A 40952-nucleotide genomic window follows, 5' to 3' on the forward strand; every position below is an offset into this window, starting at 1 on the left:
GCCGCGCCGCGCGCAGCGCGCGATGCAGCGCCGCCTCCTCGGCAATCTGGCGGGTGCCCCGCCCGCGCCAGTTGATGTAATTGGCCGCCGTCCGGCAGCGATGGGCGCGCATCCACGCGATGAGGTCGGTGCGCGGTTCGAAGTCGATGCAGAACCCGAATATCTTGCGCAGCCCCGGCCCCGCCACCACCGCCAGCGCCTCGAGGAACTCCGCATCCCCGCCATCGTAGTCGGCGATGAACGCCAATCGCACCGGCTCGGTCACCGGCAGGCTCTCGGCCAGCGCGATGCGGTCCCGCAGCGAGGGATCGTCGAGCACGACGAACCGCGCGACATGGATGCGCTTGAGCCGCCCGAACGGCACCAGCCAGTTCTCGGGCTCTGCCTGGCCGGGAGACGAGGTCATCGACGCCAGCGTCCGCTCCAGTTCGACGCGTACGCCGAAGCGGAGGGGCGAGGCGATGAAGATGTGTCCCTGCCGGATCACGGCGGCCCGATCAGCCGCCGAACTCGAGCGCGAAGTCGATCAGCCGCGTCTTGTCCCAGTAGACCTTGCCCAGATAGAGCCCCGGCTCGATCATCCGGATCTCGTCGCGCACGTGCGATGCCAGCAGCGAGGTGTCGGAATAGTCGAGCACGATGCACTCCTTGCCGTCCAGCCAGCTCGGCTCCTTGTAGACTTTGGCGACGATCGCCTTGAGCCCGAACGGCAGGATGGTGTTGCGCAGGAAACCATGCTCGCCGTCGAAGACCTTGCCCTGCCAAGCAAAGATATTGATGAGCTTGGCGATCTCGTCCGAAACCGAGGTGCCCGGCGCGATGATCGCCGTCCCCCTGGCCTCGCCATCGGGAATCGGCCCCGCCTCGTGCGCGGAAAACAGCGCATCGAGCGCAGCCTGGTCCATCTTGAGCCACTGCGATACCGACTGTCCCATGGCGATCCTCCCAAATCAGCCTGCCAGGTCTGTGCGTATCAGAAATCAATAAAAACAAATTTTTGTATGTTTAGTTAGTTACCGAGGACATTATTCATATGTAAGCGTTTGTTCATTCCGCCACAATACGATCAACACACCGAACGATGGCCGTCAATCGGAGTGTACTATTCCGCACACTCTGTCACTACTGACATTGGTTGTTAAGCGGCCGGTGTCGATCCGGTGTTCACGAAAGGCTGGGCGATACCGTCCAATGGAATAGCCATGTCGGCCAGTTCGCGCTCGGCCCAGAACAACCTGCCCGTATATTCGGCCGGATTTTCGCAGGCGGAAAAATAGACGATCATTCGGGCGGGAACCGTCATCGACACTGCCACGCTGTCGTCCAATCCGGCTTCCCGCACGCGGATGGCGACCAGCTCGGTCGCGACAAGACCTGGGTGGAGGCCGATAATGAAGATATTTTTCTGCGCCAGTTCGGGCGCAAGGCAGTTCCCGAGCCGATCGAGCGCCCGCTTGCTCGAATAATAGCCGGGCACGGCGAGGCTGAATTCGCCGACAGCGTCCAGTTTGCGCGGCTCCTCCGGCATCCGGAAGACTTCGCCGCTGCCGGTGGAGAGATTGATGATCCGGCCACCGCCGCGCTTTTCCATGATCGGGACGACCAATTGGATCAGCGTGAACGGCGCATGGACGTTGACATCGAACTGATAGAGCCAATCCTCGCGGCTCAGGTCCAGGAAGCGGGTGCTCCAGATCGGCCCGTTGGTGGCAGCGGCATTGTTGACCAATATGTCCACGCCGCCAAAGCGGTCCACCGCCGCCGCCACCAGCTTCTTGAGCTCGGCTTCGCTGGCGAGATCGGTCTGTACGGCCAGCGCCGCTCCGCCGAAGGCCTCTATTTCCTGCATGGTCTCGCCAAGGCTGCCGGGCAGCGTGTCGCTGGTATCGACCGTCCGCGCGGCCAGCACCACCCTGGCTCCCCGCCGCGCGAAGTCCAGTGCGGACTGCCGCCCTACCCCGCGGCTAGCACCCGTGATGATCGCAACCTTGCCGGTCAGATCCATCTCTGTTTGGCGTTCCATTCAAGTTCCTCATCCTGCTCGACTGCCGCAAAGCTACGCAGGCCGCACAGGCGCCTCAACGCGAGGCGTTCCCAATCATCGAAATGAGGACATTTTCTTTCGCTTCGCTAAGATGTTCGGCTCCCTCTGTGCCGATGACCGTCGCGAATGCTCGACGGCAACACGCCTGTCTCCCGCGCAAACGCATGCGCAAAGCTGCTCGAACTCGAATAGCCCAGCGCCGCCCCGACAGCGCCGACCGGAACCCCCGCCTCCAGCATCCTGCCGGCCCGCTCGGCCATGGCGGCGGCGATGAACCTGCCCAGCGTCCGACCGGTCTCCTGATGGAAAGCCCGGCCCAGATGGCGGGACGTCAACCCGCATATCGCGGCGAGTTCGACGATATTCGGCAGCGGGCCTTCGGCATGGATCCGTTCGAGCACCAGGCGCATCCGCCAGGGCGCCAGTCCCCCGGAAAGGCGGCGCGTCCCAGCCCGCCTTCCCTCGATCGCGCGCGCGATCTCGACCGCTATTTCACGCGCGATGCCCTCCAGCGCGATCCGCAGCCCGATCTCTCCATTGCTCATCTCGCGGTACATACGCAACAGCAGCCATTCCAGCGGACCGCCGCTCAGGTCGATGGAGCCGAGATGTGCCCGTTCCTCAAAACTGGGCGGCCTCGCGCAGACGGATTCAACGAGGTCCGCCTCGAGGAAACAGCGCATGGCGCGCGCCTCGCCGTCCGCGACGCTTACCGAGTGGATCGTCTGGTCCGGCGGGACCAACCGGACCCGCCGGACCCCATAGGGAGCCATCTGAGCGAGCGCGACGTTCCGGCGATCCACCTCGACCGGGCCATCGAGCATCAGCGTGAGGAAATAGCACCGTCTATCGGTATGCCAGGTGGCATCCAAGGTACGCGACCATTTCAAGCGTCGAAGTTCCGACCATCCGCCATCGAAATCGACGACGATCTCCGCGTTGAAGCTGTCGAACGCGATGGGCGTGTCGTCGGCGCCGAACAACCACCCGGAATAATGTTCCGGCGGATATTGCTCCGCGGTCCTTGTAGCCATCGACCTCTCCCAACGATTAGCCAGTGCCCTTCATCGATGCCGCGATTTCGCATGATCGCCAAGAAGGACATAATCGTCATTGGCTGTCCATGCCGGTGCATTCGATCCGGGCCGGTACATTCGATCTGGCGGCCTCCGGGTCCATTGCGCGGCCGCCCGCTTTCCAGATGCTCACCGGATCTTCGATTTCCAGATCCCGACTGTCTTCTTTTCCGGCCTGTCCGCGATAAACCGAGACGAAGGCCGCGGCAGGGGCAACCACCGCGACCTTTGCTCCCTCCCTGGGTCGTTCAAAGCTGATCGAAGGTGATCGTGCTCCGGATTTCCTCGGTCTGCGGGCCGACCGACATGGGGCAGGCCACGCCGGGCATGGCGGCGACATCGAACAACTCGGTGATGTGGCCTTCGAGGCGCACCCATTCGACGATGTGGCCGGTCGCGAGGTTCACGACCATGAGGCCGCACCACGCCTCGGCATCGCGCTTCTTCAGTTCGCCATCGAGCAGCAGGCCCTTGAAAGTGCCGTCGCGCGGCTCCGAGAGTGTGACTATGGCATGGCCATGGTGGATGGCCATGCCGCGCAGGAAGCCGGGGCAGAACGCGATGTCGGTCTTCTCGCCGCTCGCGGGGTCGATCCGCACGATCTGGCCCCGTCCGCTGTCGAGCACGTAGACTTGTTCGCCGACCACGCGCGGGGAATGCGGCATCGAAAGCTGGTCGGTGACGATGCGGTCGTCGCGCACGTCGATCAGCACCCCGCCCTCATGCCGCCGCTCGCGCCACCCGCTGAGCACATCGGAGCGGCTGACGGCGGTGACGTAGCGCACTTCCCCGTCCGCCATCGCCATACCGTTGAGGTGGCAGCGGTCCTCCGGCGCCAGCTTGGAGATGAACGCCGGCTTCCAGATCGGCCTGAAGCTGTGGGTCAGGTCCAGCGTGGCGAGGCAGCTGTACTTGGTGTTGACGAAGATCACCCGGCCGTCCCGGTCCGCGCCGACCTCATGGATATCGACGTCGCCGATGGTCTGGGCATTGCGCGGGACCAGCACGGCATCGAACGCCTTGTTGCCCAGTTCGCCGGGACGCAGCATGTTCTCCAGCCTCCAGAGCTGCGACAGCGAGCCGAGGTAGAGCCGCCCCGGCCGCCAGCACACGCCCATCGCGCGGCTGAAGCTCTGCTGGTTGAACGAGACGGTGCCATTGGCGTGGGCACCGACGAGGAACAGTTGCCCGGTCTGGTACGAGGTGAAGGCCAGGCTCACCCGGTGCGTGCGCAGCCAGGCGTTGAACCCGCGCGAGACGGCGATGTTGGTGGCGCCGGGTGCGAGCGTAGCCGCTTCCGTTCCCGGGGCGGACGCGCGGCCGGTGGTGGTTTGGATCGCAGCCATTCCGGCCTCCGCCTCCGGGGGGGAAGCGGAGGCCGGACGCTCGGCGGTGGCGAGATCAGAAGCGGGGCCAGAATCAGGGCCAGAATCAGAGCCGGTGTCGGTCATGTCGTGTTCTCTGCTTGTGGCGAGGGCCGGGTGCGTGCCCGGCCCTCGTGGTAGCGGGATCAGAACTGGAAGCGCACGCCGGCGCGGCCGCCGCCGCCCCTGGTGCTGGACCCGAAGGTGGCGTTACCCTCTACGAAGCCGCTGACCGGGCCTTCGGAGAGGATCGTCACGCCCAGCGCCGCCTGCCCGTAGTCGCCCATGCGGCGGCCCTCGATGCTTTCTGAGGTGCCCCCGCTCACCAGCGTCGCGGCGGGCCTGCCCTCGAACTGGTGGACCCAGCTTCCCCGGGCATAAAACACCGCCTCGGTTCCGAAGACCCTGGCCGTGCCGCCGATCCGCGCGCCCAGCTTGCCGGTCAGCCCGTCGAGCTTGCCGAAGTCGATCGACTGACCCAGCAGGTTGAGCCCGGCGATATCCGTCATCTGCCACGCCAGCGAGGCCAACGGTTCGACGAACACCTTGTCGGAGCCCAGCCGCGCGCCGATCTCGCCCTGCAGGCCGTAACCGTCGCCGCTGGTCTTGTCCGACCAGTCGAGAACCCGGCCGTGCGCGTCGATCGCGTGGTGTGCATACTGGCCCAGCGCATTGACGAACAGCGCCCCGCGCCTGACCGAGCCGTAGGCACCCACGTTGACCGTGTCGAACTCCGCCCGGTCGCCGCCGCGCTCGAAATTCTGGCGCGAGCTGATGTAGCCCGCCGTCACGCCGAACACGGCGGAGCCCGCATCGGTCATCGACCCGCCGATATCCATGCCCACCTGGAACCCGTAGAAGTCCTGGCGGTAGTCGAGGGCATAGTCGGTGCCGCCGATCGCCTGCGCGGCGTCGCGGTTGCTCACGCCGCCGTAGACCTGGCCCCACAGACGGGCGGCGGGCTGCACGTCGTCGCGCAGCTGCGTCATGTGGCTGCTCCATGCCTGCGCGGACTGGTCCCAGATCGCCTGCGCCCCTTCGCCGATCCGCGCGAGCCGATAGACCGGCGCACCGGCCTGCGCGGTCAGGCCGAAGCTGCCTGCCTCGTATGCGAGCGCATAGTGCACCAGCCCGACGTCCGGCGCCGCCATGTGGAACGCCGTCGATGCACTGCCCGCGCCGACCTTCACCAGTTCGATCGGTTTGGTCAGCAGCGTGGCATCGGATGCGCTCTGGTTGAGCACGATCCCGGTGGACCCGGTCGCCGCTCCCTGAATCACCAGCTTGTCGGCAACGCCCTTCCCGAGATCGAGCCCGAGCTGGGCATTACCCGAACCGAAATAGTCGCCGGTCAGCGTCAGCGTGTCGCCCGCCGCTCCGCCGCGCAGGTCGATGAGGCCGCTGTTCTCGAACCGCTCCAGCCCCTTGAACGTGGCCGAAACCGGCGCGGCAGCCGCCCGTGCCGCAGCGGATGTACCGCTCGACACCGCCAGGATGCCGCTGTTGGTGAACACGTCCCGTCCGGCACCGAAGTCGCTGTCCTTCGTCGCATCGAAGCGGCCGCTGTTGACGAAGGTGTCATCCACCGCCGTCATCTTCACGTTGCCCTCGATCAGGCCGGAGTTGGTGATGGCCGCGCCGTAAACGGTGGTCAGCTCGTCGCCGATGCCGAGGTCCGCCATGTAGACCGTGTAGCCGTCGCCCAGGTTGCGGATTGTGCCCGCGTTGTTGAGCGTCACGCCGGTGTAGGAGCCCAGGATCACCGCATTGCCGATGCCCACATAAGGATCGTCGGCCGGGTTGTGCTGGCCGCCGCCGATGACCGTCGCGCCCTTGCCGATGTTGAGCACGGTGTCGCCGCTGAAGGAGTTCATCTCGATCGCGACGTGGTTGGGTGCGATCACTGACCCGGTGACGGTGGCCTCGGCATCGCCGGCGCTGATCGTCAGGATGCCGCGCCCGCCTGAAGACACGTTGCCGACCTCGATGCTGGTGGTGCCCGCAGAGATCGTCGAGAGGCCGGCTCCGCCCTTCGAGGCGTCGATCGCCTGCGCCTTGACCGACACGTCGCCGCGATAACTGAGAGCGACCACGCCCGCCGAACCCTCGCCCGAAACGGTGACCTTGCCGACGTCCACCGTCAGCATCGGCAGCGCCTCGGCCTCGCCCTCGGCCAGTGCGACCTTGTCGCCGCCGCGCCCGGGCCTTTCGACGACCGCGAGCACGCCCGAGGCGTACTTGCCCGAGGCTTCGACCGTGCCGGTGGAGACCACGTCCACGTCGCCGCCATGGCTGATCGCGCGGACCGCGTTGGCGGCCTCCCCGCTCGTCGCCACCTTGCCGGAGTTGGCGATCGATACGGTCGAGACCGCCCCGGTTCCGCCCAGCGCATAGATGCCGTGGGCGAACTGGCCAGAGGTGGCGATATCACCGCTGTTGGTCACATCGAGCGGACCCGCGCCGAAGGCCAGTACGCCGTAGGCGTTACGGCCACTGGTCGAGATCGTCCCGGTCGTCGTGACCGACACGCCCCCGCTCGCCGAATAGCCGCGCACGGCAGCCGCCTTGTCGCCGGTCGTGGCGACATCCCGGGCGTGGATGGTGACCTTGCCGTCGAGGGCGGCGGCATAGATGCCGGTCGCGAAGTCTCCTCTGGTGGAAACCGCCCCGGTCGCCGTCACGTCGACGCTGGCGCCGACCGCGTAGATGCCGTGGTTGAAATGCGGCGCGGTGTAATAATAGTCGCCGATCGGCTGGCCCGGCACGAAGTCGCCGGTCGTGGTCACGTCGCCCGCAGTGATCCTGATCGCCCCGGAATAACCGATCGCGACGATACCCGCCGATCCGGCTCCGGTGGTGGTCACCGTGCCCGCCGTGATGTCGATCCCGCCGCCCTGCGCCGCGTTCACCGCGACGATGCCGTCGGAAAGGTCGCCGCTGGTCGAGACCGAACCCACATCGATGCGGATGTCGCCGCTGAGCGGCTGGCCGTCGAGGCCCGCGCCATAGACGCCCGCATAGAGGCCGGCGGCATTGTGGCCGCTGGTGCTGATCGCCGCCTGGCTGACCGAGACTGTGCCGCCCAGCGCCTGCGCAAGCACGCCCAGCGAGCGCTCCCCGCTGGTGGTGATCGTGCCGGTTCCGTCGATCGTCACGCCCTGCATGCCGAAGCCGACGATGCCGCGCGAATCCTGCCCCGAGGTTTCCAGAGTACCCCGGTTGTGGATGCCGATGGTCCCCCCGGAGATCGCGAACACGCCGTCGGAGATGTCACCTGCGGTCGAGAGGGCATCGGTGACGGTGATGTCGCCGTTATTGCCGGTGCCGAAGACGGCGGCGTAGATGCCGGTGGCGATCGGCCCCGTGGTCTTGACCTTGCCCACGTTCACGGTGACGTCGGTGCCCTCTGCGACGACGCCGAAGCCGCCTTCGGTAGCGGTCAGGATCTCGCCCGCATCGACACGGACCGTCTTTGCGCCGAGCGCCAGGATGCCGACGCCGAGTGTCCCGGTCTCCTCGACCTTGTCGACCTTGACCGAGATGTTCTGGCCGCTGACGGCGATGCCGGTGCTGTTGTAATGGTCGGAAGTGACGGTGCCCGCCTTCACGTCCACGTCGCCATAGCGCGCCGATACGCTGATCGCGCCGCCGGTGACGGTGCCCGCGTCGATCGAGACCTTGCCGTCATAGGAATAGGCAAAGATCGCCGCGCTGACATCGCCATGGTTGGTGATGCTGCCGACGTCGATCGAGATGTCCCCGGCCACCGCCAGGTTGACCGCCTGGATCCCGAGTGCCTCCTTGCCCGATGTCTCGATGGTGCCCGCAGTGATGGAAATCGCGTTGCCCACGCCGTTGGTATAGGCATTGATGCCATAGGCGTAGTCGCCCGAGGTCTTCACCGACCCTGCATTGATCACGGTGTCCATCTGACGGCCCAGGCTCAGTGCCCGGACACCGTCCGAACCGAAGCCCTCGGTCGTAACCTCGCCCACATCGACGGCAAGCGTTTCGCCGGCAGAGAAACGCGCGCCGCCGGTCTTCGCCAGAACGCCATAGGAATAGTCGCCCTTGGTGGCGATCGTGTTGCCGGTGATCGTGACGTCGCCGTAGACGCTGGTGGCATCGATGCCGCGACCGACCTTGCCCCGGGTGGCGATATCTCCCACCGTCACGGTGTTAGACCCGTAGACGGCATAGGAATACACGCCGAATGCGTAATCGCCCCGCGTGCTGATCGAACCCACGTCGATCGCGATGTTCCCGCCGCGACCGATATTGATCGCATCGACGCCGTCGGACCCGAAGCCGGTTGTCACCAGCGTGCCGGCGGTAACGGAAATGTCGCGCTCTGCCTGTCCGTTGTCGTGGACGAAGTTGGAATTGGCGTAGATCGCGGCGGAATAGTCTGCGGCCGTGCTGACCGAGCCCGCAGTGACGTGCACGGCCGCGCCGACCGCCTTGATGCCGGTGCCCAGGAACGCCCGGTTCACGTTCGCGCCGCTGGTGGTCACGTCGCCCACGTTGATGGTGGTCGTGCCGCCCGAATAGGCGACTACGCCGCGCGCCGCCGTTCCGCTGGTGGCGACCGAGCCGACGTCAATATCGACGTTGCCGTAGTAGCTCCAGCCGTAGACCGCCTCGGAACCGTAGCCGGTGGTGGTCACCTTGTCGGCCTTGATGCCGGTGCTGCCGTAGTAGGCGGCGGCGCGGATGCCGTTCGACAGCGCCCCGGTGGTGCTGACTTCCCCGGCGGTGATGGTGATGCCGCCCGACAGCCCGCCGACATTGTTGTTGGCGTTGATGCCGTCCGACCGGTAGCCGGAGGTCTTCACGGTCCCGGCGTCGATGGCGATGTCGCCGTAGCCATAGGCATGAATGCCCGCCGCGTTCGCACCCGAAGTCGTCACCGAGACGGCGGTGATCGTGGTCTTGCCGTCGGTGCGCGTCTCGATCCCGCGCGAATCGTCGCCGGTGGTGACCACGGTGCCCGCGTCCACCGTCACGTCGCCGCCGAAGAACGTGCCGTCCTCACTGTAACCGCGCAACGCGGAGACCTTGATGCCCGAGGCGTAGGCGCCGCCGGTCGTCACCGAGCCCGCATGGATCGTCGCGTCGTTGCCGAGCGCCAGCACGTCCACGCCCGAGGACTGGTCGCCCTTCGTGGTGATCGCGCCCGCGTCGATGGCGATGTGGTGATCGAGCCCGCCGGTGCTGACGCCGGTGACCTTGATTCCGGTGGAATTGCTCCCGCCGGTGGTGACCTGGCCGGCCTTGATCGCCGTGTCGCCCGCATAGGACTGCGCGTAGACGCCAGGGCTGTCATCGCCCGAGGTCGAGATCGCGCCGACCTCGAGCGTGAGGTTGCCGTGGTCGAGGAAGGACTGGAAGCCCGCCGCGTTATTGCCGTTGGTGGTCAACGAACCGATGGTGAAGTGCTGGTCGGAATAGACGCCGTTCGTCAGGATCGCCGGGGAGTGGTCGCCCGCCGTGGTGATCGATCCGATGGTGGCATTGACCGTGCCGAAGCTGTTGCCGATCGACAGGCCGACCGCATCCCGGCCCAGCGCGACCGCGCCTTTGGTGACGATGCTGTCGATGTTGAGCGTCACGTCGCCATCGGCATTCTGGATGATAACACCGCGCGAACGGTCGCCGTTGATGGTCACCGTGCCGAGGTCCACGTCCACGTCGCCGCCCGTCTTCACCACGACGCCCGCCGTGTTGATGCCGTTGGTGGTGACGCTGTCGGCCTTGACGGTGAACTTGTGGTTCTCGCCCAGGTAGCCTGCCGAGCCCCCCGCATAGATCGCAGCGGAATTGTTGCCGTCCGTGGTGACGCTGCCCGCCGTAATGGTCAGCTGAGCGTCTGTGCCATAGGCGAGCACGTTGATGCCGTTCGCGAAATCGCCATGGGTGGTGACGCTGTCCGCGCTGATATCGACATTGCCGTAGATGCTCACCGCGCCCATCCCGGCCGAGCCGGTGCCGCTGGTCTCTACCGTCCCGGCAGAGAGCGAGACGTTGCCGAAACCGCCCGCGTAGGCGCCCCAGCTCTCGTCCCCGGTGGTGGCGATCGCGCCGATCGACACCTTGGTCTCGCCCATCGTGAAGTTAGTGGCGATCACCCCGTCCGAAGCATAGCCGCCCGTCTTCACGCTGTCGGCATGGACCGTGAGGTCGGTCGGCGCGCCCAGCACGGTCTGGCCGGTTTCCTCGTCGAACACCGGCGGCTGGCCCGCCTGCGCGTCGATGCCAACCGAATAGTCGCCATGCGTGGTGACCGATCCCGCATCGATGGTCAGGCTGCCCTGGGTGCTGACCCCGTAGATACCGCGCGAATAGAGCCCGCTGGTCTCGACGCTGCCCGCCGAAACGCCGATCGCGCCGCTGTAGCCGGAAACGTGGACGCCGTCGGAGAAGGCGCCGCTGGTCTTTACCGCGCCGACCTGGACATCGACCGCGCCCGAGACGCTGCCCGCGACCACGCCATGTGCCTCGCTCCCCTGGGTGGACACGCTGCCGACATGGATCGTCAGGTCGCCTGCGTCGGTGTTGCCCGCAACGCCGATCGAACCGGTGCCCTGCGTGGCGATCGTGCTCGCGCCGTCGGCGATCACCGCCGCCGCACCGCCCGAGAAGTTGGTGACATTGATGCCGTTCACGTAGTCGTCGCCGGTTTCCACCGCAACGCCGTCCCCGAGATGGACGGTCAGGTCCTGGGGAGTCTCGCCCGCCCCGACGCCGTAATGGATGCCGCCCGGATAGCTGGACGAGGCCGGGCAGGTCACCGCCGTCAGGGTCAACAGGCCGCAGGCCGGTGCGGCCGCCGCAGGGGCGGTGCCGATCAGCAGCGCGGCGGCGGCGCCGGTCAGGCAGGTGCCGAGCCGCAATACATGACGGCGCGGTCGTGAACGGGCGGGGGATCGGAGGTGCCGGGTGGACTTGAGGATCGTATTAACGCGGTCGTCGTGCACGTGGTGCTCCCTGGTAGCGTCCAGGAGCAATCGTCGGTCGGGTCCGTGGCGCGCACCGGCCGGAGCCGGGCAGCGCATTGGCGATGTAAAAACCCCGGGACCCGACCCGTTGCCCCCTCGATGCCGGCAAAACGCCACCCCAAGGGCCTACCCGTAAGGGAAATTACACAATTGACACTTTTTCTTCAAAATCCTGCTTCGAAGCCCACCCGTACCGTGCGCGGGCGCTGCGGCGTGGTCTGCGCGCCCGCCCGCAAGGTGAAGGGATTGCCCAGCGCAAAGCGATCGCCGCGCGCATCCAGCAGGTTTTCGACCGACAGCGCGACCACCGCCCGATCGAGTTCCAGCCGCCCCGACAGGTCGAGCCGGGTCACCCCGCCCTGCCGCAAGTCGAGGTTCGCGCCCGCCCCCAGGTGCGACACGCCTTCGTGCACGACCAGCGCGCCGAGCCCGAGGCTCCGCCCCGCGCGCAGCGGCAGACGATAGCGCGCCTCCCCTCGCAGCGAGAGGCCCGGCACATTGGGCAGCGAATGGCTGCCGTCGCGCAAGTATTCCAGCGGATGCAGCCGGTCGCGGACCACCATCGCCGCGCCCAGCAGTTGCAGCCGCCCCGTCACTTGCGCGCGCCCCGTGACATCGGCGCTGAATACGCGGGCATCGCCGATATTCTCGGTATACGTCAGGCCCACCGGCGTCAGCAGGTCCCCTTGCACGTCGCGCCACCGGCTCCAGGCCAGCGTCGCGTCCCATTCCAGCGGGCCGGTCCCCACGTCGCGAAGGCCGACTTCGAGCGTGCCGATCCGGTCGGACGCGAACTTGCGCGAGACGATCCCGCCCGCAACCCCTCCCGGCCGGTATCCCCGCTCGTAGCGCGCGTAGGCCCGCCCCTTGCCATGCAGCTTCAGCGTGGCGGCAAGCGACGGCAGCAGCCGCGTCTCGCTGCGCGCCACCGACACCGGCTCCTGCTCGCGCGAGAAGTAGAAGCTGTCGAGCTTGCCCAGCGCATCCCCATCCAGCGTGATGCGGCTGAAGCGCAGGCCGCCGGTGAAGCTGAGCCCCGGCCCCGCATCAAGCGTCACTTCGCCGAAAGCACTGAGTTCGGTGTTGTCATTGCGCACGCGCAGCAGATCGCCGGGGCTTTCGGGCAGCACGGAACGGATCTGCCGCGCCCGGCTGGAGAGAATGCTCACCCCGCCCACCCAGCCCGGGCCGTCGCCGGGCTCCCGCCACGCCCGAGCCTCGATCGTGACCAGACTGGCGTGGTCGGCCTGGCGATAGAGGATCGCGCCGCCATCGCGCGCGGTGGCGGCATAGTTCTGGTCCATGCGCTGTTCCACCGCGCCCACCGTCGCGCTGACATGCACCGGCTCGCCGCCGCGCCTCACCGTGGCGGAGGCAAGCGCGATATGGTCGGACGATGGCTCGGCGACACCGCTGCGCCGCTCCAGCGCGCCTGCCGCCCCCGATCCCGTGCCCGGCTGCGCGTACTGCGCATCGCGGCTGCGGATCGCCTGGACCGCGCCGCCGATGTCCGCGGTCCAGTCGCCCTGACGGTAGCGCAGCGCCAGCCTGCCACCGGTCGTGCGCACACGATTGACGTCCTTGTCCCCGCGCGCCGTATCGTCGATGTAGCCTCCGGCGTCCGATCGATAGCCCAGCACGCGCAAGCCCAGCTGCCCCTCCACCACCGGCAGGTTGGCCAGGCCGCCGAGGTCGCCCCCCATCGCTCCGTGCGCCGTCGCCGAGATTCCGCCCCAGCCCCGCGCCGATGCCTCGCCGAGATCGGGAGCGCGCGGCTGCAACCGGACGATGCCGCCCAGGGCGCCCGCACCGTAGAGCGTGCCGTGGGGGCCGGGAAGCACCTCCACCTGCTCCAGGTCGAGCGGCAGCAGGCCGGGATCGGCCGCACGATAGGTCAGCCGCTGCTCCCCGAGGTACGGCGCCACCGTCGCCGCACGGGTGCCAGCGAAGCTCGAATCGGCGATCCCCCGCAAGAACAGCTTGTCGCGCCCCGGCCCCAGGTGCGTTCCGCTCACCAGCGCCACCCTGTCCGTCAGCGCATCGCTGCCTCGCATCGCCGCAGCCGCATCGATCATCGCACCGGGCATGACCCGCGCGGTGAGGGGAAACGCATGCAGCGCCGCATCGCTCCGGCTCCGAGCGACGACGATCGCCGCACCGCCGGGTTCGGGCGGACGCATCGGGATCAGGGCGGACACGGGCTCCGCTTCAAGCCGGCGCAGGCCGACGATCAGCCACGAATCGCCGCCGAGCCGGCGCAGCATCACGCCGTTGCCGAGAATCTGCCGGAGCATGTTGTCGACCCCGCCCGACACCCGCTTGGACGCGATCCGTCGCCGTAACAGCGCCGGGTTGGTGGTGCCGATGCTGGCGCCGGTGCCGCGCGCAATGATGTCGATCGCCTCCGCGAGGGTGCACGAAGGTATCGCAAGGTCGCGGGCGCAGGCCCGGTCCGGCGCCGCGACAAGCGCCATTGCGAGAGCGAAGACCCCCCGCCCGCGCATCTCAGTCCGAACCGCCGTCCGCGCTCAGCAGCAGGCGCACCCGTTCCTTCACCGCTTCGGGCGGCCCGTCGAGGCCGATCGTTCCGGTAAAGCGCCGGTCCCCGCCCTGCCCCTCCAGTTCCACGCGCAGCCCGGTCGCGCGGGCAACGTCGGCGAGGACCAGCGATACCGGGGCATCCTCGTAGTGCAACCGCCCTTCGCGCCAGCCGGCGACGCCCTCGGGCGCAAGATCGAACCGTCGCCCGCGTGTTCCTGCCCGTTCGAACCCCTGCCCGGCAGTGAGGACCAGCCCTCCCTCACCCTCCGCCTGCGCCACCGCCACCGAGCCTTCGGCGACGCTTACGGCCAGCCGCCCGGGCTCGCTCACGACGTCGAAGCGTGTGCCCAGGTCGGTGATAGTCGCCCCGCCCGCGGTGACGACGAAAGGCCGCGCCGCATCGTGGCGCACGACGAACAGCGCCTCGCCCGACACCAGCGCCGCCCCGCGCCCGCCGGGATCGAGCCGGACCACCGTATCGCCGTTGAGCGCAAGGCGGGTGCCGTCGGCCAGTTGCAGATCACGGTGCACGCCGGCCGCAGTGCGATACTCCTGCCAGGGCCGCGCATCCTCGCCCCTGAGGCCCAGCCACAAGCCGAGGCCCACCAGCACCGCCACCCCAGCGGCGATGCCCGCCGGCAGGTATCGCCGCGAAGGGTTGTCGTTGACCGCGACGAACTCGGCCCGGGAAGGGGGAAGCCCCTGCGCCACCTCGTCCACCGCCTTGGCCTCGGCAAGCTGCAGGATGTCGAAAGCACGCGCGTGATCCGGCGACAGGGCGAGCCACGCCGTCAGCGCATCCCAGTCCGCGAACCGGGGATCGCCCAGCCGGATCACCCATTCGAGCGCTTCGTTGTCGAGGCGTGCCTTGTCCGTCACCATAATCTCCGGCACATAACGCCGCCGCCGCCGTCAATCCGCATCGAGGCCGCTCCTGATATCCAGAAGGGCGACGTAAGCCTTGCGCAAGTCCTTCTCCACCGTGCTCAGGCTCACGCCCAGTTCCTCGGCTATTACCCGCTGTTCCACGCCTTCCAGCCGATAGCGGCGGAAGACGTGTTCCACGCGCGGCCCCAGGTCCCGCAGCCGCTGCGAGGCGATGCCGACCTGCTGCCGGGCGATCAGCGCCTGCTCGGCCGAGGGCTGCTGGTCCCGGTCATTGACCTCGGCCCAGCCGGCATCCCGCACCGAGCGGCGGGCACCCTGCCGCCGGGCATCGAGCAGCAGGCGCTCGGCCATACGAAAAAGGTAGGACAGCGGGCTCGGTTCGACATCGCGGTCGATCGACGAGGCCTTGATCCACATTTCCTGCAGGATGTCCTCGGCAATATCCCCCGCGCCGCGCGCCATGAGGTAGGCCCGCAGCCGGGCACGATTCGCGAGCAACACCCCCGCAAGCCTGCTGGAGCCCGCGCCTTCGATATCCATCACACTGGAGAGCCGATCCACGTTCAACCGTTTGTCACAAACTAGAAACCAAAATGGGAGCATTGCAAGCCCCATCGCTGCATCGCACAACGCGCAGCACGGTATGCCGTCAAACCTGTGACTGGAGCGCCCCTTCGGAAAACCATGCGCCGGGCGCCGGCTTCCGATCGACGAACGCATTTTCCAGGTCGCGGCAAGGCGCCTGTCGTATCTTTCTTCGTTCGTCTAAGGGCCCGCCTAATCGCGTCCCGAGGTCCGGGTGTTTCGCGCGCAGGGCGGATCGCCGGGTGTGCATTCGGCGCGCGATGAAATCAGGTCGAGGTGCCGTCCGTCATTCCGGGCTCCTGATTCCTCGGCCGGTAGCCCAGGCGCAGCAGATGCTTGCGCAGCATTTCGCGCTGACGCCTGGCAGGCCAGTCCGAACGCTGAATGGCAACCAGGGTCGCGATGCCGTTGATCGCGACCTGGATGTCGGTCGCCACGTCCCTGGCATCCTCGGTCGGATCGAATTCGCCCCGCGCCTGTGCCTTCACGATCAGATCGACGAACACGTCGTTGCTGACGGTGCTGCTTTCCGACCACTCCGTTTCGATGCCCTCGATATCCGGGGTCTGTCCCCAGAACGCCAGCCAGCAGTGCCAGTCCTGCCAGCGCGGGCTTGTGATGGGCAGCGCGAAGTCGAGGCATGCCAGCAAGTCCTTGCCGTCCCTGCTCGCCTTCCTGATCCGCGCCAGTCCCCGCTGCCATGCGACCCGCTGGGTATAGGCCAGCATTTCGTGCTTGCTGCGAAAGTAGTGGCACACGATAGTGGTGCTGTAGCCGCACTCCTCGGCCACGGCGCGGATGGTGACGGCCTCGACGCCGCCTTTTAGCACAATGCCGGATACGACTTTGGCGATCTCCCTGCGCCGCTGTTCGTGATCGACTATGCGCGGCATGGGCGATTTACCTCGATTTCGAAGAGACGTCGTGACCGCTCACGCTACTGCCGCAGATCAGCGAAGCCAAGCCTTCGCACCAGCGGCGGGCACCGGATTTCATTTGGCACATACGTATATAATGCCGGGTCCTTTCGATCGTCCCCAATCGGTTGCCGGCTGCCGCGCCGGGGCTGCCGCTTTCCGTCAGAGGCTGATGTCCATCGTCGCGGTCATGCGTGAGGGGTCCGGATCGTGCGGCGGCTTGTCGTAGTCCATGACCGGGAAGAACTTCCCGTCCAGCATCGGCGACCCGTAATAGACTTGATCGTAGCGGTGCACCTTGATGAGCCATTCGTCTCCGTGTTTGCGGAAGGTGCTGTGATAGATGCCCATCACCACCTGATACGATCCGTCAGGCATGCGCAGCACTTCGTCCACATGCCCGCGAGACGCGGCCGTGTCCCCGTCCACCTCGATCACCAGCGAGGAAATCGACTGCCGGACGAAGGGAAAACCCTGCATGACGTTCCACCAGTGATCGACGACGGCCTGACGCCCGCGGGTGATGGTCCCGAAAGCGTGCCATTCACCGTCCTCGGCATAGCATTCGCCATGCGCCTCGGGATCGCGGCGGAAGATCGAATCTCCAAGGCGAGCCAGGGTTCGCCTGACGCCTGCATCGCCATCCAGCCGGTTCAGAAGGTCATTCATCGTCGTCCTCGCTTGTTATGTATGTCGTGCTTGCCGATGCGGCCGGACATCAATCCAGGGTCAGTGGGCCGCCCTGCCACCATCGCTCGAAGGCAGGACGCAGCATCGACGATGCAAGTTCGACGACCATGCCGCCGCCCGCCGGTCTCACATAGGCGAACGGTCCCCACCGTTCCTCGGGTGCGGCCCCGGCGGCGATGACGCTCCATCCTTGCGCGGTCAGGTCGTCCACCGTACCCGCCACGTCGTCCACCCAGAGGCCGACATGGTCGCCGCGCGATGCTGCCGCGTCGAAAAAGCTGCCGGCCTCCCCCTGCTGCAGTTCGAGCCGCACCGGCCCTTCGCACGAGATCGTGAAGCGATTGGTGATCGTCTTGAGGCCGGCCTCGGGCGTCCACACGGGGAAGCCTTCCAGCGTGAAGGGCTCGGCGAACTTCAGCCCCAGCGTGCGCGCGTAGAACGCCATGGCTTCGTCGAGGTCCGGGACCAGCACGCCCGTGTGGAATACCTTGCTATAGTCGAGCACCGCGTTCTCCGTTGCGAATAGGTGGCCGCCCCGGGTTCGGCAAAGTTGGGAAGTGTCCTCCCCCGGAGCGGCGAGTTGCCTGAACAGGCAGCGATGGATCAGAACTCGTAACCCAGGATCACGCCGTAAGTGCGCGGTTCACGGGCGCTGGAGAACGACCAGAGACCTGCGACGGTGAAGGCGGCATTGGGGCCGCGATCGTCGAGGAGGTTGCGCCCAAACGCGGTGATACGTGCGGTATGACCGCCCAGGTCGAACCGCGTCGTCAGGCTGGCATCGAGCAGGTCCTGCGTGTCCGAACGCACGCGCGGGTCGTTGCGCGGCACGACGATGGTGCCGGTCGCGGGATAAGTCGCGGTGGCGTCCAGTCCGATCTGCTGGTCGTAGGGGCTGATGTGGCGATAGCCCAGGTTCGCCACGACTTCGCCGAAGCCGGTCGGCACCTTGTAGTTGGCGTTCAGCGACAGGGTCGACTTGGGCGCGTAGATCATCGAGACGTTCGAATAGTCTATGATGCGGGTGCCCGGCACCGTGGCACTGATCGCGCCTTGGGAAATGAAGTCCTTGAGGCTGTTGTCGAGCAGGCCCAGCGAACCGGACAGCGTCAGGCCCTGCGCAGGATGCGCGGTGAATTCCACCTCGATGCCCTTGAGCTTGGCCGAGCCCACGTTCGTCACGATGGTTTCGCTGCCGACGCCGCCTTGTGCGGGGATGGTCGTATTCTGCTGGAGGCTCTTGTAGTCCGCCAGGAAGGCAGCGACGTTGAGTTCAAGCAGTCCGTCGAGCAGGGAACCCTTGAAGCCGCCTTCGAAGGAGTCCACCGTCTCCGGCCCATAGGGTGTCGTCGCCGAGAAGAGCGTCGTTCCGCGGCCCGAGAAGCCGCCGGAACGATAGCCGCGCGACCATGAGGCGTAGAGCATCATGTCCGGAGTGGGATGGAAGTCGATGCCGATCTTGGGCGTGAACTTACTGTTGCTGACAGTGGCGTTCGGGAACTGGCTTGCGTCGATGCGCGCCATGTTCTGCTTGCGGTCCTGCGTCCAGCGACCACCGAACGACAGGCGCCAGCTGTCGGCGAAGGCCCAGTTGAAGTCACCGAAGAAGGCCAGCGAGCGGGCATGGCCGATGTTGTCCTGCTCGGCGATCGCGGGCGGCGCGAAAAGCGTGATGCGCGTGCGCTGCTGCAGGGAGTAGCGCGACTTGAAGAAGTAGCCGCCCACGACATAGTCCAGGCTGTCGCTGATCTTGCCCGCGGCGCGCAGTTCCTGGCTGAACTGGCGGTACGTCTGCGAGCGGGCGGAGAAATAGATGTCAGCGGACGAACCGTCGAAGTCCTGCGTCTGCGTTTCGTCGGACTTGCGGTAGCCTGTGACCGAGGTGAACTTCACGGCCCCCGCATCGAGGTTCATTTCCAGCGTCGCGGCGGGAGACTCGTAGTGCGAAGTTCCGGGCGTGCCGAACACGGTGTAGAGGTCGGTGGTGGTGTTGCGGTTGCACTCGTTGGCGGGTTCGAGCAGGCAGAAGACCTCTCCGGTCTTGCTGATGTTCGAATTGACCGGCACGAAGTCCTGCACCTGCTTTTCCAGCGTCAGCAGCGCGTCGAAGTTCGATGACGGCTGGAGCAGCGCCGCGACGCCGAAATTCTCGGCATTCGATCCGCCCGTGCGTTCGCCGGTGATGCCATGGTGGTAATAGCCGTCGGTCTGGTTGTGGAAGTAGAACGGCTTGATCGCCAAGACATCGTCGATGATCGGAATGTTGACGACGGCACGCGTGGCCCAGGTGTCGTAGTTTCCGTACGATGCCTCGACCTTGCCGGAGAATTCGAACTTCGGGCGGGTACGCCGGATGTTGATCACGCCGCCGATGGTGTTGCGCCCGAACAGCGTGCCCTGCGGCCCGCGCAGAACCTCGATCTGGCTGATGTCGAAGAAGTCGAAGAACTGCCCGGTGCTGGTGCCGATGAACACGCCATCGACGACGACCGCGACCGTTGGATCGAACGACTTGTCGACGTCCGCGAACGACAGCCCGCGGATCGCGACGTTGGCGGCGGCAGCGCCTGAATTCTGCTGGGTGATCATGACGCTGGGCGCCGCGCCCATGATGTCGCCGATATTGACCGATGCCTTGGCTTCCAGCGCGGCCGCATTGACCGCAGTGATCGCAACCGGCGTGTCGCGCAGGGCTTCCTCGCGCCGACGGGCCGATACGATGATCTCGCCTGTGGAAGCACCGTCGGCCTCCGCCTGCGCCGTCTGCGCATGGGACGGCGCAGCCCCGAGGGCAGCCGCCACTCCGAGTGCTCCGACGCCGACTTGCAGGAATGCCCTCAACGCGTGAATGCGCTGCATATTCGAATCCTCCCCGTATCTCGCAATCGGCATTCAACACTGCCGATCGTCGCGGGGAGACATATTATAATGAAACATCGTTATAGAACTATGTTATGTAATAGGTCGTCTTTTCGACGCCCCAGCAGGCTTCTTGATCACCTGATATAGTGTTGAAATAGAAGCGTTATCCTTGCGCATATCCGGAATGCGGAATGGCTGCCTTCGCCTGGAGCCGCAATCGCGAAACGCCGCATCACAGTGACTTTCGGGGAGAAGGCGCCGAACACTGAAACAGAAGAAGCGGGCCGACCTGTACAAGGCCGGCCCGCGAAGAAGTATCAGAAGCGGATGTTCATCTCGCCGCCGAACGTACGCGGTTCGTTGAAGAACCCGTTGAGCCCCGAAGTCGGGCTCAGGGCCTTGTAGAACACATGCTGTTCGTTGAAGAGATTGCGCGCCCAGACTGCGAAAGTCAGCTGCGCATCGCCCGAACCGACTGCGATATCGCCGACGGCCAGACGGCCGTTGACGATGAACGCCTTGTCACCCTTGGGCTGATACACGTTCGAAGCGGCACCCGGGCCGGTATAGACCGGGTCGGAGACGTTGGCATAGAAGCCGCTGTCGAAGTTACCGTCGAGATGCGCGCGAACGGTGTAACCGTTCATCGGCAATTCGTAGTCCAGCGTACCGCTGGCGGAGTGGCGCGGGGTGTAGGACTGATAGATCGGAACCGCGACGGTGCTGACGACGCCGGCGGCGTTCGGGTAGGGGTTCACGGTCGCCGGGATGTTGACGTACTGGTACGAATAGGAAGCGCCCAGCGTCAGACCTGCCAGCGGATTGACCGTCAACTCGGCTTCGATGCCGTGCAGACCGCCGGTGCCAGGGGCATTGATCGTCGAGGTCGTCGTGCGCGTGGTACGCACCCCACCGGTCTCGTACGGGCGCTGGAAATCGACCTGGATATCCTTGTACGTGCCCGCGTAGGCGGCGATGTTGAAGCGGGCATGGTGGTCGAAGAACTCGGTCTTGGCGCCGATCTCGAAGATCGACACCGTTTCCGGGTTGAAGGCATCGTAGTTCTGCGAACGGGAGTTGGCGCCGCCCGACTTGTAGCCCGTGCTCCACTTGCCATAGACGTGGACGTCCTGCGACAGATCGACAGCCAGGTTCACCATCGGATCGACGCGCGACCAGCTGGCGTCGAGGCCGATCGGGCCGGAGACGCCGTCGCGGTTGATCGGCAGGGCGTTGTTCACGATCGTGAGCGCGCCGTGCTTCATGTCCTTGGTCCAGCGCAGGCCGCCGGTCAGGTGGATGGCATCGTTCATCACCGCCGGGGTCCAGGTGGCTTGGCCGAAAGCGCCGACGCTGCGGGTGGTCACGTGGCTTTCGCGGTCGATCGCCTGCGCTCCGTAGTCGATCTGACGCAGCACGTAAGCCGAGCCGGCAGCATTGGTGAACTGGTTGGTGTAGAACGCCTGCGCATTGTCGGAGACGTGCTCGCGGTAGTACAGGGCGCCGGCCACGTACTTGACCCGGCCCACTTCGCCGATGGCCTGAACTTCCTGGCTCCACTGGTTCTGGTTGAACAGGGCCAGGCTGTAGCGGGCGAACTGCGTGCCCGTGAAGCCGGCCGCACCCTTCGCCGCCAGCGCCGAAGGCGACAGCGACATGGTGGTCGAAGCCGAGCCGTTGTCCCACTGATCCTGGTAAAGCTTGCGGTACGAACTGATCGACTTAATCGTCAGGTCAGGCGTCGCGGTCCATTCCAGGGTCAGGCGGTGACCATGGACCTTGCCGACGCTGGGCTGCATCGGGACGCCGACGTTGGCGGTCTTGACGCGGTCGGGCTGGACGGTGCCGAGCGCGGCCTGGGTATTGGTCCCGGCAGCAAGAAGGTTGAGGTACAGCGAGGTCGATTCGTCCTTCGACGTATCGAAGCTGTAGTCCGCGCTGAAATCGGGCGAAGGCTTCCACAGCGCCTCGAGGTGCAAGCCCTGCTTGTCGTACTGGTTGAAGCCAGCCTGACCCTGCTGCGGATTCTTGACCAGCGGATCGCGGCGGGCGACGACGCCGTCGATCTTGAACGCGATATTGGCGATCGACGGCAGGTCCACATGGACCTCGCCCTTGTACATGCCGAAGTTGCCGACGCCGCCGGTGGCGTTGACGTGGAATTCGCCGGAGGGCTTCTTGGTCACGATGTTGACCGCGCCGCCTTCGGTGTTGCGGCCGAACAGCGTGCCCTGCGGGCCCTTGAGCACTTCGACGTTCTCGATGTCGAACAGCGCGGTGCCAAGACCCTGGGCACGACCGAGATAGACGCCGTCAATATAGACGCCCACGCCCTGGTCGCGCGCCGGCTGGTTGCCGTCCGACAGCACGCCGATGCCGCGGATATTCACGATCAGCGCGGAGTTGCGCGAGTAGAACGGAGCAACTTTCAGCGACGGGATGGCGCCGTCGCCCAGATCGACAAGCGACGTGACGTGGCGATTGGTCAGGTCGTCGCTGCGCATCACCGAAATCGAAATCGGGGTTTCCTGCAGATTCTCGCGACGCTTCTGCGCGGTGACGACGATTTCGCCAAGGCCGCCGCCTTCGGCAGCATCGGCCACCGCGTCCGGTGCAGCTTCGGCCGCCTGTGCAGCTGTGGAAAGGCAGGCAGGCGCAAGCAGGGCGAACGCGGTCGTCGCCAGCCAATGACGCTGGATTTTCATGAAATACCCCTGAGTGATTATCGCCACTGCGGCGATCGTCGAGCGGGCCGATAGGGCTGCAATATTTCCCTATTGTGACTCTGGATTGCTTGATCACGAGATTTCATGCGCCGAAACTGATCGGCTTACGGGCTCCCCTGCCTTGCATCCGGGAAAGCGATGCCACATGTGCCTGGCATCACCTGCCCGCTTCCGCGGCGACGGCGGCGGCAGCTGCGATCCCTCAGCCTTCGCCTTGCGGCTCACGCCGGGCGCCAGGTCGAACGCCCGCTCGAAAAAGCCACGTTTGAGCTGGAGTTTCTCGGGAAAGTGCTCCTGCGACAGGTCCGCGCCGGCGACGTGAACGCCTACGGGGCGAACAAGAATGCCGCCGGCAGTCACCGCCTTACGCAAGACACGTCGCGGCAGGTCCAGCATTCTCGATCGACCATTCAGGAAGCTCGGCGATAGGATGAAACCTGGAGGTGTCTCCGGGCCGTCGCTCATGCGGTGCCGAGACTGGCTGCGCGTCTCGACGGCGCCTGGGAAGTGGCGTTCGAGGCGGAACGCGGTGCGCCAAAGGCCGCGAGCCTGCCCGCGCTGGCCCCGCTCAACGAACAGGTGGACCCCGGTATCCGTTATTTCTCGGGTATCGCCACTTACGGCAAGACGTTTGCGGCGTCCGCCGGCTACAAGCCCGGCGCGCCGCTGCTGCTCGATCTCGCGCAAGTCGGAGACCTGGCGGAGGTCCGCGTCAACGGCCGCCTCATCGGCACCTTGTGGCATTCGCCATACCGGGTCGATATCGGCACGGTGGTCCGGCGCGGGGCCAACCGGCTTGAAGTGCGCGTCGCCAACTTATGGGTCAATCGCCTGATCGGGGACGCCCAGCCGGGCGTTACCAAGATCGCCTCGACCGTCATGCCCACGTATCGGGTCGACGCAGGATTGCGCCCCGCCGGGCTGATCGGACCGGCGCGGACCCGGCCAACTCGGCGCGGGGCAAGGCGATCGGCTCCGCGCCCCGGCCCGACGATTCGCAATCGCCGCTCCGGCACAGCATCGCGGCATCTCGAGGCCGCTTGCGGCAGGGATCACCTGCTCTGCGCCAGAAACGCCGCTACCTTGCCGGCGCGATTGCAGTGCTGCCCCGGATGATCAGTTCGTGGGGCAGGAGCAGATGCGACTGCGCACCGCCTGCCTGTTTCCTGAACTGCGGATTCACCAATATATCGACTGCCGCGCCGGCCATTTCCGCCTTGGGTTGCCGGATCGTGGTGAGCTGCGGCCAGGCGGCGCGGGACGACGCGGAATCGTCGAAGCCGCAGATCGACAGCGCCTCCGGCACGGCGATGCCCAGCTTCATCGCAGTGATGAGAGCGCCCAGCGCCATGTCGTCGTTGGCCGCGAAAATGGCGGTCGGGCGCGGCAGACCCGAAAGCAGCCGCTCGCCCAGTTCCAGACCGGCGCGGAAGGTGAAATCGCCGCGCAGCACGGTGCTTTCGTCCACGGCGATACCGGCTTTCGCCATCGCCTCGCGATACCCGTCCTCGCGCCGGGCCGAGGACCGGTGGCTTTCCGGTCCCTGGATGAAGGCGATGCGGCGGTGCCCCAGACCAAGCAGGTAATCGGTCATCTCGCGCGCGGCGCTGCGGTCGTCCATGCGCACGCTGCCCGACGCCGCGGCCTTCGAGCTTGGCGCGACGAGGACCATGGGCAAGCCTGCCTCGGCGAACAGGGCGGTCAGCGCGGCTTCGTCACAGATGGGCGGGGCGACGATAGCCCCGTCGAGGCGCAGCGCGGCAATGCTGGAGCGCACCTGACCCGCCCAGTCCGCACCGCCAAGGTCGACCAGCTCGACGACAAGGTGATAGCTGCGCTCGCGGCAGCGCATCAGCGCGCCGTGCTGGACGTCGGCCGCATAGCCGGACACCGGATCGTCAATGAACAGGCCAAGCAGGTAGGAACGGGAACTCGACAGGCTGCGTGCAAAGGCATTGGGCCGGTAATCGAGTTCGGCGACGACCTGCTCCACCCGCTCGCGCAGCTCCGGGCGGACATGCGCCTCGCCGTTGATCACGCGCGAGACGGTCTTGGCCGAGACTCCGGCCTTGGCGGCGACGTCCTTGATGGTGATCACGCTCATGCCGGAATCTCGCGAGGGGCGGCGCAGAATGCGGCGAATACCGCAATCGCGACATAGCACAGTGCCGGTAGCAGCAGCGCCGGCAAAAGGCCGATCGCATCGGCGAGCACTCCGGTCAGCATCGGCACCACGGCGCCGCCCACCACCGCCATGCACAGCCACATCGAGGCCAGCGGAGCGAGACGGGCCTCGCGCGGCATCGCCATCGCATAGATCGTCGGATACATGATCGCGTTGCACAGCCCCACCGCGATCAGGGCGGCGGATCCGGCCACGCCCGGCAGGACGATCGCGGCGCACGTCAGCAGGACCGCCCCCAGCGCCGCATAAAGCAGCAGTGCCGTTTCGCCTATCCGGGTCATCAACCAGGCCCCGGCAAAGCGGCCCACCATCGCCCCGGCCCAGTACAGGCTCACCAGCCGTCCGGCGCTGACGGGAGAAATCGACAGCCGCTCGGGCAGCATCAATACGTTGGTCATCAATGTCCCGATCGTCACTTCCGCGCCGACATAGACGAAGATGGCGAAAGTGCCCCATAGCAGGCGCGGATCGCGCAGCACCGCGAAAATCTGGCGGCGCCGTCGCAGTGGCAGCCCCTGCGCCGTGCCGGCGGCGTCACCCAGCAATCCGCGATGCGCCAGATACGCCGTGGACAGCGCTGCCAAAACTGCCCCCGAAACCACGAAAGGCAAGGACGCCCTGACCGCCGCCTCCTCGCCCGGACCGGCTTGCGCGAGGAGGAACGGCGCGCTCAAAAGCGGCCCCATCACCGTGCCGAGCGAATTGAACCCCTGCAGCAGCGTCAGCCGGAATGCCGCCCCGCGCGAAGGACCGATCACGGTGACCACGGTGTTGGAAGCAATCTGGAGCACCGTCTGTCCGGCCGAAAGCAGCAGCAGGGCACCCAGCACCAGCGCGAACTGGCGTGCGCCCTGCGCGACCGCCAGAGCAAGGCAACCGGCGGTCATGACCGACAGTCCGAAGGCGATCGCCCGCATGTAGCCGATTCGCACCACGGCCAGCGCGGCGGGCAGCGCGAAGAACAGATAGCTGGAATGAAACGCCAGCTGGATCAGCAGCGCGCCCTTGTAATCCAGCGCCAGGACCGCCTTGAGTTGCGGCACCAGCAGGCTGACCGCTGAACTGAGAAAACCGCCGATGAAGAACACACCGATCGACAGCCGGAACAGCCGCTTCGCCGCGAATTCCGGCGATGCTAACGGTGAAATCGACGCTGGCGAAACGGTCATGACCGTCATCTAGAATACCCTTCGCACCATTGCAAAAGCCGGAAAGGGATAAGGCACGATTTTTGACATCGTTGTCAAATCGCGTGTTGACAACGATGTCAGGATTTGGTCTTTGCACCCTCACAAACACGACGCATCTGGGAGGATGATCATGACGAGGCACGCACTCGTCGCGAGCACAGCGCTTGCGACTTGCCTATTTTCCGTATCCGCAGCGCATGCACAGGACGCCGCCGCGCCGCAGGCAGCCCCGCAAGCCGCATCCGACAACGACATCATCGTTACCGCGACCCGCCGCGAAACCACGCTGCAATCAACCCCGATCGCGGTTTCGGCCTTCAGCCAGGACACGCTGAACAAGAACCAGGTGAAGGACGTCACCGACCTCGCCCGCTTCGTGCCCTCGCTCCAGTTCAACCAGCAGGGCGACCAGTCGGCGGTATTGCTGACCCTGCGCGGCATCGGCAACGACAGTGCCTATACCGAAGTCGCCGACCCCGAAGTCGCCATCTACATCGACGGGATCTACTCGCCCCGTTCGCAGGGTGCCTCGGTGCTGATGTACGACATGGAGCGCGTCGAAGTGCTGCGCGGGCCCCAGGGCACGCTGTTCGGCCGCAACGCCACCGTGGGCGCGCTCAGCCTGATCTCGGCCAAGCCCAAGCTCGGCAAGTTCGAAGGCAGCGTGGAACTGACCGCCGGCAATTACGACCGCTTCGGCGTGCGCGGCGCGATCAACATCCCGGTGACCGATACCCTGGCCTTCCGCGTCGCCTTCGTCAGCGACCGGCATGACGGCTATGCCTCGTACCAGCCCGCTCCGGATATCACCGGCATCAACAAGTCGGCCTTCGTCACCAGCGGCAAGAAGTACTACGCCGCCGACCAGCAATCGGGCCGCGTCTCGATGCTGTGGCAGCCGAGCGACAAGTTCAGCTGGAATCTTTCGGCCGAGGGCTTCCTGGACAACGGCGCGCCGGTGATCGGTCTGCTGCAGACCCCGCGCGCGGGCACCAAGCGCTGGTCGACGCTGTCCGACACTGCTCCCGATACCAACCGCTATTCGGTCGCGGTGCGCTCCGCGATGAACTACGACCTGACCGACGGCATCCAGCTGAGCTACATCGCCGGCTGGTCGCGCATCGGCGGCAGCACCCAGACCGATGCCGATGCGGGCGCGCTGCCGCCGACCGGTCAGGTGGACGCCGACGGCAACGACCTGCCGCTGGGCGCCTTCAACGAAAACCGTACGCTGTCCTCGCGCTATGATTTCCAGAGCCACGAGGTCCAGCTGAAATCCACCGGCGAGCAGGCCGTGGACTGGATCCTGGGGGCTTACTACAGCCACGAAAAGAACAAAATCCGCTTCGATATCGACCAGCGCAACGGTTACCGCGACGGCACCTTCAGCTGGGCGGGCAGCTTCATCCAGGCCAACCGCCAGATCGACAGCCGCGCCGCGTTCGGCCAGGCCGTATGGCATGCCACCGACTGGCTGCGCGTGACCGGCGGCCTGCGCTATACCTCCGACAAGAAGCAGGACATCGGCGGCCGCAACGTCACGTTCTCCGGCGACGGTTGCTCGGCGGCGGATTCGGCGCCCGGCGGCGCCTGCCAGGGCGGCATCTTCGGCGCCTATCCCGGCGCCACCGCCGCGGAACTGGTCGACCTGCTGCCCGGCTTCTCGATCTCGAACAACGACGTGAAGGGCAAGTGGAACAAGCTGACTTATCTGGCCCGCGTCGATGCCGACCTTGCCGCCGATACGCTGGGCTATGCCAGCATCTCGACCGGCTTCAAGTCGGGCAACATCCAGGATAACGCGGGCCTTACCAACCCCGAAACCCTGACCAACTACGAAGTCGGCCTGAAGACCCGCTTCCTCGATCGCCGCGTGACGCTGAACCTGGCGGCCTACTATTCCGACTTCAAGGGATACCAGGTCAACCAGGCCGTCACCTTCCGCGACGACGAAGGCAACGTGGTGCGCAGCCAGATCGTGACGCAGAACGCCAAGGGCGCGAAGGCTTATGGTCTCGAAGCGGAACTCACTGCCAACTTCACCCCCGCCGATCGCCTGCAGTTCTCCGGCACGGTCCAGAAGACCAAGCTGGACGATCTGGAAAGCGTCGATGGACGGCTCTACGACGGCGGCAAGGCGTCCTCGATCGTGCAGCTCAGGGGCAATGAACTCGCCCACGCACCGCGCTTTTCGGCGAGCGTCAGCTACGAACATGACTTCGAACTGGCGAGCGGCGCGACGATCACCCCGCGTTTCACCACGCACTACGAGACCAAGAGCTGGCTGAGCTACTTCAACGGCGACGCCAATCCCTTCGTCAACGCCAACGACCCGGCCGACAACATGCCCGGTCGCGGCACCAACGGCACCGACTGGGACCGCCAGAAGGCCTACTTCCGTTCGGACGCCTCGCTGCGCTTCACGTCGGCGGACCAGAACTACACGGTGGAGGCCTTCGTCCAGAACATCGAGAACGGCAAGATCCGCACGGGTGCCGGGGCATTCGGGGCACCGCGCTACGATCCGGTGTTCCTGTCCAACCTCCAGCCGCCCCGCACCTGGGGTGTCCGCGCCCGCGCGAACTTCTGACCCTGAACTGACGACCCTCAACTGAAGAGGCGCAAGGTATGACGATCGACAATCCCCCCTCCGGTCGTGTCGTCATACTGGGCGGCGGCACGGCCGGATGGCTGGCCGCCGCCTATCTTTCCCGCACGCTGGGGATGACCGGCATCACGCTGGTGGAATCCAGCGAGATCGGCATCATCGGCGTGGGGGAAGGCACGTTCCCGACGATCCGCTCGACGCTGGCCGGGCTGGGCATCAGCGAGGCGGAGTTTCTGGTCCGCGCCGATGCCACCTTCAAGCAGGGCGTCCTGTTCGAGGGCTGGGCGACCGGCACCGACAGCTATTTCCACCCCTTCAACATGCCCATCGGCGGCGAGGACGAAGCGCTCCTGCCCCACTGGCTGGCCGATACCAGCCCGCAGCGCGCCGCCTGGGCCGATGCCGCCACCGTACAGGAGCAGGTGATCCGCGCGGGGCGCGCGCCCAAGCGGCCCGAAGACCCCGACTTCTCCGGACCGATGAACTACGCCTATCATTTCGACGCCGCCCGCTTTGCCGACTACTTGCGCGACATCTCCATCGCCGCCGGGGTCGTGCGGATCGAAGGCACTGTCGGCAATGTCCAGCGCAAGGCCGACGGCGATATCGCCGCGCTGGAATTGACCGACGGGCGCATCGTCGAGGGTGATTTCTTCCTCGATTGCTCGGGCTTTCGCGCCCTCTTGATCGGGCAGACGCTAGGCGCGGACTTCACCTCGTGCAGCGACAGCCTGTTCAACGACCGCGCATTGGCGATGCAGGTGCCCTATGATCGGCCGGACGCCCCGGTACGCCCCTATACGCTGGCAACGGCGCACGAGGCGGGATGGACCTGGGACATCGGCCTGACCGAGCGGCGCGGCATCGGCTACGTCTATTCCAGCCGCCATTGTTCGGACGATGAAGCCGAGGCGACGCTGCGCCGTTATGTCGGCCCGCAAGGCGCTGCGCTGAACCCGCGCCAGCTACGCTTCGAAACCGGTTACCGGCAGCAACAGTGGATCGGCAACTGCGTGGCCGTGGGCCTGTCGGCCGGATTCTTCGAACCGCTGGAATCGACCGGCATCATGCTGATCGAAGCGGCGCTGCGGATGGTCGGCGATTTCCTGGGGCCCGATCTTCTCGCAGGCGCCGACCACGATGCCCGCGACGCCGCTGCGCGCAGCTTCAACCGCCTGATGAGCGCGCGGTTCGAGCGGATCGTCCATTTCCTTAAGCTCCACTACTGCATCACCCGCCGCACCGACACCGCCTACTGGCGCGACAATGCAGACCCCGCGACCATTCCCGAGCCCTTGCGCGACATGCTGGCGCAGTGGCGCCGTCGCCCGCCCTCGCGGTTCGATTTCGTGGTCGACCTCGAGACATTCCTGCCGCCCAGCTACCACTACATCCTCTATGGCATGGGGTTCGAGACCACCCTTGCCGGCGCGCGCTATCCCGGCGCTGCGCAGGCGCGCGAGGTTTTCGCCCGCGTGCGCGCGGCCCATGCCGGCGCGCGCGGCGGCCTGCCCGATCACCGCGCCCTCCTGAACCATTATCACGCCCGCACCCGCGTTCCGTCCAGCAAGGTTTCCCGATGAGATTTCCCAAGCACGCCGTCCTGCTTACCGCTCTGATGACCGGAGCATCACTTGCCGCGCCCGTTTTCGCGCAGGAGCAGGCCGCCGCCTCCGCGCAGCCGTCGTCCGAATCCGGGGCCGAAGCGCGGGCGGAGGCACTGGTCAAGGCGATGACGCTGGAGGAGAAGCTCCAGCTGGTTCACAGCTATTTCCCGCCGCTTGCAAAGCCGCAGCCGCCGATAGCGATGATCCCCTCCGCCGGGCATGTCCCCGGCATCCCCCGGCTTGGCATTCCAACCTTGCGCGAGAGCGACGCGAGCCTTGGCGTGGCCAACCAGATCGAGCAGCGCAAGGGCGATGTCGCCACCGCGCTGCCCGCCAGCATCGCCACTGCCGCCACCTTCAACCCGCGCCTGGCCTATGAAGGCGGCGCGATGATCGGTGCGGAGGCGCGCGCCAAGACCTTCAACATCCTGCTCGCAGGCGGCGTCAACCTTACGCGCGACCCCTGGAACGGTCGCAACTTCGAATATCTGGGCGAAGACCCGCTGCTCGCAGGCGTCATGGCGGGGGCGCATATCAGGGGCGTGCAGAGCAACGCCATCGTCTCGACCATCAAGCACTTCGCGCTCAATTCGCAGGAGACCGGCCGCACCGTTCTCGACGCGCGGATCGATAGGGCGGCCCTGCGCGAAAGCGACCTGCTCGCGTTCCAGATCGCCACCGAAATCGGCAAGCCCGCCTCGGTCATGTGCGCCTACAACAAGGTCAACGGCGACTATGCCTGCGAAAACGACTGGCTGCTGAACACCGTCCTCAAGAAGGGCTGGGGCTACAAGGGCTGGGTCATGTCCGACTGGGGTGCGGTCCATTCGACGCAGAAGGCCGCGAACAATGGCCTCGACCAGGATTCCGGCCAGGAACTGGACGACGCGATGTACTTCGACAAGGCCCTTGCCGCCGCCGTCAAGGACGGCAGCGTGCCGATGGTGCGGCTCGACGACATGGTCCGGCGCATCCTGTTCGGGGTGATCGACAGCGGCCTGATGGACCGGCCCGTGCCTGACAGCGCCCAGCCGATCGACTATGCCGCCCATGCGCAGATCGCCCAGCGCGCGGCGGAGGAAGGCATCGTCCTGCTCAAGAACGAGGGTAACCTGCTGCCGCTGGCGAAGACCGCGAAGAAAATCGTCCTGCTCGGCGCCCATGCCGATGTCGGCGTGCTTTCGGGGGGCGGCTCCTCGCAGGTCCGCTCGGTGGGCGGCGCGCCAGTGGAGATTCCCCTGACCGAAGGTGCGGCCGCCTCCTTTGCGCGGATCACATGGCACGCGTCCTCGCCGCTTCAGGCGATCCGGGCGCTGGCGCCGCAGGCCAGCGTGACCTACCTCGACGGCAGCGATCCCAAAGCGGCGGCCAAGGCGGTTCGCGGCGCCGACATGGCGATCGTCTTCGCCTGGGCCTGGCGGACCGAGGCGCAGGACCCGGAAAGCATGGCCCTGCCCGACAAGCAGGACGCGCTGATCGATGCCGTCGCCGCCGCCAATGCGAAAACGCTGGTCGTGCTCGAAAGCGGCGGCCCGGTGCTGATGCCCTGGGTGGACCGCGTACCCGCCATCCTGTCGGCCTGGTATCCGGGCCAGCGCGGCGGCGAGGCGATTGCCCGCATCCTGCTGGGCGAAGTCGATCCCTCGGGCCGCCTGCCGATCACCTTCCCCGCAAGCGTGGATCAGCCCCCCCGCAGCGAGCCTGCCGGCCTTGCCGAACTGCACGCCGCGAATGCGCGCCGCAAGGCCGGTGACAAGACCATCTACGGCATGAGCGGCGGCGTCGCGCCTTTCACCGTCGATTACCCGGAAGGTGCTGACGTGGGCTACCGCTGGTACGCCGCGAAGCAGCGCAAACCGCTGTTCCCCTTCGGCTACGGGCTGACTTATACCCGCTTCAGCTACGCCAATCTGAAGATCGAAGGCGGCGCCGGGCTGACCGTCGGCTTCGACGTCACCAATACCGGCAAGCGCGCAGGCGCCGATGTCCCGCAGGTCTATGTCGAGGCGAAAAGCGCAGCCGGAACCCGCGCCTACCGCCTTGCCGGTTTCGAGAAGGTCAGCCTGTCTCCGGGTGAGACCCGCCATGTCTCCGTTACGGTCGACCCGCGCGTGATCGCCCGCTTCGACGAGAGAGCGCCGGGCTGGAAGGTCGACGCGGGCGCTTATCCTGTCGTGGTCGGCCGCTTTGCCGGGGATACCGCGCTGAAGGGCACTGCCACGCTGGACGCCCTGTCGGCGCGGCCCTGATCGCGCGCGGGGATACGCCATGACCGGCTCCACCCATCAAAGCGAGATGCTGCTGTTCACGGTGCTGCTGCAGCTGATCGTGATGATCGGCGCGGCGCGGCTGATGCACGGGCTGTTCCGGCGTATGGGACAGCCCGGCGTCGTGGGTGAGATCGTCGCCGGGCTGCTGCTTGGCCCGTCGCTGTTCGGGCATTTCTTTCCCGGCGTCTCTCTTTCCCTGTTCGGGGCCAAGCCGGAGCCCGCCATCACGGTGCTGAGCCAGATCGGGCTGATCCTGCTGATGTTCCAGATCGGCAGCGAGTTCGAATTCGGCCGCCTGAAGGCAGCCCGCCTGCACCGAACGACCATCGCCGTAGCCATGGCCTCGATCCTTGTGCCCTTCGTTGCCGGGATCGGCATCGGCCGACTGTCGGCCTCCAGCCTCGCGCCGGGTGTCGATTCGTTCGTCTACAGCCTGTTCTGCGGGGTCGCGGTGGCGATCACCGCCGTGCCGATCCTGGGCCGCATCCTGGGCGAATATGGGCTGACCCGCAGCGACGTCGGCATCGTCGCCATTTCCGCAGCAGCGGTAAACGATGTCGTCGGCTGGTTGCTGCTGGCCGGGATCGCCGCCTTCGCCGCCGCGCAGCTTTCCGTGGCGTATCTGGCCCTCCATCTGGGCGGTCTTGCGCTGTTCCTGTGCGCCTTGCGCTTCGTGGCGGCGCCCCTGTGCGACCGGCTGGCCGCCCGTGTGTCACTGCGCGATGGCGCCCTTCCTCCACATGTCCTGGCGATCCTGCTGATCGTGATCTTCACGTTGGCGCTGTGCACGTTCGCGCTGGGTATCTTCGCGATCTTCGGTGGTTTCGCCGCCGGACTGCTGTTTCATCGCCACCGTCCGCTGGTGGAGGCATGGAATGCGCAAGTCGGGCAGTTCGTGCTGGTCTTCTTCCTGCCGGTCTTCTTCACCTTCACCGGCCTGCGCACCAACCTGCTGGGCCTGTCCACCGGACCGGAACTGGCGTGGCTGGCTGCGGTCTGCCTGATCGCCGTGCTGGCCAAGATCGTGCCGGTCTACTGCGCCGGGCGCGCTAATGCCCTGTCCCATCACGAAAGCCTCACCCTCGGCGCGCTGATGAACACGCGCGGCCTGATGGAGCTGATCGTGCTCAACGTCGGCTACGACCTTGGCTTCCTGCCCCGGTCGATGTTCACGATACTGGTGGTCATGGCTGTCGTCACGACGGTCATGACCGGCCCGATCCTGCGCGCGCTGCGTGACATGCGCGCCCTTCCCTTCCAAACCACAGATGCGCGGCCGCAAGTATACGGCGTACAGGAGCGACCATGAAGACCAACCGATCGAGCGCCTCCCTCCTGATCCTCGCCCTGACTCTGACGGGGCTCCCGGGCACCGCCTTTGCCCAAGCTTCATCGGCTGACCAGCCCGCAGCTTCGATCGCCAATCCCGCGATATGGCCGAAAGTCCGCGCCCGCCCCAGCCGCGATCCGAAGGTCGAAAAGAAGATCGACGCCCTGCTGGCCGCGATGTCGATCGAGGACAAGGTCGGCCAGATCATCCAGGTCGATATCGGCTCGATCAAGCCGGCCGATGTCGTGACCTACAAACTGGGCTCGATCCTCAACGGCGGCAACAGCGGTCCTTATGACGACGAATACGCCTCCCCGGCCAAGTGGCTGCAGCTGGCGGACGAATTCTACGATGCGTCGATGACCCGCAGCGACGGCCGCCCGAAGATCCCGATCATCTGGGGCACGGATTCGGTCCACGGCAACAACAACATCGTCGGCGCCACGCTGTTTCCCCACAACATCGGCCTTGGCGCCGCGCGGAACCGCGACCTGATCCGCCAGATCGGCGAAGTGACCGCACTGGAAACCGCCGCCGCCGGGCTCGACTGGACTTTCGCGCCGACCCTCGCGGTGGTGCAGGACGACCGCTGGGGCCGCACCTACGAAAGCTATTCCGAGGAACCCCAGATCGCCGCCGACTATGCCGGTGCCATGATCGAGGGCGTGCAGGGCAAGGTCGGCACGAAGGACTTCCTCGCGCCGAACCACCTCATCGCCACCACCAAGCACTTCCTCGGCGACGGCGGCACCGGCGGGCGCGATCAGGGCGATACGAGAGTACCCGAAGCGGTGCTGCGCGACGTCCATCTGGGCGGCTACCCGGCGGCGATCGAGGCAGGCACGCAGTCGGTCATGGCCAGCTTCTCCAGCTGGAACGGCGAGAAGATGAGCGGCAACAAAAGCCTGCTCACCGGCGTCCTGAAGGAGCGCATGGGCTTCGACGGCTTCGTCGTCGGCGACTGGAACAGCCACGGGCAGGTCAAGGGCTGCAGCAACGAGGATTGCCCGCAGGCGATCAACGCCGGGCTCGACATGTTCATGTATTCCGGCCCCGGCTGGAAGCAGCTCTACGACAACACCCTTGCCGAAGCGAAGGCGGGCACCATTGCCGCCGCGCGGCTCGACGATGCGGTGCGGCGCATCCTGCGCGTGAAGCTGCGCGCCGGAACGTTCGATCGCGGACGGCCATCGTCGCGCGCCTTCGCGGCCAAGTTCGACGTCATCGCTTCTGCGCAGCACCGTGCGATCGCGCGCGAGGCGGTGCGCGAATCCATGGTGCTGCTCAAGAACGACGGCGTGCTGCCGCTGAAGCCCACGGCCAACATACTGGTGGCAGGCACGGCCGCGGACATCATCAGCCAGCAGGCGGGCGGCTGGTCGATCACCTGGCAGGGCGCGGGCCTGCCCAACTCCGCCTTCCCGAACGCCACCTCGATCTGGAAGGGCATCGAGCAGACCGTGAAGGCCGGCGGCGGCACCGCGACCTATGCGCCGGACGGCAAGTTCACCGCCAGGCCGGACGCCGCCATCGTCGTCTTCGGCGAGCAGCCTTATGCCGAATTCAAGGGCGACATTCCCAACCTGGAATATAGCCCCGGCGACAAGTCCGATCTGGAAATGCTGCGCCGCCTCAAGGCAGCGGGCATTCCGGTCGTTGCCGTGTTCCTCTCCGGCCGTCCGCTATGGGTGAACGCCGAAATGAATGCCTCCGACGCGTTCGTGGCGGCGTTCCTGCCCGGCAGCGAGGGTGGCGGCGTCGCCGACGTGCTGTTCGCGGACGCGGACGGCAAACCCGCGCACGACTTCCGGGGCAAGCTCAGCTTCTCCTGGCCCAAGCGGCCCGACCAATACGTGCTCAACCGAGGTGACGCAGGCTATGACCCGCTGTTTGCCTTCGGTTACGGCCTGTCCTACGCGGCGCCCGGCAAGGTCCCGCCACTGGACGAAGCCCGTCCCGCCGGGATGGCCGAGGCGACGCCCGGTGTCTTCTACGGCAAGGGCCGCGTTCCCGCAGGATGGTCCATCGACCGCCAGATGGTTGCTCAGGCCGGTGTAGACCGCCGCGCACAGGAAGACGCGCTTCGCTTCGCATGGGACGGCAAGGCTAACGGTCGGGTCGCCATGGCAGCACCCCGCACCATCGACCTTTCGCGCGAAAGCAATGGCGAGATCAGCCTCGTCTTCGAGTACCGCGTCGATGCCAAAGCCGCCGTGCCGGTTGAGATGGGCATCGAAAGCGGCGGCAAGACATACTCCGTGCCGATCGGTCAGACCCTTGGACGCTCGGCGCCGGGCGAATGGGCCCGCATGGCCGTGCCGCTGCAGTGTTTCGCCGGTCGCGGCGCAGACATGTCGGCGATCACCGCGCCTTTCGTACTGAGCACGAGTGGCCCCCTGACCATCTCCATATCCGACGTGAAGCTGGATTACGTCAGCATGCCGATGAACGCCTGCGGCGATTGAAGCGCCGCACTTCGGATCGCCCTGCAGCATGGGTAGACCACGCTACGTCGCACCAATCTGAAGGGCGACTTTTTGCCGGAACCGGTCATTCCAGGCAGACATGCGAAGCCAGGATAGGCACGGTGCGGCTGGGCGACGCGGAGGATCTGCGCATCGCAGTGGCAGCGGCTAGGCAACGCTTCGACCGCCTCCGCATGGCGCCCGAACTCAAGCGCGCGTTCACCGTCGAAGCCTGCGCGACCGCGATATACGGAGCCAGGGTATTGGCCCGTACGCAATCGCGCAGGACCGGCAAGGTCTCGCGAGCACGAGTGAATTCGCCCATCCAAAGGTCGATCGACATCGAACAGATCAGCGCGATGCAATGCGTGACCGGATGGGCGAAAGCGGCCACCTCGGCCACCCGAAACTGAAACACCCTTCTATCGTCGGCAGGTCATGGATCATGGGTGGAGGCTGGCGGCGATATGCCCCTGCCCCATGTCACCGTCACTGTGTGAACGCCTTTATCTGCTCGACCAGGATGTCCGGCACTTCATCCGGAATGAAGTGCCCGCTATCGACCTTGAGCACTTTGGCGCTCGGCGCCTTGCTCGCAAGGACACCCTGCAGCCAGGCAAAGCCCGGGCCACCAAGCGCAAGCACCGGCATGGCAAGCGGGGCATATCCATCGTCATCGACGATGTCCTGAGGAAAGGCCTGATACCAGCCGTCGCCGGCACGGATCGCGTCGCGCGGCGTATAGGCTGCAGCATAGACATCGCGATCGAGGGCATCGATCGCCGCTTCGTCCTTGGTCAGGTAATGGAAGAACCAGTCCTGTTCCATCCGAATCCGGCCCTCGCCCGCCATCTTCTCGTGCAGTTCGGGCACCTGGTGATAGGCAAACCACCAGACGTAGGCGTGAGAGCCATCACCCACCTTGTCACCGAACGTACCAAGGGCGGGCAGCATCGGCCAGGTCGCAAGCCCGGCATCGGGCGGCGCGACATCGAGCAGAACCAGCTTGTCGGTAAGGTCGGAATGGTTCGCGGCAAAGCTGTAGGCGACCATGGAGCCGATATCGTGGCCTACGATATCGACCTTTCCTAGCCCAAGCTGATGCACCAGACCTGCGATGTCGGCGGCCATGGTCTTCTTGTCGTAGCCGCCGGCCGGCTTGCTCGATGCCCCCATGCCACGAAGATCGACGGCAATCACCCGCCTGTCTCGCGCCAGTTGCGGCATGATCTTGTGGTAGGACCACCAAGTCTGGGGCCAGCCCGGCAATAGTACCAATGCCGGCTTGCCGCTGTTGGCAGCGCCGCCTTCGACGTAATGGAGGCGTACTCCATCTACCTCGGCAAAGCCCTGACGGAAACCCGGCAGCCGGGCGAGCAGAGCCTCATCCGATGTCGCTGCATGAACTGTCGTGCCGGATGGTGCCGCCAAGGCCGCCTCTGCGATCATGACGGGACTGCCCGCAAGAACCATGGCAGCCATTCTCAATGCAATGTTCCAGATCATGTCGTGTTGCTCCCCGCCTTATGGCGCGATGATATTGCCTGGCGATGGGTATATTCCGCGATGCAGGAGCCAGGCTGCCAGCCATTCGGTCGCGGAACCTCGTTCGTGCGGGTGGCTTCCTCATCCGCAGGTATGATCGAGGCGCCGGCCGGCCAGCCCGAAGCCGGTGCCCGCCGCCGAAACCGGCCGGCGGGCACCTGGGAAGCGGAAGGCCCGGCAAGCGGCTCTGTCAGATCTGGACCTGCCCGCCATCGACGAAGAGTTCGACGCCGTTGACGAAGCTGGCCTCTTGCGAACTGAGGAACAGCACGGCCCTTGCGATCTCCGAAGGCTGGCCGATGCGCCCGGCAGGGATCAGTCCGGCAAGATAGGCCTTGGTGTTCTCGGCATCCGTACCACCGCCGAACAGATCATCGACGCCGGGCGTGTCGGTAACACCGGGGCTGACCGCATTGACGCGAATGCCGCGGTCCTTAAGGTCGAGAATCCAGTTGCGGGCAAAGCTGCGCACCGCCGCCTTGCTGGCGCTGTAGACGCTGAGCGCAGGCGTGCCGGAGATGCTCACGGTCGATGCGGTCAGCACTACCGAGGCCCCGTCACGCAGCAGCGGCAGCGCCTTCTGCACGGTGAACAGCACGCCCTTCACATTGGTATCGAAGGTCTTTTCGTAATGGTCCTCGGTGATCGCGCCAAGCGGAGCGAACTCACCGCCGCCGGCATTGGCGAAGACCACGTCGATGGCCGAATGCTGCTGCTGAACGGCATCGTAGAGGCGATCGAGATCGGCCAGCTTGCTCATGTCCGCCCGCACGCCGGTGACCTTGCCGCCAATCGCCTTGACCGCTGCATCGAGCGCCTCCTGGCGGCGCCCGGTGATGAACACCGATGCGCCTTCGTCGGCAAAGGCCTTGGCCGTCGCGAGGCCGATCCCGGTCGTTCCACCGGTGACGACGACGACCTTGTTTTCGAACCTGTAAGCCATGTCATATCTCCATTCTCGTTTCCGACCGGCACCGTTGCCTGCCGCTGGAGAGACAAATGCATCCGGAACGATCTTGGCTGTAGATGGCAAAATCGCTACTCATCGTTCCGTTAATGGAACGATGAGTAGCGATCGATGGCTGACTTCAACGACTATGCCTATTTCGCCGAAGTGGTGAAGCACGGCGGATTCGCGCCCGCCGGACGCGCGCTGCGCACCCCGAAATCGAAGCTCAGCCGCCGTATCGCTGCCCTTGAGGAACGCCTGGGCACCCGCCTGATCGAGCGTTCCTCGCGGCGCTTTCGCGTCACCGAAGTCGGGCAGGCGTTCTACGCGCGCTGCCGTGCCATGCTGGAAGAGGCCGAGCAGGCCGAAGCGCTCGTCGCGCAGGCACAGGCCGAACCGCAGGGCCGTATCCGTTTCAGTTGCCCGCGCGGGATGGTGGAAGTGCTATCGCCCCACCTGCCCGCGTTTCTGGCGCGCTATCCCAAGGTCGCGCTGCAGCTCGTCGCGACGGATCGGCCGGTCGATCTCATCGCCGAGCGTGTCGACGTCGCCCTGCGGGTCCGCGTGACGCTCGACAGCGACGCCTCGCTGACGATGCGCACTCTGGGGCAGTCACGGCGCATTCTGGTGACAGGCCCCGCACTTGCCGCAAGCATGCAGGATGCCACGATGGACGGATTGAAGCTGCTGCCGACGTTAGGCTCGAGCGACGAGATCGGCGAGATCACATGGCACCTTGCCGGCCCCGACAACACCGGCATCGATCATCGCCACGAACCACGGATGACCTGCGAGGACTTTGCCGCCCTGCGCGAAGCAGCCATGGCAAACCTCGGCGTTGCTCTGCTGCCCGATCATTCCTGCCGAGACGATCTCGCCGCCGGTCGACTGGTTCGCATCCTGCCTGAGTGGGGCGGGCAAATCGGCATCGTCCATCTGGTCTTCACCACGCGGCGGGGCCTTCCCCCGGCAGTCCGCGCTTTCATCGATCATCTCGCCTCGACATTCCGCGCGCTCGATACGCCGCGCTGAGCGGGCGCCGCCGTAAAGAGGGGCTTCCTACTCAGATGTTACGCGAGACATACGCAGGGATGATTTCCGATCGTACGCAGGTCTGGTGAATTGAGCGGGACGGCAATCCGGGGCCAAGGACCACTGGGCACTCGAAGCGCTACATTGCGAATTCATCGAAAGATGGATGCAGATTTATAGCACTTTCCAGAACGTCGGTTCGGCGTCAGAAATTATGTCAACGGATGTCGATGAACCGGACAGCCGCGCCTCACCCGATCAAACTTTTCGAAGGATTTCCATCATGGCCTACGTAACCACCACTGACGGCGTCGAGATCTTCTACAAGGACTGGGGCGCGAAGGACGCGCAGCCCATCGTCTTCCACCACGGCTGGCCGCTCTCGTCGGACGACTGGGACGCGCAGATGCTGTACTTCCTGTCCAAGGGCTTCCGCGTCGTCGCCCATGACCGCCGTGGCCATGGCCGCTCCGCACAGGTCAGCGAAGGGCACGACATGGACCACTACGCCGCCGACGCCGCCGCGGTGATGGAACACCTCGACCTTCGGAACGCCGTCCACATCGGTCACTCGACCGGCGGCGGTGAAGTGGCGGCCTACGTCGCGCGCTACGGCATCCCGCAGGGCCGCGTCGCCAAGGCCGTGCTGGTCAGCGCCGTGCCGCCGATCATGCTCAAGACCGAAGCCTACCCGGGCGGGTTGCCGATCGAGGTGTTCGACGGCCTGCGCGCCGGTCTTGCCGCCAATCGCGCGCAGTTCTTCCGCGATGTCGCAGCCGGTCCCTTCTACGGCTTCAACCGCGAAGGCGCCGAAGTGAAGCCAGCCGTCATCGACAACTGGTGCCGCCAGGGCATGATGGGCAGCGCCAAGGCCCATTACGACGGCATCAAGGCCTTCTCCGAAACCGACCAGACCGAAGACCTGAAGGCGATCACCGTCCCCACTCTCGTGCTGCACGGCGATGACGACCAGGTCGTGCCGTACAAGAACGCCGGCGTACTGCAGGCCGAGATCCTGCCGAACGCGACGCTGAAAATCTACGAGGGCTACTCCCACGGCATGCTCACGGTGAACGCCGA

29 protein-coding genes are annotated in these 40952 nt (G+C 66.0%); 9 read left to right on the forward strand and 20 right to left on the reverse strand.

What is annotated here, in order from left to right:
- The 16 genes from LH128_RS05405 to LH128_RS05480 all read right to left on the reverse strand — a co-directional run.
- Positions 1 to 487: hypothetical protein (locus LH128_RS05405; protein WP_008828575.1), on the reverse strand; the 487-nt coding region annotated here is incomplete at its 3' end.
- 10 nt (positions 488 to 497) lie between these two features.
- A complete protein-coding gene (locus LH128_RS05410) occupies positions 498 to 935 on the reverse strand; it encodes a hypothetical protein (protein ID WP_008828576.1) in 438 nt (145 codons plus the stop codon).
- 203 nt (positions 936 to 1138) lie between these two features.
- A complete protein-coding gene (locus tag LH128_RS05415) occupies positions 1139 to 2023 on the reverse strand; it encodes an SDR family NAD(P)-dependent oxidoreductase (protein WP_008828577.1) in 885 nt (294 codons plus the stop codon).
- Positions 2024 to 2130: 107 nt separating this feature from the next.
- A complete protein-coding gene (locus LH128_RS31270; protein ID WP_008828578.1) occupies positions 2131 to 3027 on the reverse strand; it encodes a helix-turn-helix domain-containing protein in 897 nt (298 codons plus the stop codon).
- Between the two features lie 127 nt (positions 3028 to 3154).
- On the reverse strand, positions 3155 to 3340 hold the full coding sequence (locus LH128_RS05425; protein WP_008828579.1) for a hypothetical protein: 186 nt from the start codon (positions 3338 to 3340) through the stop codon (positions 3155 to 3157).
- 28 nt (positions 3341 to 3368) lie between these two features.
- Positions 3369 to 4466: a TIGR03032 family protein gene (locus LH128_RS05430; RefSeq protein WP_008828580.1), complete on the reverse strand. Its 1098-nt coding sequence runs from the start codon at positions 4464 to 4466 to the stop codon at positions 3369 to 3371.
- A gap of 164 nt (positions 4467 to 4630) precedes the next feature.
- Positions 4631 to 11461: a pertactin-like passenger domain-containing protein gene (locus LH128_RS05435; RefSeq protein WP_172704956.1), complete on the reverse strand. Its 6831-nt coding sequence runs from the start codon at positions 11459 to 11461 to the stop codon at positions 4631 to 4633.
- Between the two features lie 185 nt (positions 11462 to 11646).
- Positions 11647 to 13956, reverse strand: coding sequence for a TonB-dependent receptor (locus tag LH128_RS05440; RefSeq protein ID WP_008828582.1), 2310 nt, complete (start codon positions 13954 to 13956; stop codon positions 11647 to 11649).
- A gap of 31 nt (positions 13957 to 13987) precedes the next feature.
- A complete protein-coding gene (locus LH128_RS05445; protein ID WP_172704957.1) occupies positions 13988 to 14902 on the reverse strand; it encodes a FecR family protein in 915 nt (304 codons plus the stop codon).
- A 33-nt stretch (positions 14903 to 14935) separates the two neighbouring features.
- Positions 14936 to 15472 (reverse strand): sigma-70 family RNA polymerase sigma factor, encoded by a 537-nt coding sequence (locus LH128_RS05450; RefSeq protein WP_309141549.1) that lies wholly within the window; start codon positions 15470 to 15472, stop codon positions 14936 to 14938.
- Between the two features lie 290 nt (positions 15473 to 15762).
- Positions 15763 to 16389, reverse strand: coding sequence for a TetR/AcrR family transcriptional regulator (locus tag LH128_RS31275; RefSeq protein ID WP_008828585.1), 627 nt, complete (start codon positions 16387 to 16389; stop codon positions 15763 to 15765).
- 186 nt (positions 16390 to 16575) lie between these two features.
- On the reverse strand, positions 16576 to 17082 hold the full coding sequence (locus LH128_RS31280) for a YybH family protein (RefSeq protein ID WP_008828586.1): 507 nt from the start codon (positions 17080 to 17082) through the stop codon (positions 16576 to 16578).
- 49 nt (positions 17083 to 17131) lie between these two features.
- Entirely contained in the window at positions 17132 to 17608 is a 477-nt protein-coding gene (locus tag LH128_RS05465) for a VOC family protein (RefSeq protein ID WP_008828587.1), read from the reverse strand.
- Positions 17609 to 17706: 98 nt separating this feature from the next.
- Positions 17707 to 19962, reverse strand: coding sequence for a TonB-dependent receptor (locus LH128_RS05470; RefSeq protein ID WP_008828588.1), 2256 nt, complete (start codon positions 19960 to 19962; stop codon positions 17707 to 17709).
- Between the two features lie 320 nt (positions 19963 to 20282).
- Positions 20283 to 22670, reverse strand: a complete 2388-nt coding sequence (locus LH128_RS05475; RefSeq protein ID WP_008828589.1) for a TonB-dependent receptor — start codon at positions 22668 to 22670, stop codon at positions 20283 to 20285.
- 93 nt (positions 22671 to 22763) lie between these two features.
- Positions 22764 to 23087, reverse strand: a complete 324-nt coding sequence (locus tag LH128_RS05480) for a hypothetical protein (protein ID WP_008828590.1) — start codon at positions 23085 to 23087, stop codon at positions 22764 to 22766.
- Positions 23088 to 23159: 72 nt separating this feature from the next.
- On the opposite strand from LH128_RS05480, the gene LH128_RS05485 reads away from it, so the two are divergent.
- Positions 23160 to 23807, forward strand: a complete 648-nt coding sequence (locus tag LH128_RS05485) for a glycosylhydrolase-like jelly roll fold domain-containing protein (RefSeq protein WP_037517934.1) — start codon at positions 23160 to 23162, stop codon at positions 23805 to 23807.
- Here the strand turns inward: LH128_RS05485 and LH128_RS05490 are convergent.
- Positions 23770 to 24795 (reverse strand): LacI family DNA-binding transcriptional regulator, encoded by a 1026-nt coding sequence (locus LH128_RS05490; protein WP_008828592.1) that lies wholly within the window; start codon positions 24793 to 24795, stop codon positions 23770 to 23772. The genes LH128_RS05485 and LH128_RS05490 overlap by 38 nt on opposite strands.
- Complete coding sequence (locus LH128_RS05495; protein ID WP_008828593.1) at positions 24792 to 26054, reverse strand: MFS transporter; 1263 nt, start codon at positions 26052 to 26054, stop codon at positions 24792 to 24794. Before LH128_RS05495 ends, LH128_RS05490 begins: the two co-directional genes overlap by 4 nt.
- 142 nt (positions 26055 to 26196) lie before the next feature.
- Between LH128_RS05495 and LH128_RS05500 the strand changes: the two genes are divergently transcribed.
- From LH128_RS05500 to LH128_RS05525, 6 genes are all read left to right on the forward strand, one after another.
- Positions 26197 to 28656 carry a TonB-dependent receptor gene (locus LH128_RS05500; RefSeq protein WP_202196465.1) on the forward strand — a complete coding sequence of 820 codons (2460 nt, stop codon included), beginning with the start codon at positions 26197 to 26199 and terminating at the stop codon, positions 28654 to 28656.
- A 38-nt stretch (positions 28657 to 28694) separates the two neighbouring features.
- Positions 28695 to 30257: a tryptophan halogenase family protein gene (locus LH128_RS05505; RefSeq protein ID WP_008828595.1), complete on the forward strand. Its 1563-nt coding sequence runs from the start codon at positions 28695 to 28697 to the stop codon at positions 30255 to 30257.
- A gap of 35 nt (positions 30258 to 30292) precedes the next feature.
- The gene (locus tag LH128_RS05510) at positions 30293 to 32530 is read left to right on the forward strand and encodes a beta-glucosidase family protein (RefSeq protein ID WP_172704959.1); all 2238 of its coding nucleotides are present in this window, start codon (positions 30293 to 30295) and stop codon (positions 32528 to 32530) included.
- 19 nt (positions 32531 to 32549) lie between these two features.
- Positions 32550 to 33860 (forward strand): cation:proton antiporter, encoded by a 1311-nt coding sequence (locus LH128_RS05515; protein ID WP_008828597.1) that lies wholly within the window; start codon positions 32550 to 32552, stop codon positions 33858 to 33860.
- A complete protein-coding gene (locus LH128_RS05520; protein WP_008828598.1) occupies positions 33857 to 36346 on the forward strand; it encodes a glycoside hydrolase family 3 protein in 2490 nt (829 codons plus the stop codon). The genes LH128_RS05515 and LH128_RS05520 overlap by 4 nt, the downstream gene beginning before the upstream one ends.
- Before the next feature lie 122 nt (positions 36347 to 36468).
- Entirely contained in the window at positions 36469 to 36759 is a 291-nt protein-coding gene (locus tag LH128_RS05525; protein ID WP_008828599.1) for a hypothetical protein, read from the forward strand.
- A gap of 76 nt (positions 36760 to 36835) precedes the next feature.
- Here LH128_RS05525 and LH128_RS05530 read toward each other — a convergent pair whose 3' ends face one another.
- Positions 36836 to 37828 carry an alpha/beta hydrolase gene (locus LH128_RS05530; RefSeq protein ID WP_155986448.1) on the reverse strand — a complete coding sequence of 331 codons (993 nt, stop codon included), beginning with the start codon at positions 37826 to 37828 and terminating at the stop codon, positions 36836 to 36838.
- Between the two features lie 253 nt (positions 37829 to 38081).
- Positions 38082 to 38834, reverse strand: coding sequence for an SDR family NAD(P)-dependent oxidoreductase (locus LH128_RS05535; protein ID WP_008828601.1), 753 nt, complete (start codon positions 38832 to 38834; stop codon positions 38082 to 38084).
- 135 nt (positions 38835 to 38969) lie between these two features.
- Here LH128_RS05535 and LH128_RS05540 point away from each other — a divergent pair, with 135 nt between their 5' ends.
- Entirely contained in the window at positions 38970 to 39872 is a 903-nt protein-coding gene (locus LH128_RS05540; protein ID WP_008828602.1) for a LysR substrate-binding domain-containing protein, read from the forward strand.
- A 283-nt stretch (positions 39873 to 40155) separates the two neighbouring features.
- Positions 40156 to 40952, forward strand: a 797-nt coding sequence (locus LH128_RS05545) for an alpha/beta fold hydrolase (protein ID WP_008828603.1), incomplete at its 3' end; no start/stop codon positions are given.

Source organism: Sphingomonas sp. LH128 (assembly GCF_000293195.2).
GTDB classification, from domain to species: Bacteria; Pseudomonadota; Alphaproteobacteria; order Sphingomonadales; family Sphingomonadaceae; genus Novosphingobium; species Novosphingobium resinovorum_A.

Excerpts from the sequence above, each read along its gene's own strand:
- LH128_RS05475 (WP_008828589.1), bottom strand. The coding sequence starts at position 22,670 with ATGAAAATCCAGCGTCATTGGCTGGCGACGACCGCGTTCGCCCTGCTT.
- LH128_RS05530 (WP_155986448.1), bottom strand. The coding sequence starts at position 37,828 with ATGGCTGCCATGGTTCTTGCGGGCAGTCCCGTCATGATCGCAGAGGCG.
- LH128_RS05415 (WP_008828577.1), bottom strand. The coding sequence starts at position 2,023 with ATGGAACGCCAAACAGAGATGGATCTGACCGGCAAGGTTGCGATCATC.
- LH128_RS05500 (WP_202196465.1), top strand. The coding sequence starts at position 26,197 with ATGACGAGGCACGCACTCGTCGCGAGCACAGCGCTTGCGACTTGCCTA.
- LH128_RS05510 (WP_172704959.1), top strand. The coding sequence starts at position 30,293 with ATGACCGGAGCATCACTTGCCGCGCCCGTTTTCGCGCAGGAGCAGGCC.
- LH128_RS05440 (WP_008828582.1), bottom strand. The coding sequence starts at position 13,956 with ATGGCGCTTGTCGCGGCGCCGGACCGGGCCTGCGCCCGCGACCTTGCG.
- LH128_RS05430 (WP_008828580.1), bottom strand. The coding sequence starts at position 4,466 with ATGGCTGCGATCCAAACCACCACCGGCCGCGCGTCCGCCCCGGGAACG.
- LH128_RS05495 (WP_008828593.1), bottom strand. The coding sequence starts at position 26,054 with ATGACGGTCATGACCGTTTCGCCAGCGTCGATTTCACCGTTAGCATCG.
- LH128_RS05540 (WP_008828602.1), top strand. The coding sequence starts at position 38,970 with ATGGCTGACTTCAACGACTATGCCTATTTCGCCGAAGTGGTGAAGCAC.
- LH128_RS05535 (WP_008828601.1), bottom strand. The coding sequence starts at position 38,834 with ATGGCTTACAGGTTCGAAAACAAGGTCGTCGTCGTCACCGGTGGAACG.
- LH128_RS05490 (WP_008828592.1), bottom strand. The coding sequence starts at position 24,795 with ATGAGCGTGATCACCATCAAGGACGTCGCCGCCAAGGCCGGAGTCTCG.
- LH128_RS05410 (WP_008828576.1), bottom strand. The coding sequence starts at position 935 with ATGGGACAGTCGGTATCGCAGTGGCTCAAGATGGACCAGGCTGCGCTC.
- LH128_RS31280 (WP_008828586.1), bottom strand. The coding sequence starts at position 17,082 with ATGAATGACCTTCTGAACCGGCTGGATGGCGATGCAGGCGTCAGGCGA.
- LH128_RS31275 (WP_008828585.1), bottom strand. The coding sequence starts at position 16,389 with ATGCCGCGCATAGTCGATCACGAACAGCGGCGCAGGGAGATCGCCAAA.
- LH128_RS05470 (WP_008828588.1), bottom strand. The coding sequence starts at position 19,962 with ATGCAGCGCATTCACGCGTTGAGGGCATTCCTGCAAGTCGGCGTCGGA.
- LH128_RS05515 (WP_008828597.1), top strand. The coding sequence starts at position 32,550 with ATGACCGGCTCCACCCATCAAAGCGAGATGCTGCTGTTCACGGTGCTG.
- LH128_RS05480 (WP_008828590.1), bottom strand. The coding sequence starts at position 23,087 with ATGCTGGACCTGCCGCGACGTGTCTTGCGTAAGGCGGTGACTGCCGGC.
- LH128_RS05520 (WP_008828598.1), top strand. The coding sequence starts at position 33,857 with ATGAAGACCAACCGATCGAGCGCCTCCCTCCTGATCCTCGCCCTGACT.
- LH128_RS05505 (WP_008828595.1), top strand. The coding sequence starts at position 28,695 with ATGACGATCGACAATCCCCCCTCCGGTCGTGTCGTCATACTGGGCGGC.